Source organism: Nocardioides sp., from assembly GCF_041913365.1.
Classification (GTDB): Bacteria; Actinomycetota; Actinomycetes; order Propionibacteriales; family Nocardioidaceae; genus Nocardioides.
This window is the reverse complement of the sequence record NZ_JAYSFM010000004.1, coordinates 104,553-159,473: the sequence shown is the minus strand read 5'-3', so window position 1 is coordinate 159,473 and position 54,921 is coordinate 104,553. Positions and strand designations below refer to the sequence as shown.

The following is a 54,921-nucleotide window of genomic DNA, read 5'->3' as shown; positions in this document are numbered from 1 at the left end:
TGGCGGCACTCACCGGCACCGTCGCCGCCTATGCCCAGACCGGCGGCATGGACCAGCTCCGCCTGGTGACCTTCGGCGTCATGTCCCTCCCGTGCTGGATCGGGCTCGTGTCACTGCTGCGCGCGAACGACGACCGGCCGGCGCACGACGAGGAGTCGGTCGAGATGCAGTGGATCACCCAGGCGACGAGCGGCGCCTTCCTCGACCTGCTGCTCGTGCTGGGCATCGCGACGACGGCGACGGCCGTGCTCGGCACCGACGCGGTGCCCACCGTGGCCTTCGTCGTCATCGCGATGGCCGACGCCGCGGCGCGCTACGCAATCCTGCAGCGCCGGGAAGGCTGATGCACAACACCCTGAAGTCGCTCCGCGAAAGTGCTGCCATGTCCCAGGCGGACTGTGCCGACGCCCTGGGAGTGAGCCGCCAGACGGTCATCTCCATCGAGAAGGGCCACTTCGACCCGCGCCTCTCGCTCGCGTTCCGCATCGCCGCCCTCTTCGAGGTCCGCGTGGACGAGGTGTTCACGCCGCGGGAGTGAGCGGTGGCACCAAACCACGTTGCACGACCTCGCGGGTGGAGGGTTGGGTGGCGACCATGAACTTCGACGGCATGTGGCTGCCCCAGGACCAGGACCCCCGGATGCAGGAGCAGCCGACGCTCGGCGAGAAAGCGTGCCTGGTGGGCTACCTCGAGCACTACCGCCAGACGCTGGCGCTGAAGTGCGACGGGCTCGACGCGCAGCAGCTGGCGACGAAGTCGGTGCCGCCGTCGAACATCTCCCTGCTCGGGCTCGTACGCCACATGGCGCGGGTCGAGCAGAGCTGGTTCCGCCGGGTGATCGAGGAGCGGATGGACATCCCGCGGCTCTTCCAGGCGGAGGGCGAGGACGCCGGCTTCGACTTCCCCGAGGTCGACGACGACCTGGTCCGCGAGTCGCACGCGCTGTGGCAGGCCGAGATCGCCTACGCCCGCGAGGTCCTCGACCGCACCGACCTCGACACGGTCGTCGACGTGCACGGCGACCCGACCGAGGTCCGCGACATCGTCGTGCACATGGTCGAGGAGTACGCCCGGCACTGCGGGCACGCCGACCTGGTCCGCGAGTGCATCGACGGTCGCACCGGCCAGTAGCCACCCGATGGGGTGGCTTCCGTAGGCTTGTCGGGTGACTGCTGCCTCCGGCTACGGCCTGCTGACCCTGCACGGCGACACCGTCCTCGACGCGTGGTTCCCCTCCCCCGTCCTCGGGACGACCGAGGGCGACCCCTCGGAGGAGCTCGCCTACCTCGACGGCGGTGAGGACGAGCTGCGCGGCGTCACCCGCGTCGTACGCCTGGTGGAGATCGACGACCTGGGCTCCGCCCCGACGAGCACCGAGGACGTCTGGCTGCGGCTCCACCTGCTCAGCCACCGCCTCGTGAAGCCCCACGGCGTCAACCTCGACGGCATCTTCGGCCTCCTCGCCAACGTGGTGTGGACCTCCGCCGGCCCGTGCGCGGTCGAGGGCTTCGAGCAGGTGCGCGCCAAGCTGCGCACCGTCGTGCCCGGTCACGTGGTTCAGGTCTTCGGGGTCGACAAGTTCCCGCGGATGACCGACTACGTCCTCCCCACCGGCGTCCGCATCGCCGACGCCGACCGGGTGCGCCTCGGCGCCCACCTGGCCGAGGGCACGACCGTCATGCACGAGGGTTTCGTGAACTTCAACGCCGGCACGCTCGGCTCCTCCATGGTCGAGGGCCGCATCTCGGCCGGCGTCGTCGTGGGCGACGGCTCCGACGTGGGCGGCGGCTCCTCGATCATGGGCACCCTCTCGGGAGGCGGCAAGGAGGTCGTCTCGGTCGGCCAGCGCTGCCTGATCGGCGCCAACGCCGGCATCGGCATCTCCCTCGGCGACGACTGCGTCGTCGAGGCCGGCTGCTACGTCACCGCGGGCACGAAGGTGACCATCAAGGACATGGACGGCAAGCCGCAAGTGGTCAAGGCGGCGACCCTGTCAGGTGCGAGCAACGTGCTGTTCCGCCGCAACTCGGTCAGCGGTGCCGTCGAGGCAGTGGCGTGGAAGGGCGACGGCATCGCCCTCAACGCCGCGCTGCACGCCAACTAGCCCGGAGCGACCCGTGCCGTCGATGCGTACGGCCGCCGTCGGCGCGGTGGTGGCCCTCGGGGCGGTGGCGGCCGCGTTCGTGCTCGTGGACCGCGGCGGCGTGCCGAGCCTGCTCGACACGAGCGGTTGCACCGCCGAGGTCGACGGCCACACCGTCGAGGTCGACCTCGAGCAGGCGGAGAACGCCGCCCTGATCACCGCCATCTCGATCGAGCGCGGGATGCCGGCGCGGGCCGCGAGCATCGCGCTCGCAACGGCGTTCCAGGAGTCGAAGCTCTACAACATCGACTACGGCGACCGCGACTCCGTCGGGCTCTTCCAGCAGCGCCCGTCGCAGGGCTGGGGCTCGGTCCAGCAGCTGATGGACCCGGTCTACGCGACCAACGCCTTCTACGACGCGCTCGCCAAGGTCGACGGCTACCGCGAGATGGAGATCACCGAGGCCGCGCAGGCGGTGCAGCGCTCGGCCTACCCGGACGCGTACGCCGACCACGAGGAGGACGGCCGCGCCCTGGCCTCGGCGCTCACCGGCAACTCGCCGCGCGCCCTGTGGTGCGACGTGCCGGGCGACGCCGAGGAGGCGACCGACGAGCTCGACGAGAGCGGGCTGGTGCCCCGTGCGACCGTCGTGCGCGAGGAGCTGCAGACGGTCTTCGGCACCCTGTCCCTGGGCGGGTTCGAGCCCGGCGGGATCTCGACGGGCCACATGGAGGGCTCCGCCCACTACGAGGGTCGCGCGATCGACGTCTTCGTCCGCCCGATCAACGCCGAGAACAAGCAGCGCGGCTGGGCGATGGCCACCTGGCTGGTGGCCAACGCCGACCGCCTCGACGTCAACACGATCATCTTCGACGACCGGATCTGGCACGCCGGCTCGCGCTCCGACGACGGGTGGACCGACTACCGCGTGCCGTCGTCCTCGCGCGGCGACCGCCGGATCCTCGAGCACCGCGACCACGTCCACGTCGACGTGATCGACTGACGGAAGATCCGTCTCGCGGGGGAGGCGGACGCCGCGCGCGGCCCGCACAATCCCAGCATGGGTCAATCCATCTTCCAGCCGGGCACCGACGTCCTCACCACCCGCGGACGTGGCAAGGTCGTCGACGTCCGCGCCACGCCCTCCGGCACGTTCGTCTTCGGCGTCGAGGACGCCGAGGGCGAGGTCAACTACTTCACCGAGAAGGCTCTCCGGCTCGCGCAGGACCAGGGCTGAGGGTCAGCAGCGACATCGCCGGCATCGGCAGGTCGTACTCGAGCACCAGGTTGCCGGACGCGTCGGCGGTGACCTCGGAGTCGGGCGCCAGCACGTCGAGGCGGTCGGCCTCGCGCAGCTGTGCCCACTGCTCGTCGGTCGGCCAGGCCTGGTCGGCCTCCCGGATCCGCCCCCAGACGGCCGCGATGTCGGAGTGCTCGTCGTCTACCCGCTCGTGCCGGAGCGTGTACGTCGTCGCCGGCGCGAGGCCGCGCACCTCGACCCGCACGTGGCGGGCCAGCCCCGGGGAGCCGGACGCCTTGGTCTGGTCGAGGGTGAGGTTCCACGTCAGGACGGTCACCTCGCCGGCCTCCCCACGAGCGGCGAGGGACTCCACCAGGGAGTCCGCGCCGTCGCCGGAGGACGAGACGGGCAGCTGCTGCTCGCCGAGCCGCTCGAGCAGGGCCAGCGCCCACCAGCGGGGCTTGCGGAGCTCGCCGACCGTGCGGAGGCCGAAGCCGCCGTGGAGCAGCTCCGGCGGACGCCCGAGCTCCTCGAAGTGGTCGGAGACGACCCAGTAGGACAGCGCCTCGATCCGGCGGTCGCGCATCGCCGAGGCCATCCCGCGGAGCAGGAAGGTGCCGGCGAAGACGGCGTCGCTGATCTCGTAGAAGTGGGTCGGGGTGACGCCCCACTCGGTCCACCAGATCGGCACGCCCTCCCGCCCGTGGCGCTCCAGCGCCGGGCGGAAGTCCAGCGGCGGCGAGCCGTAGGTGTGCGTGGTGACGAAGTCGACCGGGGCGCCGGATTCGTCGGCGTGGGTCAGCAGCTCCTCGACCCAGCCCGACGCGGCGGACGACGGCCCGCCGACCCGGAGCCGTGGGTCGACCGACTTCACGGCCGCGGCGGTGACGTCGTACAGCTTGAGGTACTCCGCCGGGGTGCCGGACCAGAAGACCTCGAGGTTCGCCTCGTTCCACACCTCGAAGGACCAGTGCTCGACGAGGTCCTCGAGGCCGTAGCGGTCGGCGAGGTGCTGGGTGAGGTCGCGGACGAGGTCGTGCCAGCGCTGCCAGTCCTTGGGCGGCGAGACGATCGCGGCGTACTCGAAGACCGTCTTCGACGGGTCGGAGGCCAGGTCGTGCGGCATGAACGACAGCTCGACGACCGGGTAGAGGTCGAGGCTGCGCAGGTGGTCGTAGACCTTGTCGACGCCGGCGAAGTCGTGCACCGGCTCGCCGTCGACCTCGCGGTAGACGGCGTTGTCGTCGTTGAGGATCGCGTGCGCCCGGACGTGGGTGACGCCGAGCTCCCGCCGCGCCGCGGACAGCGCGGAGGTGAGCTCCTCGCCGATCACGCGCCCGCCCACCGTGTCCGTGGAGAGCGCGTACGACAGGTGCTCGCTGCCGATCATCGGTCGCCACGGCCGGTGCAGCTCGCCGGTGGGCCGCGCCGCGTCGACGGAGACCACGACCGGGGTCGACGTCGACGGCAGCGACGCCGCCGACACCGGCCCGGAGAGCTCGCCCTCGACGTGGACGTCGGTGAGCGTCGCGACGCGGTACCACCGCTCGCGCTCCGGCGTGCCGGTCGTGTCGGCGTACGGCGGGTGCGGCACCGCCAGCACGTCGCGGCCGGCGTGGTCGAGCGGCTGGTAGTCCCCGTAGGGCTCGTCGGCGGCGTAGACCTGGTAGCCGACGGCGCCGGGCACCTCGTCCCACGTCAGGGTCACCTGGTGGCCGCCCGCCTCGGCCCGGATCCGGGCCGGCGGGTCGAGCCGGGGCGCGTCACCGCCGAAGGTCGGGTCGGTGCGCTGCCCGATCCGGTTCTCCCAGTCGGTGCGGGCATCGGTGGAGGAGGGGCTGGTCTGGGTCACGTCATCGTCCTTCCGAGGAGAAGACCTCTTCGTGCATGAGCGGGCGCAGCTTCGACTCCATCGCGCCGCGGCTGACGTAGTCGCGTAGGGCGTCGCGGGTCAGGGCGTTGCCGAGGGCGGCGACGACCATGCCCTGGTCGAGGGCGAGGTACTCGTGGGACACCTGCCCGCTACGGGTGCCGATGGCGTCGTAGAAGCCGCCGGGACCGTAGGCGTCGAAGTCCTCACGCAGGTTGGCCAGGTTGGCCAGCGCCTCGCGGGGTGCGTAGCGCAGGGCGAGGAAGGACGCGTGCGGCGTCACCACCCCGTCGCCGTACGTCGTCGGCGCGGGCTCGCCGGCCCGGTCGGGGCAGCCCTCGTAGGGCTGGTCCCAGTCGGTGCGCTCCTGGTCGGAGGTGTAGCCGGGACCGTCCATGCCGAGCGCGTCCACGCCGTACTCGCGGTAGCCGCCGGCCGGGTCGTTGGAGGGCGAGAAGCCCCAGTAGCCGTAGCCGGCCTCGTCCATGCCGTGCTCGATCTGGCCCTGGACGTAGAGCGGGTGGTTCACGCCCCACGAGCGGGGCCCCCAGCGCTCCTCGGGCACGAACAGCGGCACCATCAGCGCCTCGAACATGCTGCCACCCCAGGTGGGGACGACCTTGGTGCCGCGGTAGGGCAGCGTGCCCTCGAAGACGTCGACGCCCTCGTAGCGACGCCACTCGCCCGTCGGCTTCGTCTCGGTCCACGACCAGTCGCAGGTCGGCGGGAAGGTGCGCATGGTGCCGAAGTAGTGGCGCTGCGGGATCTGGCCGGCGGCGATGCCGAGGTAGGACGCCATCCGCGGCTCGGTGTTGAAGGCGCCGTAGTGGTGGCAGGTGAAGTAGACGTCCTCGTCACCGCGGTAGTTGCCGGCGACCGAGCAGCCCGGGGGCGGGTCGACCCAGAAGCCGCCGCGGATCTGGCCGCCGACCTGCGCGGTCGGGTCGGCCGGGTCCTTGCGGACCCCCTCGGCCCCGTTGTAGTAGTAGCCGAAGTCCATCTGCGCCCGGATGGCGCGTGCCTGGCGGGCGAGCTGCGGGATGGCGCGCTCGGTGACGAGAAGGCCGGTGGCCAGCCACGCGTTGTCGACGCTGGAGGCGAAGGGGTGGACCGGGTCGCCGTTCTCCGGCCAGGTCGTGAGCTTCGCGCCGGTCGCCGGGTCGTACCAGTTGTAGAACATGCCCGACGGCTCGTGCTTCTCCAGCCCGGCGACCGTGCGCAGCGTCGTACGGACGCGCTCCGTGGCCTCGCGGCGGGAGATCAGGCGGGTGTCGCGCGCGACGACGGTGCTCCAGAGGTAGGCGCCGATGTTCGTCGGGGAGGTGTACGTGCTGCGCGACGCCTCGTCGAGGCCGCCGCCGATGTTGTCGGCGGGCAGGCCCGTGGACTCGTCGGTCATCGCAGCCATGGAGTCCCAGCTGTCGGCGAGGTAGCCCTCGAGGACGGCCCGGGTGGAGCCGTTGCCTGCGGAGGGGTCGGCGGACTGGTCCGGGGTGGGGCCGCGGTCGCCGGCCGTCGCCGCAGGGGTGGACGACACGGCCAGCAGGGTGGCCGTGGCGGCGCCGACGACCGCGGCGGTCAGGGGTGAGCGGAGCTTCAGCGTTCTCATGGGGGTGGTGCCTCCAGTCCCGAGTGGGGGGCGGTGGGTTACTTGATTCCGGTCATGGCGATGCCCTGCATGATGTGGCGCTGCAGGACCAGGAAGATGGCGAGAACGGGCAGCACGACGACGACGGAGCCGGCGAGCAGGAGCCCGTACTGGGTGGCGTTCTGGCCGACGGCGTAGAGCGCGAGCGCCACGGGCAGCGTGTACTTCTCCTCCGTCTGCGCGACCACGAGCGGCCAGAGGAAGTTGTTCCACGAGGTGAGGAACGTCAGGATCCCGAGCGTCGCCAGCGCCGGCCCGCACAGCGGCAGGATCACCGAGAAGAAGATCCGCAGCTCGCCGGCGCCGTCGATGCGGGCGGCCTGGATCAGCTCGTCGGGCAGCGACTGGATGTACTGCCGCATCAGGAAGACGCCGAACGGTCCGGCGAGGAACGGCAGGATCATCCCGAGCAGGGTGTTGGACAGCCCGAGGTTCGTGGTCAGCACGAAGAGCGGCACGAACGTCACGACGCCGGGGATCATCATCGTGCCGAGCACGATCCCGAAGAGCGCTCGCTTGCCCGGGAAGTCGAGCTTGGCCAGCGCGTAGCCGAGCATCGAGCAGAACACCATGTTGCCGGCCGTCACGGCCAGCGCGACGATCGCCGAGTTCATGAAGTACGTCGGGAAGTCGAGCTTGGTGAAGAGGGTGTCGTAGTTCTCGAGGGTCATCGTCTCCGGCCACCATGTCGGCGGCACGGCGCGTGCCTCGGCCTCGGGCTTGATGCTCGAGAGGACCATCCAGAGGAACGGCAGCACGACCAACACCAGTCCTCCGCCGAGGACGGCGTACAGCCACCTCGGCGTACGACGCCAGGCCCCGCCCTCGCGGGACGCGGGCGGCTGCGTGGTGTTTCCCACGCGCTCGTCGACGACGGTCATCGCTTGGCCTCCCTCTCGCCGAGCCAGCGGAACTGCGCCCAGGTGAGCAGCACGACCGCGAGGAACAGCAGGTAGCTGGCCGCGGCGGCGTAGCCGTAGTTGCCGAAGCCGAACTGGTCGTAGGTGAAGTAGGTGATCGAGCGGGTCGAGTCGAGCGGGCCGCCCTTGGTCATCACGAAGGCCTCCTCGAAGAACTGGAGGTAGCCCAGGCCGGTGATCACCGCGCCGAAGAGCAGGGTGGGCCGGAGCATCGGGAGCGTCACGTGGCGGAAGCGGGACCAGCCGCTGGCGCCGTCGACCTCCGCCGCCTCGTTGACCTCGGCCGGGATCGTCTGCAGGCCGGCCAGGAAGATCACCATCAGGGTGCCGAAGTTGCGCCAGACGGCCATCAGGACCAGCGAGGGCAGCGACAACGTCGTGCTGTCCAGCCAGCCGGGGCCGTCGATCCCGACCCAGCCGAGGACGGTGTTGAACAGCCCGCCGTTGTCCCGGTAGAGGTACTTCCAGACCACCGACACGGCGACGATGCTGGTGACGACGGGCAGGTAGTAGCCCACGCGGAAGAAGCCGCGGAACCGCTCGATGCGGTTGATGCCGACCGCGACGGCCAGCGCCACCGCCATCGTCAGCGGGACCCCGAGCAGCAGGTAGAGCAGCGTGTTCAGGGTGACCTTGCGGAACAGCGGGTCCTGCACGAGGTTCGCGTAGTTCTCCAGGCCGACGGGCTCCACCGCGAACGGGTCGCGGATGTCGGTGCGCCGCATGTCGGTGAAGCTCATCCCCAGGCTGGCGAGCACGGGGCCGAGGCTGAACACCACGAACAGCAGGACGAACGGCAGGGCGAGCACCCACGCGGCGACCGCCTGCTGCTGCCGCGTCGGGTCGACGTGGCGAGAGGGCGTGCCCCGCTCCGGCGCCCGGGTCTTCCCGGACGCCGGAGGGGCGCTGGTGGAGGCGCTCATGTCACAGACCGGTGCCGATCTGGGCGGCCTGGCGCTGCATCTCGGCCACCGCGTCCTCGACGGACGTGTCGCCCTTGGTCGCCTTCTCGACCTCGCCGTCGATCACCGTGGCGACCTCCTCCCACGTCGGCACCGCCGGCGGGGCGAGGGCGTGGTCGAGCTGGTCGCCGAAGACGCTCAGCTGCGGGTCCTCGGCGAGCTCGCCGGAGTCCCAGGCGGCGGAGACGGCCGGCAGGTCGCCCATCTCCTCGTAGAAGTCCTGCTGGGTGCCGGGGTCGGCGAGCCACTGCACGAGCTTCCAGGCGCTCTCCTTGTTGTCGGAGTCGGCGAAGACCGCGAGGTCACCCCCACCGACGAACGACGTGCCCGGGCCGCTGTCCTTGCCGGGCAGCGGCGCGACGGCGTACTGGTCCTCGGTCACGCCCTGGTCCTCGACCAGGCCGGTGTGCCACGGGCCGGAGATGAACGAGCCGTAGGTGCCGTCGGCGAAGCCGCTCTCGAGCTCACCGGCGTCGAGCAGGCGGGTCGGGGAGATGCCCTCGTCGAAGTAGCCCTTGTAGTACTCCAGCGCCTCGGTCATCTCGGCGCTGTCGAGGGTGTACTCGGTGCCGTCCTCGTTGGTGACACCGGCGCCGTTGGACCAGGCGAAGGGCAGCATCGTCTGCCACGAGCCGGTGCCGCCGGCCGGGAGCTGGATGCCGTACTCGGCGCTGCCCTTGTCCTGCAGGTCGGTGGTGAACTGCTTGAGCTCCTCCCACGTGGCCGGCGGCTTGTCCCAGCCGGCCTTCTGGGCGAGGTCCTTGCGGTAGTAGAGGACGCGCGTCTCGACGTACCAGGGGACGCCGTACGACGTGCCGCCCACCTCGGTGCTGCCCCACGCTCCCTCGAAGAAGTCGGAGGACGAGACCAGGTCCTCGGGGAGCGGGTCGAGGCCGCCGGCCTCCGCGAACTCGCCCATCCACGTCGTGCCGACCAGCGTCACGTCGGGCGTCTCGCCCGCGGCGATGGCGTTGGCGATCTTCTCGTGGGCGCTCTCCCACGGGACCGCGGTCACCTCGACCTTCGCGTCGGGGTTGTCCTCGGTGAAGGCCTTGGCGAAGTCGCCGAGGACCTCGCCCTCGGTGCCCATCGCCCACACCTCGATGGTGCCGGTGGCCTTGCCCTCGTCGATGGCCTCGCCCTGCTCGGCGGGGCCGTCGCTGCCGGAGTCGCGGCCGCAGGCCACGAGCGCCAGCGAGGCGAGCCCGAGGACGGCGCCCGCGCGTGCGGTGCGTCGGATGGTGGTGGCGGTCATGTTCTTACCTTTCGCGGGGGGAACTGCTGGATCGAACGATGAGCTCGGTGGGGAGCACCTGGTGGCGCGGCTCGGCCCGGCGACCCTCGATGAGGTCGTCGAGGAAGCGCGCCGCCGTGGCGCCCAGGTCGTGGAGGGGCTGCCGGACGGTGGTCAGCTCGGCGTAGCGGGCGGCCATGATGTCGTCCCAGCCGGTGACGAGGACGTCGCGCGGGGCGACGACGCCGCGGGTCCGCAGCGTGGTCATCAGCCCGAGGGCGAGCTCGTCGTTGGCGCACGCGATCGCGTCGGGGAGGTCGCCGGGCTGCTGGCAGAGGTCCTCCCCCGCTCGCGCGCCGCCCTGCTCGTCCATGTTCGCGACCGGGAGCACCCGGACCTCGACGCCCGCCGCGTCGGCGCCGGCGCTGATCCCGGCGAGGCGCTCGGCGACGTCGGGCGCGCCCTCGGGGTCACCGAGGAAGGTGATCGACCGGGCACCCGACTCGACGAGGTGGGTGGCGAGGGCCTCGGCGGTGGACCGGTTCTCGGCCCGGACGGAGTCGACGCCCGGGAGCGCGGGACGGGCCGCGGTCACCAGGGGTACGCCGCGCTCCGCCAGGCCGACCAGGACCTCGTCGGAGACGGTGTGGCCGGCCAGCACCACGAGGCCGTCGCAGCGGCCGGCGAGCCGGGTGATCATCTCGGCCGCGGCCGGCCGGCCGTGCGTGGCGAGGATCAGGACCGCGCGGCCCAGTTCGGCGGCGACGTCCTCGTAGCCGAGGACGACCTCTGCGTAGTAGGGGCCGGACAGGTCGGGGAAGACGATGCCGTTGGCGGCGTGCCGGCGCTCGGCCAGCTGGCGGCCGAGGTGCGAGGGCGTGTAGTCGAGCTCGCTGGCCGCGGTCTGCACCCGGTGGAGGGTCTGCTGGCTGACGACCGAGGGATCCCGCATCGCCCGCGAGACGGTGGCGATGGAGACGCCGGCCCGCCGGGCCACGTCGCGGATCGTCGACGCCATGCCACTCCCTCTGATCGGTGAAACCGGTTACTGAAACCGGTTACACGGTGACCCTGGTCACAGGGTTCTGTCAACCCCTCCCCCGACGGAGCGGTGGCCCACCTACATTCGGGACGCTCGGAATGTGGGTCGACCACCGCCGCACGTCGTGTCCTGGACGCCACGCCCACGGGCGGTGGTCCACCTACATTCGGCCGGCCGGAAATGTGGGTGGGCCACCGCTCGTGCGACGGGCGTACGTCAGGCGGAGAGGCGGGCGACCGCGGCGTCGATGCGCTCGTCGGTGGCGGTGAAGGCGACCCGGACGTGCTCACGGCCGGCGCGGCCGTAGAACTCGCCCGGCGCGACCAGGATGCCCAGCCCGGCGAGGTCGGCCACGGTCTTCCAGCAGTCCTCGCCGCGGGTGCTCCAGAGGTAGAGCGAGGCCTCGGAGTGGTCGATGCGGAAGCCGGCCCGCTGGAGGGCCTCCTTCAGCTTCGCCCGGCGGGCGGCGTAGCGGGCGTGCTGCTCGACGGCGTGCGCGTCGTCGTCGAGGGCGGCGATCATCGCGCGCTGCTGGGGGCCGGGCATCTGGAGGCCGAGGTTCTTGCGGACGGCGAGCAGCTCGCCGACCAGGGCGGGGTCGCCGGCGACGAAGGCGCAGCGGTAGCCCGCGAGGTTGGAGCGCTTGGACAGCGAGTGGACGGCGAGGATGCCGTCGAGCGAGCCGCCGTTGACCTGCGGGTCGAGGATCGAGAGGGGCTGCTCCCCCTCCCACGCACACTCGACGTAGCACTCGTCGGAGACCAGGATCGTGCCGCGCTCGCGGCACCAGTCGACGACCTTGCGCAGGTGGTCGAGCGGCAGCACGCGTCCGCTCGGGTTGGCCGGGCTGTTGAGCCACAGCAGCCTCGGCGTGCGCGGGCCGAACGCCGTGAGCGAGTCGGTCGCCAGGCTCTCCGCGCCCGCCAGCGCGGCACCGACCTCGTACGTCGGGTAGGCCAGCGCGGGGTAGCCGATGAGGTCGCCGGCGCCGATGCCGAGGTGCACGGCCATCGAGCCGATCAGCTCCTTGGAGCCGATCACCGGGAGGACGCCGTCGAGGCCGAGCCCGGTGACGCCGTGGCGCCGGGCCAGCCAGTCGATGGCCGCCTGCCGGGTCGCCTCGAGGCCGATCGTGGTCGGGTAGCCCGGCGAGTCCGCGGCCGCCCGCAGCGCGTCCTGGACGACCGCGGGCGTCGGGTCGACGGGGGTGCCGACCGAGAGGTCACAGACCCCGTCGGCGTGGGCGCGCGCCGTCGCGGCGTACGTCGTGAGCTTGTCCCAGGGGAAGTCCGGGAGCCGGCCGGAGACCGGCAGGGACGTCACTCGTCGTGCTCCTGCGGGGGCAGCGCGGCGACGAGCTCGTGGTCCTTGTCGATGACGCCCATCTTCGCGGCGCCACCGGGCGAGCCGAGGTCGTCGAAGAAGTGGACGTTGGCGTCGTAGTAGCCCTTCCACTCCTCCGGGGTGTCGTCCTCGTAGAAGATCGCCTCGACCGGGCAGACCGGCTCGCAGGCGCCGCAGTCGACGCACTCGTCGGGGTGGATGTAGAGCATCCGCTTGCCCTCGTAGATGCAGTCGACGGGGCACTCGTCGACGCACGCGCGGTCCTTGAGGTCGACGCACGGCTGGGCGATGACGTAGGTCACCAGGTCCTCCTGAACACGGATCGGGCACGGATGGGGAACGTGTCGCTCCACTCTAGTATCCGGGAGTGCCCGATCCGTCAGAACCCCACACCGGCGAGACCGGAGTGGGCCACCACACGCTCGGCCCGCACGTCGTCGGGCAGCGGATCGTGGTGCGCCACCTGCTCCCCGACGGTCGCGCGACCGACGTCCTCGGCACCTGTACGGCCTGGGGCGCGGACACGATCACCATCGACCGCGACGGGCACGGTCCGGTCGTCGTCCGCCTCGCCGACCTGGTGACCGGCAAGCCGGTGCCGCCCCGCGCCTCCGTGCGGGCGCGGGTCTCGCCGCGCGAGGTGGAGCTGCACATCGGAGCGCTCTGGTCCTCGATCGAGACCGAGCCGCTGGGCGACTGGCTGCTGCGCGCCTCCCCTCCGCACGGGGGTCGGCTGCGCCGCCGGGGCAACTCGGCACTGGCGATGGACGAGCCCGGCATCGGCTGGGCGGACGCGGCGTTCCGCGTGCGGGAGTTCTACGCCGCGCGCGAGCAGGCGGCGTACATCCAGGTCCAGGGGGGGTCGCAGGTCGAGCAGACCCTCGCACCGCTGGGGTTCTCCTCGCTCGGCGACGGCGACGCGCACGCGCAGCTGGCGTCGGTGGCGCGCGCCCTCCGGTCCGTACGACAGGTCGCACCCGACGTGCCCGCCGAGATCGACGATTCGGCGAGCGCGGTCGTGGTGAGCCTCGACGCCGGCGCCGCCAGCGGTCGCGGTGTCCTGTCCGGCGACTGGCTGCTCGTCGAGAGCCTCCTCGTCGACCCCGGTGAGCGGCGTCGCGGGCTGGGTACGGCGCTGCTCGCGGAGGTGCTCGACTGGGGTGCCTCGCGCGGCGCGACCACGGCGATGCTGCACGTCGAGACCGTCAACGACGCAGCGATCGCGCTCTACGAGCGGCACGGCTTCGTCACCCACCACACCAACCGCTACCTCGTGGGCAGCTGACCTCGTCCGCAAATGGGTTGCCGGTCGCGCGGGGGCCGACGCACCATTCCCTCGACGACCGCGGGGCCTGACACACCCCCTGCAACCCGGCAGCGCAGCGGCGTCCGTGCGTACGACGTCACCGACGAGAGGCCGGACCATCTCCGTCCGGCGAAGGTGTGGTGGCACCGCGACCTAGCCCCCGCCCACACCTCCAGGGCCTCATCCACCTGGAGGAACACATGAGAACGCTCTGTACGTCGCTCGCCACCGCCGAGCCCGGCTCGGCCGTCACGCTCGAGGGCTGGGTGCACCGGCGCCGCGAGCTCGCCCGCGTCACCTTCGTCGTGCTGCGCGACCGCAGCGGCCTGGCCCAGGTCGTGCTGCCAGCCGGGACCGAGGTGCCACCCGAGGAGACCGTCGTCCGGGTCACCGGGACCGCCACGGCCAACGCCCAGGCGCCGGGCGGCGTCGAGGTCACCGAGGCGGCGGTCGAGCCCCTCACCGAGCCTGCCGCGACGCCGCCGGTCGAGCTGTGGCGGCCGACCCTGGACGCGTCGCTGCCGACGCTGCTCGACCACGCGCCGGTGCTGTGGCGGCACCCGGCGCAGCGGGCACTGTGGGAGCTGGCGGCAGCCTCCCTGAAGGGCTTCCGGACCACGCTCGACGGGCTCGGCTTCACGGAGGTCGCGACGCCGAAGCTCGTCGAGTCGGCCACCGAGTCGGGGGCGAACGTCTTCCCGGTCGACTACTTCGGGCGACCGGCGTACCTCGCCCAGAGCCCGCAGTTCTACAAGCAGCAGCTCGTCGGCGTCTTCGAGCGGGTCTACGAGGTGGGGCCGGTCTTCCGCGCCGAGCCGCACGACACGGTCCGCCACCTCGCGGAGTACCGCTCGCTCGACGTCGAGCTCGGCTTCATCCGCGACCACCGCGACGTGCTGGCCGTGCTGCGCGAGGTGCTGGCCGGCATGGTGGCCTCGGTCGCCGACTGCGAGGAGGCCGTCGCACGCACCGGGGCCCGGCTGCCGGTCGTGCCCGCGGAGATCCCGGTGATCCACTTCGCCGACGCCCTCGCCCTGGTCGGCGCCCCCGCCGACGAGCCCGACCTCGCCCCCGAGCACGAGCGCGCGCTCGGCGCCTGGGCGCTGGCCGAGCACGGCAGCGACTTCCTCGCCGTCGAGGGCTACCCGATGGCCAAGCGACCGTTCTACACGCACCCACAGCCGGAGGACCCCGTCCACTCGCGGTCGTTCGACCTGCTGTTCCGGGGGCTGGAGCTGGTCACCGGTGGGCAGCGCCTGCACGTCGCGTCGACGTACGAGGAGGCGCTCCGCGCGCGGGGCGAGGACCCGGCGGACTACCTGGCGTACCTCCAGGCCTTCCGACACGGGATGCCGCCGCACGGCGGGTTCGCGATCGGGCTCGAGCGGTGGGTCGGCCGGCTGGTCGAGGCGGCCAACGTCCGCGAGGTCACGCTCTTCCCGCGCGACCTGCACCGCCTCTCGCCGTGATCATTCATCCACGGCGTCGGGGTTGGTGCAGATGACCGTGTCGCTCGGCGTGTACGTCGTGTGGAAGACCTCGTCGTCGCGGGTCTCGGTGTTGCCGTTGACCGGCTCGAAGTAGCGCGTGACGTCGATGTCGAAGCCGCCGAAGCCCTCGTTGGGGTGGCAGGTCAGCGAGTCGATCCGGCGGGTCTTGTGCTTGGTCAGGTTGTAGCGCTCACCGGTGGTCGTGGTGATGTCCCAGTACTTCGTGGAGTACATCGATGCGGTCACCACGCCCGACGACGTCGGCGTCGACGGGGTCACGCTGGTCTGGATGAGGACGCCGTAGGGGGTGTCGTTGGTGAAGCGGAGGTCGACGGCACCCCAGGCGACCGTCGCCTCGCGGCCGATCGGGTAGCGGTCGATGTAGAAGGAGTGCGGCTTGTGCTCGACGTCCTCGAGACCGGCGAAGAACATCGCGTTGAAGAGCGTCGTCGCCATCTGCGAGACGCCGCCGCCGAGGTCCTGGATGAGGATGCCGTCGCTGATGACGTAGCCCTTGGTGAAGCCGTTCGCCACGGTCCGCTCCCCCACCGTGTCGTTGAGGGAGAACGTCTCGCCGGGCTTGAGCAGCGTGCCGTCGATGATCTCGGCGGCGCGGCCGATGTTGACGTTGCGGTACTCCGCGTAGGGGAAGTACGTCGTGAAGGTGGAGACCCGCTCGGTGACCTTCAGTGCCCGGGCGTCCTTGGTGGTGAAGTCGGGCTTGGCGACCTTGGCGTCCAGGGTGATCGTGCGCTCGCCCTGCGGCTTGGCGACGGCCTCGAGGAAGCCCGCCTCGAGCTGCTGCGGGTCGAAGGTCACGCCGGGCTTGGCCGGCACGACCTGCGGCTTGCCGCCGACGAGCGTGACGGTGGCGTCCTGCGGCGCCCCGGCCGTCACCTTCGAGCCCACCACCTCGGTCAGCTTGCCGGGGTCGAGGGTCGGCACCAGCTCACCGTCGGTCGGCACCAGGCTGAGGGCGGCCGTGTAGTCGGCCGGGAAGACCTTGACCGACGACCCCTCGAAGTTCAGCGTCACCGGGGCCGCGACGGCCGGCGAGGCGAAGCCGTCGAGCGCCTCCTCGACGTCGGAGCCGTCGATGTCGGGCTGCACCGTGGCCATCTCGAGGGCCACCTCGTCGGGCGTCTCGGCGAGGAACGCCGACTCCAGCGCGGCCAGGGTGTCGGCCGGGTCGAGGGCGGCGCCGGTCCGGGCGTCGGTGGTCACGATGCGCTCGCCCTCGAAGGCGATCGCGCCGTCCCGCGCGGCGGCGCCGTGCTGCTCGTCGAGCTGGGCGAGGTAGGCGTTGTAGGTCGCGTCGTCGACGGTCACCTCGGCCTCGGTGTCGTCACCGCCGGTGAAGTAGTTCCAGAGGCGGACCGGGTCCCAGCTCTCCGCGCCGCCGGCCTCGGCCACCGAGGCGTCGTAGTCGACGCCGAGCCCGGCCTCGGCGGGGTCGATCGCCACCGCCTGGCCCTCGACGGTCGTCGCGATGTCGCGTGCGACCTTGTCAGCCAGCCCGGCGCGCAGCACCTCGGCCGCCTTGCCCTGGGAGTGGCCACCGATGCGGACGCCGGAGACGGTCGTGCCGCGCGGGACCTTGTCGCCGGCGACGTAGTGCGCGGCGACGTACGCCCCGCCGAAGAGCACCACGAGGCCGAGCAGCAGCCACACGACGACCCTGGCTCCGGCCTTCTCGCGGGGCTGCCCGTCACTGCGCTGGTTCTTCGGCACGCCGCGAGTTTAGGTGGGCGACCCTCGTTCTCCCGGATCCCCGCCGCTCCCCGGGACAGGCCGTCGACCCGAGGCGACCGTCGCCAGGGCGGCCACCAGCAGCACCAGCGACCCGGCCACGAACGACCACCCCATCGCGTCCGCGCCCACCAGGAAGCCGCCGGCCGGCTTGGCCAGCGCGCCCCGCAGCACCGGCACGCACCACCCGATCGCGAAGGCGAGGCGTACGCCGCCCGGGGGCAGCCAGGCCAGCACCACCAGGCCCGTGGCCAGGGCGAGGGCCAGCCCCCACCACGTCTGGTGGAGCACGGTGCCGGCCGCCCCGGACAGCACCCCGACGACGACGGCCGCGAGCACCCTCACAGACCGGCGAAGAGGTCCGGCTCGAAGCCCTCGGCGTCCTTCGGGCCCTCGGTGCCCTTGACCAGGCGGTAGAACTCCTCCGACCACCACGAGTGTCCGCTCTCAGCGCCGGCGAAGAAGTGGCCGTCCTGCTCGACCTGCGTCGCGTGCTTGGCGAGCGCGTCCATCTTGCGCTGCACGGTGGCCGCGCCGTCGACACGCGCGCTGATCAGCTCGTCGGGGGTCACGAAGGGCGGCAGCTTGCCGTCGGGCTCCATGCCCTTGAAGGTCTCGGTGTCGCCGGACTCGCGCAGCTGGCGCAGGCTCTCGCGCATCCGCGACTCGCTCATCGCGGTCCAGTAGATCTTCGCGACGTCGTGTGGGACCCCGAGCTCACGCTTGTATGACGGCGCGGCGGCGAGCTGGGCGCCGTACATCGCGACGCGGTGGGCCTGGATGTGGTCGGGGTGGCCGTAGCCGCCGAACTGGTCGTAGGTGACGAGCACCTGCGGCCGGACCTCGCGGATCACCTTCACCAGCTCGTCGGCGGCCTCGTTGAGGTCGGCGTTCCAGAAGGCGTTGTCGGGGATCGTCTCGGCCGGGATGGCGTGGCCCTCCTCGTGCCAGGCCATGCCTGAGTCGTGGAAGCGCCCGAAGCCGCCGAGGAAGCGGTGGTCGGTGACACCGAGGACCTTCATCGCCTCGACGAGCTCCTCGCGGCGGTGCTCCCCCAGCCCGCCCTTCTCCTCGTAGGCGAGGTGGGCGAGGTCGGGCACGAGCACCTCCCCCATCTCGCCGGCCGTGCAGGTCACGAGGGTGACTCCCACGCCCTCGTCGACGTAGCGCGCCATGGTGGCGCCGTTGTTGATCGACTCGTCGTCGGGGTGGGCGTGCACGAGCAGCATGCGGCGGTCGGGGGTCATGACTCTCAATCCAGGTCGGGGCGCTTGATCCGCTTGGGCGCCGTCGGTAGGTGCAACGGCTCGGACGGGCCGCTCTGTTCCTCAGCCGCGTCGTCCTCGGCGTCCAGCCAGCCGTCGTGGGTGTCGACGAGGACCTCGAGCATGAAGGCGGGGGCGTCGCTCACGACCGCCCACGGGTGGTCCTCGTCGTCGTCCTCACCGGCCAGCCGCTCGCGCTCGACGCGGGCCTCGAAGCCGTCGGCACGCAGCCGGGCCACGACCGCCCGCGCGTCGTCCTCGTCGAAGAAGATCGCCCTCACACGCGCAGTGTGGCAGCCCGACTGCCCGGAAGGGCGATCACGAGCTGGACAGCGCCTTCCTGACCCGGTGGCGCAGGTAGACCCGAGGCACGGCGAACGCGGCCCGGATGATCCGGAGCCTGGCGTTCTCCTTGCGCCTGGCCAGCCACGTCGCCTTCGTCGATTCCGGTCGCTCACGGCCGACGGCTGCGAGGACCATGACCGCCACGTCCGGCGGGAGGTTCTGGCTCGGGAGTCTCTCGAGCTTGGCGAAGATCGCCTGGCGCGTGGGGGACCCGAGCTCCGTGACGAACTCCTTCCACAGGCTCGCCGCGGTGGCGTTGCGGACCGAGCTCGCCGAGGCCTGGACCGCAGTGAGTGTCGTCTTCTCCTCGTCGAGGATCGCAGCACCCATCCTCTGCAGGAGGTCCTCGCGCTCGTCCCCCGGATCGACCAGCAGCTCAATGAGCTGACGGGCCCCGTCGAGCCTCCCCCACAACCAGTCGCTCGCCCGCCAGTCGTCAGCCCCGAATGCTCCGAAGTGACCCCAGCGAGAGCCGTACAGGTGGGCGCGCTCCCAGTAGGGCGACTCGCCGTCGCCTTCCAGGTTCACCAGAGGTGACACGCCCGGCGTGATCTGCCGGTACGAGAACCGCGGCACGTTGCTGGAGTCCAGGTGGCCCCACGCGAAGGACATGGTGAGCACCTCGACGCAGAGCGACGACGTCATGACCTCCTCACCCGACACTGAGCGGCCGGTGCCCGAGATCCACGTCGCCATGGCGTCGGCAGCGGTCCACATGAGCTCGGCCAGCGTGGCGATCGTGGTGTCAGCGGGCCAGCTCTCGTCGTCGGACTCGTAGAGGACCGTGGTCAGTCGCTGGCCGGCGGACACCGTGGCGAATGCGGCGTCGCAGGTCGGCCCCTGCGCCTCGGTCGAGCCGTTGAGGATGCGGCCCCACCACCGAAGGATCCGGTCTGCCGCGGATAGGCCCCATGTCCAGGAGCCGCGCGCCAAGTCGAGCATCATGGCTCCGAAGAGGTCGCCCTCCTCGGGAAGTGGCGTGATGTCCGGGACGTCGAACCGGACCGTGGGCTCGAGATCGGCCTGCACCTCGAAGGCCTGCCGTCGGCCCCGTCGGTAGTGGGCGAGCAACGGTGTCGCCGCGGCCGTCAACGCATCGCCCGACATGGACGAGCCCGGCTCGAAGCTCCTCGACAGGAGGAGGTGAGGCATCGTGCCGGTGTAGAGCATCTCGTCGCGGAGACCGACGAGGTCCTCGACGTCCTGACGGTCGTCGGGCTCGCGGGAAGCGGTGAAGACGCGGCCAAGCACGGTGAGCGGGGACGGGTTGTTCGTCAGTGGGGTGGGCGTCCCGTCACCACCCGCTGATGGCTTGATGTAGAGCAGGATGCGGTCGAAGGGCGCATCGATGGGCCTCTTGCGCAACTCGTCGAGCAACGGGCCGAAGGGCGCGTTGTCCAGGACGCCTCCGTCCACCAGGTAGGACGCGTCGTCGTCGATCCGCTCGTGTCGTCGCGACACCAGGTCGGGAGACTCGAAGACGGGGTTGAAGGCCGCCGGGAACGACGCCGACGCACGCGCAGCTCGCGCCAGCGCCGCCGCGTGGGTCGCGAAGTCGCTCTGCGCCCACCCCGGTGTCGCCGCGACGCCCTCCGGGTCGACGCGGTGCGTGAACCGGTAGACCCGGCGGCTGTCCGGCCCGATGTCATCCGCTCCCGGGGTCCGCAACGCGGTCGCCGTGGTGAGCAAGGTGCAGTTCTGCTGCCCGACGGCCTTCCCTGCCATCGTGAACGCTCCGAATGCGTCCTTGACTAGGCCCAGTGCCGTGGCGATCTGCTGCTCGAAATAGGCTCCACCGAGGAGGGAGTTCTCCTCGGAGTCCTTGCGCTGGATGAGCTTGCCGACCATGAGGCTCCCCGCCTCGACCCAGAGGTCGCGCAGCTCGGAGTCGAGGCGCTCGCCACGGGCGATGGCGGATGCCAGGAGTGCGCCATTGAGCCCGCCGGCGCTGGTTCCCGCAACGAGGTCCACCCTCACCCGCGAGCGCCTGGCGGCACTCAGCACGTCCTGCCAGACGGTTAGGTAGGTCTCCTGCGCGGATGTCGCCTCGGCCGGAACAGCCTCGTGGGCATGTTGCAGTGCGTCGATCTCGCGGGTCACCCCGCTCATCCACACGGCGAGGCTCACGCCGCCGTTCATCACCAGCGCCAGACGCACCTCGCGTCGCGATGCCGTCTCCGGTTGCCCGTTCACGATGCCCCCACCGCGGTGGCGGCACGGCGCACGTCCCCACCTGAGATCGCAGCAGCAACCTCAGCATCAGGATCCTTGAGCGCCGCTTGGGACCCGACGAACCGGAACAGCTTGGTCTGGTAGCTCTGGGCGAGCCACTTCGAGCCCGCCAGGCCGACACCCACTGCGGCGACGACGTCACCCAGGGTCGGCACGTGCGCGTCAGCCAGCGCCGACGTGACGGCGAGGGACTCCTGTGGCCCTTGGACCACCCATGCGAGAACGCCGGCGAGCGCCCCCAAGAACGTCGTTCCCACAAATCCGGTCTCAGACGGTCCCTCCTCCAGCTTGAGCTTCTTCCGGAGGCCCCCGGACGCGAGGTAGGCCGCCAACCCGCCCACACCGCCAGCCGCCCCCACGATCGACACTGCCTCGATTGCGTTCATGCGCCGTCACCTTCTCCTCGCGTGTCCCGTCCGCTCCCCCAGTGAGATGGCTACCCCCCATCACACCGCCGCGCAGGCACCGATCAGCTCCCACGGCGGGAACGTCCCTCGTACAGGGGACGGACCACGGCGATCCGCGCTCGCGTGGCCGTTCGGAGGCGCGCATAGGGTGGGCGGATGCGCCCATCCGGCGGACCCGAGCCCACGCCCCAGCCCCCCGCCGAGACGGCGGCCGACGAGATGCGGCCGACCGCCTCGGAGTCGCCGTACGTCCAGGGGGTGCACCTGCAGCGCACGGACGAGAACGTGCGCGAGATCGCGGCGCTCGCCGCGGTGCTCGGTGAGCCGACCGGGCTCGACGGCCTGCTCGCCGACCTGAAGTACGCCGTGCGTCCCGCCCGGGTCGTGCCCCGGGTCCTCGGCCGCGCGGTCCGCGAGGCGTACCGCTGGGACTTCTACGACGAGCGCGACGAGCTCTGGTACCCCCAGGGCATCTCGACCAGCGCGGACTCCTCCGACACCGAAGACATCGGAGGCCGCAAGGTCGTGGTGACGACGTGGTACTCGACCGGCAAGGACGGCATCAAGCGCGGCTCGCGGGTGACCTTCGTCGACCTCGACTCGGGGAGGTACCGCCACGTCCTCCTCGTCGTGCCGGTCTTCGACGAAGCCGGCACCCTCGTGCTCAAGCCGATGAACATCCACGCCGGCGGCATCGTGTGGGCCGGGCCCTACCTCCACATCGCGGCCACCAACCGCGGCTTCGTCACCGCCCGCGTCGACGACATCATGCGGGTCACGGGCGACGACGACCACCCGGAGAAGTTCGGCCTCGAGGGGACCCGGTTCCACTCCTTCGGCCACCGCTACGTGCTGCCGGTCCGCTTCACCTACCAGGCCTTCACCGACGAGGGCCACGAGAAGCTGCGCTACTCGTTCCTGTCCCTGGACCGCCGCTCCGACCCGCCCGCGATCGTCGCGGGTGAGTACGCCGCCGTCCCGGACGCGACGACCCGCCTCGCCCGCTACCCGCTCGACCCCGCGACCTGGCAGCTCGCGGTCGGCGACGACGGCTTCTCCCGGCCGCTGGCCATCGACGAGGGCGGGGTGCGGCAGATGCAGGGCGCGGTCATCGCCGGCGGCCGCTACCACGTGACGGTCTCGCACGGCCCGTGGATGCCGGGCACGGTGTGCGCCGGTCAACCCGGCTCGATGAGCGTACGACGGTGGGCCCTGCCGATGGGCCCCGAGGACCTCAGCTACTGGCCCTCGACCGACCGGATCTGGTCGCTCACCGAGCACCCCCGCCGCCGCTGGATCGTGGCCATGGACCGGAAGTGGTTCGACTGACGAAGCCCCGACACGCCCGGGACTGGCCGTTGAGTCTGTGGGCGACTCAAGGCCCAGCGGAGCCCCGACACGCCCGGGATGCACGTTGAGTCTCTGAGCGACTCAAGGGCCAGGGGCGGCGAATCAGGCGCGGGGCTGCAGGGCGAGCTGGCGGCTCTGGGCGACCAGACGGCCGGCCGAGTCCCAGACCTCGCAGTCCTCCTCGAACATGCCGCCGGCGACGTTGCGGGTCCGGTGGGAGACCTTGAGCCAGCCGGGCGCGGGGACGGCGCGGACGTGGACGGTGAGCTCGAGGGTCGGCGCCCAACCGGGGCGGCCGAGGTCGAACGTGACCGGCGGCAGCGCGTCGCACACCATCAGCAGGCCGACCGGGTCGACGTCGTGGCCGTCGACCATTCGGAACCACGCCTGGATGTGCCCGCGCCCGCTCGGAGCGCCCATCGCCCAGCCCACGCACGCCGGGTCGAAGCGCATGTCGAAGCGGTCCATGATCGGTGCGATCCGTCGCGTCTCCTCCGGTGCGAGCGAGCCGGGGACGCACTCCTCGAGGGGCGGGAGCTCCGGCTCGACGGCCGTGGTCGCGACGTCGGACGGCATCGCGCGCAGGTCGCCGTACGTCGCGAGCGCGGTGATGCGCGTCGTGCCCTCCTGGCCGAGGTCGGCCGCCACCGTCGCAACGCTCCCGCCCTCGCGCAGCACCCGGGTCGAGACGTGGGCCGGGCCGGGGCGCGAGGCGGAGAGGTAGTAGGCGCTGACCGACAGCGGATGGGGCTTGGCCGGCACGGTCGAGGCGATCGCCTTGCCCATGATGCCGAGCAGGTAGCCGCCGTTGACGCCCCCGCCGACGACCCATCCCGGGTCGAGCTCGGCGTCGAAGGCGCCCTCACGGGATGCGGTCAGCGTGGTGTGCGTGTCCCACTCGGAAGCCATGCGCCGAGCCTAGGCGCGCGACGCGTCAGCGCGGCCCGAGCCAGCCGGTGACCTCGGGCACACCACCCGGCCAGTGGAGCGTGGCGGCGTACATCGACCGGATCCCGCGCTGGCGCGGCTTGTGGTCCCACTTGCCCCGGCCCTCGCAGGGCAGCAGCGTGCCCCGGCACGTCCAGCCGTGGAGGAACAGGCGCGTCGCGCCACCGTCGACCAGGTCCGCGCCGCCGGGGCCGCAGAGGCCGGTCAGGGCGGTGTCGAGGAGCATGCCGGTCGCGGCAGCCGTCCAGTCGACGAGGGAGGCCGAGCGCAGCCATCGGGTGCGGTAGCCGCAGCGGGTCCAGTCGCCCTCGGACAGCAGCAGGACGTAGCCGCCCTCGCGCCACACCATCGACGGGTTCTCGATCACCCCGGCCGACCTGACCAGCTCCACGCTGGTGGCTCCCTCGGCGACGGCCTGGCCGTCGTCGGTCAGCTGGACGAGCCGGATCGTGGAGGGCGTGCGGTCGGTCTTGTAGACGAGGTACGACGTCCCGTCGTGGTCGCGGAAGTAGGACGGGTCGATCACCCCGGCACGCGGCAGTGTCGGGTCGCGCGGCAGCAGCGGGTCCTGGGCGAGGGGCGTGCCGGCGTACGACGGGCACACCAGCGGCCGGCTGCCCACGGGGCGGAACGGGCCGCGGGCCGACGCCGACCGGGCCACGCCGATGCACCGGCCGTGCTCCCCCATCCCCTGCACCGGGGTGGCGTAGTAGAGCAGCCACTGGTTGCGCACCCGCACCACGTCGACGGCCCAGACGCCGCCCTCCCGCGACCAGGAGGGCCGGTGGGTGAGCACGCCGCGACCCCGCTGCCAGCTGCCGTCCGCGCGGCGCGCCCAGGCGTGCGGGACGCGGTCACCGGTCGAGTACGCCACCAGGCCGCCGGGCGCCGCGACGACGGCCGGGTCGGGGAAGTCGACGTTGAGCACCGGCCGCGGCACGTCGTCGGCCGCCGTCGCGGGGCCGGCGAGGGCCAGCAGGACGGTCGCGAGCAGCAGCACGAGCAGGCGCGCTGCTCCCCGGTTCGGCACCGGGGGAACCTACCCGAGAAAGTCCCGCTCAGGGGCGCAACGTGGCGGGGAGCGTCTCGAACCCACGCAGGATGCGGGTCTCGCGCCGACGGGCACCGGGCTCGAGGCGCAGCCCGGGGAAACGCTCCCAGACCGCCCGCAGCCCGACGTCCCCCTCCATCCGGGCCAGCTGGGCGCCGAGGCAGTGGTGCCGTCCGGACGAGAAGGCGATGTGGTCGCGCGCGTTGGGCCGCCCGACGTCGAAGCGCAGCGGGTCGGCGAAGACCTCGGGGTCGCGGTTGGCACCGCCGAGGATCGCCGTGACCATCGACCCGGCCCGCACGGGCTGGCCCACCAGCTCGGTGTCGCGGGCGGCCATCCGCCCGGTGAGCAGCACCGGCGGGTCGAGCCGGAGCACCTCCTCGACGACGTTGGGCCACAGCGACGGGTCGGCCTCGACGCGGGCGCGCTCGTCGGGGTGGTCGTGGAGCAGCGCGATGCCGTTGCCGAGCAGGTTCACCGTGGTCTCGAAGCCGGCGGCGAGCACGAGTCCGGCGGTCGCCTTCAGCTCCGACTCGTCGAGGCCCTCGCCCCCGTCGCGCACGGCGACCAGCTCGCTGAGCAGGTTGTCGCCGGGCTCACGGCGGAGGTTGTCGAGGTGCCGGCTGAGCCAGGAGTCGAACTGCTCGAGCGCCCTGGAGACGGACCGGTAGCGGCGATAGCCCAGGCCGAGGTCGAGGCTCGGTGCAGCGGCGGAGCCGAAGTCCAGCACCCGCGCCCGCTCGTCCTCGGGGACGCCGAGGATCTCCGCGATGACGGTCACCGGGAGCAGCGCGCAGTAGGACTCGACGAGGTCGACCGGACCCGAGGACCGCGGCTCGAGGGCGTCGAGCAGCTCCGCGGCGATCTCCTCGGTCCGCGCGCGCAGCTTCTCCACCGCGCGCATGGTGAACACCCGCGTCACGAGCTTGCGGTAGCGCGTGTGGTCGGGCGGCTCGGTGACCAGCAGCGACGGCGGCTCCACCGGGTGGAGCGTCCGCGGCGCCGCCCACCGGGCGACCTTGCCGAGCGGTCCCTCGTTGGTCGGGAAGCCGGAGCGGAAGTCGTCGCTGGTCAGCAGCTGGCGTACGGCGGCGTGGCTGGTGGCGACGTAGCCGATGCGCGAGCGGTAGAGCGGGCCGCGCGAGCGGATCTCCTCGATCAGGTCGAAGACGTCGTCGGTGCCGCGGGCGCCGACCTGGATCAGCCGGGCCTGCAGGTCGCCGCGCTCGGCGGCCCGCCGGAGCAGCAGCGTGGGCAGCCCGTGGGCCACGCCCCAGTGCACGCTCGACCGGACGGACGGTGGCACCGAGGGCATGACGACGGTGGTCATGGAGCCGAGAGTAGTCCGCCTAGGCTCGGGCGCATGTGGCTCGCGGTCGACCTCCTGCTCGTCGGACTCTTCGCGGTGATCGGGCGCTTCAGCCATTACGGCACGTTGACCGTCGGCGGCTGGTGGACCACGGCCTGGCCCTTCCTGACCGGCGCCCTGCTCGCCTGGGCGGCGCTCGCGGTGACCCGCCGGCCACCCGCAGCGATCGGCTCGGGCGTCGTGGTCTGGCTCGGCGCGCTCGTCGGCGGCATGGTGCTGCGCCAGGCCAGCGGCCAGGGCACCGCCACCGCGTTCGTCGTCGTCGCCACCCTCGTGCTCGGGCTGCTGCTCCTGCTGCCTAGAGTCGTTGCACGTGTCCGACGCTGATGCCCGCCCCCGCACTCATTTCGGCACCCTGTCGTTCGGCATCCTGCTCGCCGCCGTCGTCCTCGTCTCGGTCAACCTGCGCCCCGGTGCGTCCTCGCCCGGCCCGGTCCTGGAGGAGGTACGCCACGGGCTCGGCATGAGCGCCGGGGTCGCCGGCGCGATGACCGGGCTGCCGGGCCTCTGCTTCGGTCTCGTCGGTGCGCTCGCGGTCGGGTTCGCACGGAAGGTCGGCATGACGACCGGCATCGCGCTGGGCCTGCTCGCCGCCGCGACCGGGCTGCTGCTCCGCGTGACCACCGAGAGCGTGCCGCTGTTCCTGGTCCTCTCCGTCCTCGCCCTGGCTGGCATGGCCGTGGGCAACGTGCTGGTCCCGGCGTGGATCAAGGCCCACGGGCACGCCGTCGTGCTGATGACGGTCTACGGCACCGGCCTGGTGGTCGGCGGCACCATCGGCGCGCTCGCGACCGCCCCGGTGACCGAGTCGACCGACTCGTGGCGGAGCGGCCTCGGCATGTGGGGTGTGCTCCTCCTCGTCGCCCTCCCGCTGTGGGCCTGGCTGGCGCTGCACGAGCGGCGCTCGCCCGCCGAGCACACGGTCGCCGGCGACGCGCCGCCCAGCGGGCGCATCGCGCACTCGCCGACCGCGGTCGCGCTGACGGTCCTGTTCGGCATCCAGTCGATGCACGCCTACGTGCAGTTCGGCTGGGTGCCGCAGATCTACCGCGACGCCGGCCTGTCCGCCTCCTCGGCGGGCGCCCTGCAGGCGCTGCTCTCCGGAGTCGGCATCCTCGGTGCGCTGGCCATGCCGACCGTCATCGCGCGGAGCCAGGGGCTGCACGTCTGGATGGTGTCGTTCGGGGTGTCGCTCGCCCTCGGCTACCTCGGCCTGCTGGTCGCGCCGGCCACCGTGCCGTGGCTGTGGGCCTTGCTGCTCGGCCTGTCCGGCCTCGCCTTCCCCACCGCGATCGCGCTGATCACCGCGCGCACCCGCCACCCGTCCGTGACGGCCCAGCTCTCCGGCTTCGTGCAGCCGATCGGCTACGCGCTCGCCGCGATCGGGCCCTTCGTCGTGGGCCTCATCCACGACGCCACCGGCGGTTGGTCGCTGGTCATCGTGCTGCTCGCCCTCACGTCGGTGCCGCTGACCCTGGCGGGGCTGCGCGTCGCGCGACCGTCGTACGTCGACGACGAGATCTGAGCGTCTGTCAGGATCTGCGCGTGAACCAGTGGGTGGTCGTCGTCGGCGGCACGAACATGGACGTCGTCGCGCGCACGGCCGCGCCGCTCGTGCCCGCGACCAGCAACCCTGGCCGCACCCGCATCTCGCCCGGTGGCGTCGGCCGCAACATCGCCGCCTGCCTCGGCCTTTTCGGTGCCCCGGTCCGGCTCGTCTCGGCGGTCGGTGACGACGCCTTCGGCGACGAGGTGCTGCGGGTGACCGCCGCGTGCGGCGCCGACGTCGGTGCCGTACGCCGCGTGCCGGGCGCCACCGGCACCTACACCGCCGTCCTCGACGACCGCGGCGAGCTGGTGGCCGCCGTGTCCGACATGGCCACCGTCGACGCGCTGGAGCTCGACACCCTGCACCTCGACGACGCCGCGCTCGTGGTCGTCGACGGCAACCTCGCGGCCGCCCAGGTGGCACGGGCGTTCGCCGCCGCGACCGCGGCCGGCGTGCCCGTCGCCTTCGAGCCGGTCTCCGTCGCCAAGGCGGCGCGCTCGGCCGAGCTGGTGCACGACCTGTTCCTGGTGACCCCCAACGCGGACGAGCTCGCCGCCCTCACCGGGCGCCCGACCTCGGAGTGGCGGGAGTCCGTCGCGGACCTCCACGGCCGGGGCGTCGAGCACGTCTGGCTGCGCTGTGGAGCCGACGGGTCCTGGGTCTGCTCCCGCGAGCAGGACCCGGTGCACCTGCCTGCTGTCCCGGCCACCGTCGTCGACGTCACGGGCGCCGGCGACGCGATGCTGGCCGCCTGGGTCGCCGCGTGGCTGCGCGGCGCCGACCCGGTCGAGGCCGCTCGCGAGGGCCACCGCGCGGCCGCCGTCACGATCGCGAGCAGCCACACCGTCCGACCAGATCTCGCCGACGCCCTGAGGGAGTACCACTGATGCTGACCGTCACCGACGAGGTCCGCGACGCACTGTCGTCCGGGCAGCCGGTCGTGGCGCTGGAGAGCACGATCATCAGCCACGGCATGCCCTACCCGCAGAACGTCGAGATGGCCCGCACGGTCGAGGACATCGTCCGCGAGGGCGGCGCCGTCCCGGCCACGATCGCGGTGCTGCATGGTCGGCCGACGATCGGCCTGTCCGCCGACGACCTCGAGCTGCTCGCCTCCGACGAGTCGGTCATCAAGGTCTCCATCCGCGACCTGCCGTACGTCGTCTCGCGTGGGCTGCACGGCGCGACCACCGTCGCCTCGACGATGCGGCTCGCGGCCCTCGCCGGGATCCGCGTGTTCGTCACGGGTGGACTGGGCGGCGTGCACCGCGGGGCGGAGACGTCGTACGACGTCTCGGCCGACCTCACGGAGCTCTCGACCACGTCCGTGGCCGTGGTCTGCGCGGGCGTGAAGAGCATCCTCGACATCGGTCTGACCCTGGAGAAGCTCGAGACGCTCGGCGTGCCTGTGCTCGGCTACGGCACCGACGAGTTCCCGTCGTTCTTCTCCCGCTCGTCGGGGTTCGCCGCCCCGATGCGCCTCGACAACCCCGCCGAGGTCGCGTCGTTGATGCGGGCGAAGTGGGACCTCGGCCTCGACGGCGGCGTCGTCGTGGCCAACCCGATCCCCGCGGACGCGGAGATCCCCGCCGACGAGATCGGCGCGATCATCGACCGGGCGCTCGCCGACATGGACCGGCTCGGGATCAGCGGCAAGGACGCGACGCCGTACCTCCTGGGGCGGATCGTGGAGATCACCGACGGCGAGTCGCTGAAGGCCAACATCGCCCTGGTGGAGCACAACGCGCGGCTCGGCGCGGCGATCGCGCGGGAGCACGCCGCGGGTCAGGCGTAGCGGTCGAACTCGCCCCTCTGCGTGGGCACGATGTCCTTGCCGAGCGGGGCGAGGGAGATCGGGATCAGCTTGAGGTCGGCGAGGGCCAGGGGGATGCCGATGATGGTGATGGCCAGGGCCACGGCCGAGACGATGTGCGCGATGGCGAGCCACCACCCGGCGAGCACGAACCAGATGACGTTGCCGAGGAACGAGCCGACGCCCGCCGACGGCTTCGCGACGATCGTGCGGCCGAAGGGCCACAGCGCGAAGGACGCGATCCGGAACGACGCGATGGCCCACGGGATGGTGATGATCGGGATGCACAGCAGGACGCCGGCGAGCAGGTAGGCGAGGAACAGCCAGAAACCGCCGAACACCAGCCAGATGACGTTGAGGAGCAGGCGCACGAGGAAATCGTGCCAGAACGGCCCGCGGCGACGTGCTTGGATCGCTGGCATGGCCTCACGCATGACCGAGATCTCCGTCGACTGCCACGACGCCGACCGGCTCGCCGCCTTCTGGTGCGCCGTCCTCGGCTGGGTCGTCGTCCACCACGAGCCCGGCCTCGTCGAGATCGCGTCGGCACCGCCGGACGACGCCGCGCTGCTCGAGGCGGTCCGGTCGGGTCCCGTCGTGCCCACGATGTTCTTCGCGCAGGTCCCCGAGGACAAGGTCGCGAAGAACCGCATCCACTTCGACGTCTCCCCCGTCGACGTGTCGCAGGAGGACGAGGTCGAGCGGATCCTGGCCCTCGGCGCGACCCGCGCCGACATCGGCCAGACGGGCGAGGAGTCCTGGACGGTGCTCGCCGACCCCGAGGGCAACGAGTTCTGCGTGCTGCGCAGCCTCGCGCCCGGGCACTTCTCGCTGTGACCGGCCTGGCGCTCGACCTCCCGCTCGAGACCGAGCGGCTCGTCCTCCGGCCGCACCGGATGGACGACCTCGACGACCTCGCGCGCTTCCACGGCGACCCCGACGTGGTGCGCTACGTCCCGTGGCCCGTCCGCGACCGCGCCGCCACCGAGGAGACGCTGCGGGTCAAGCTCACCCAGACCGAGCTCGTCGCGCACGGCCAGTGGCTGGTGCTCGCCGTCGAGGTGAAGGCGACCGGCCGGGTCATCGGCGAGGTCCTGCTCAAGTGGGCCTCCGACGAGCAGGGCGAGGTCGGCTTCGCCTTCGCGCGTGATGCCCAAGGACAGGGGTACGCCGCCGAGGCCGCCACCGCGATGCTCCGCCTCGCCTTCGACGACCTCGGGTTCCGCCGGGTCACGGCGGTCGTCGTCGAGGGCAACGACCCCTCCGCCCGCCTGCTCGGCCGCCTCGGCTTCCGCCGGGAGGCGCGCTTCGTGGACGGCGTCTTCTTCAAGGGCGCATGGGTGACCCAGCTCGTCTTCGCCCTCCTGGCCGACGAGTGGCGGGCATCCGTCCCACAGCCCGCGACCTAGGGAGCCGTCGCCGGGCCCGCGCCGTTGCGGAGGGTGCTGCCGCGGCCGGTCGGCCAGGGCAGGCAGCCGGTGCCCGAGCCGGGCACCGTGTAGACGTCGATCCCGTGGTCGAACGTCGTGAGCACGATCTCCAAGGTGCCGTCGCCGGTGAGGTCCGCGATCGACGGCGCAGCGGGTACGCCGATGCCGTTGCCGTCGCGACCCTGGCGCTTCAGCCGGGTGACCGACAGCTCCTTGCCCTGGGCCGACAGGACGACCAGGCGGCCGGCGTCGCGGCGCAGGGAGTAGGTACCGAACACCAGCTCGGGGGTGCCGTCCCTGTTGAGGTCGGCGGCGACGACCTCGGAGGCGAACGTCTTCGCCCGCCTCGGGGCGTACGCGCGGGTCCAGAGCCGCCGGCCGTCGGGGCCGACGGCGTACACCCGGCCACCGGGGAGCGCGGCGACGATCTCCGGGCGCCCGTCGCCGGTCAGGTCGACGACGGTCGGGGCGGGGATGCCGCTGGGCGGGTACCAGTCGCCGTCGGGACGGTGGACCGGGCGGTTGGAGACGATCAGCTTCTCGAAGCCCGGGTGCCGCATCGCCGAGCGGCTGCCGTCGCCGTGGGCGCCGTCGAGCACCAGGAACGCGTAGCCCTGGGTGCGGTAGGGGATGTGCTTCTCGACGTTCGGGAGGCCGATGACCTCGTTGCGGCCGTCGCCGTCGAGGTCGGCCACCGACGGCGGCGAGGCGGTCCACTGGAGCCAGGGCTGGCGCGCCGGGCTCGGCCACGCACCCCGGTGCAGGTGGTAGTGCCGACGCTCGACCTTCGGGCTGGCCCACCGGATGAAGTCACCCCACGCCATCCGCTCCCCCTCGGAGCCGGACTCGCGGCTGGTGAACCAGGGTGAGGCGAGCACCGACGTGCCGTCGAGGTTGAACGCGTGGATCTGGTGGTTGTCGAAGGTGGTGATGATCTCCAGCTCGGGGTCGTCGTCGATGTTGCCGATGCCGACGTTCTCGCCGTACGCCCCGTAGCCGCGGTTGCGGGGCCAGGCGCGGGTGTTGCCGCCCGGCTGGAACAGGCGTCCGTCCGCCCCGAGGACGAAGACCTGCGCGCCCCTGGACGAGGTGTTGGTCGTGGTCGCGACGACCTCGACCCGGCCGTCGCCGTCGAGGTCCGCGGCAGCGAGCCCGCGGACCTCGGGTGACTGCCCGCCGCTGTTCGTCGACGCCGGCCACCCCTGCTTGCGGCGCAGCTTGCCGCTTGCGAACTCGTACGCCGCCACGGTGCCCTCGTTGCCGCCGACCACGATGTCGGTGACGCCGTCGCCCTCGAGGTCGGTCACGACGCCCGGCGCGTAGACCCGCCCCTTGCTCGACCGCCCCTTGCCCAGGAGTCGTCCCTGCGCGTCGAAGACGAACGTCGAGTAGAACGGCGCGACGATCTCCAGCTGCCCGTCGCCGTCGAGGTCGACCAGGCTCGGGGAGGAGAACCAGCCGGTCTCCCCCGTCGGGATGTTCCGGACCCGCCTCGGCTTCGCCACCGCGCCACCGCCGCCCTGGGCGGTGCAGGTGACGGCCGCGAGCCGCGACGTCGCGGGCGCGAGGGCGGGGCTCGGGACAGCGGTCTGCAGCAGACCGCTCACGAGGAGCACCCCGGACATCCGGGCGACACGGCAAGGGACGTGCACAGCCGGGAGCCTACCCACCGAATCCTGTCGAACGGCTCGCATGCTGTCCGACCTTGTCGAGGGGCATCCGCACGAGCCAGGGCCCGGCCGCGCTCCCCGACCACGCACAGGAAGCCTGCCCTGTCTGGACGTGGCCGGGGGTCCAGGCGCATGGTCGAAGCATGACCACCATGAACCTGCCCGTCATCAGCTCGTGCAGCGTCGACGGCTGCTCCTACAACCACGACCACGACTGCCACGCCGGGGCGATCACGGTCACCGGCTCGGGCGACGCCGCGTGCGGCACGTTCGTGCACACCGACGACAAGGGCGGCATCGACGCCAGCGGCCACGTGGGTGCGTGCCACCGTTCGGACTGCACCCACAACGACCACCTCGAGTGCACCGCCCCCGGTGTCGAGGTCGGGGCCGGCGCCGACCCCGCCGACTGCCTCACCTACGCCCCCGCGTAGGCGCGGTGACCGGGACGGCCATGAACTCCCGGAGCACCCGGGCGAAGCGGTCGGGGTCGTCGAGGTGCGGGAAGTGGCCGGCGCCCTCGAAGAGCTCAACTCGGCAATCAGGCACCGCGCGCTGGGCGCTGAGCGCGTGCCAGGCGGGGATCATCCGGTCGCGGGACCCCCACACGATGAGGGTCGGCGGGGGCACCAGGGCCTCCAGGTGGTCGTGCGCGCTGATGCTCTGGCCCCCGATGTCGATGACCGCCCGCGTGGTGGCGAGGAACGCCCGGCGGCTGTCGCGGTCGCCCAACGAGGTGAAGCCACGCCAGATCGCTCCGATGTCGGCACCCGGCTTCCAGCCCACCTTCCGCGCGCCGCGTCCCAAGGCCTCCACCCGCTGCAGCACGGGGGCGGACGCGACCACGCCGAGCACCTGCTCCGCCCCGGGCAGCGTCGCCGACCGCAGCACCAGGTTGACCTCACGACCGAGACCGCCGCTCGCCACCAGGACCAGCCTGTCCACCCGGTCGGGGAAGAGGTAGTAGAACTGCATCGCGATCCCCCCGCCGAGCGAGTGCCCGACGAGGGTGACCCGCTCGACGCCGAGGTGGTCGAGCAGGTCGCGCAGCGTGGCGGCGTGCGAGCTGAGCGAGTAGTCACCCGTCGGCTTCGCGGAGTCCCTGTGCCCGAAGAGGTCGGGGACCACCACGCGGTGGTCGTCGTCGATCAGGTCGACGAGGTGCCGCCACTGTCCCCTGGAACCGAGGATCCCGTGGATGAAGAGCACGACCGGGCCCGAGCCGCTGTCGACGTACGTCAGCTCGTGTCCGTGCAGCACCACGCGGTGCGGAGCCAGCTGGGACATGTCGTCATCCTTGCGACGGGGTGATCCGGTTACCCCACGGTAACCCGGCTCGGCGCGCACCGAGAAGGCCGTTCGACCCTGGTCGGGCGGGACCGCCGCAGCCCCGCCCGCGGGCCGCGAGCCCCTGCGGAATATGACCCCAACTGACTACTCCGAAGTCCTCCGGCCAGCTCGCGTGCGAGTGAGAATCAGCCATGGTCGCCGACGACTGCCCACTCCTGCAGGAGGTCAAGCACCTCGTTCAGCGCGCCCAGGTGGGGCATGCGTCCGAGGTCTTGGGCACTGCGGAGACGCGGTTGAGAGAGCTCGGTGACGGGACGGTCGAGGGCGGCCCCCCGGCGATGCACTTCCCGCGCGTGGTGGCACTGATCGACGACGACGCTGCCGCGGGACTGGACGCGACCGAGGACATGCTGGCCGCGGCGGAGCGGGACGACGAGCAGGGGTGGCGTGCGTGCGCCCTGGCGCTCCGGGCCGAGGCCAAGCTCCTGCTGGGTGACGTGGACCCCGCCCGGTACGACGCTGATGCCGTGCTCGTCGACCTGGCGGCAGCAGAGGCCGCCCTCGAGCTCAGCGGGGCCGTCGGCTACGTCGCCAGCACCGCCCACGTGGCGATCGCCAACAGCTACGTGCCCCTGCGGCTCTACGAGCTCGCGTTGCCGCACCAGGAGGCGGCGTACGAGATCAGCCTGGCGCACTCGAGCTCGACGGACGCTGCTCCGAGCATGTGGTTGATCAACCTGGCCAACCTCCACCTGCGGTGGTGTCTCGAGCTCTACCGCGTCGGTCTCGGATCAGAGGCGGAGGAGCACAGCGCGCGCGCTCACGCACATGCCGCTGCCGCCGCGGAGAGGCTCGCCGGGGCGGCCCTGTCCCCGGAGGTCACGCCCTGGAGGGAGCCCTGCCTGCTGATCGAAGCCGTGGCGCGCTCCGACGGTCCGGATCCCAGCGGCGCGGTCGACGACATCCAGCGGCTGCTCCCGGCGGTGCGCGAGCTCGGCAACGCGCACGACCACGTGCTGGCCGTCCCGTTCCTGGCAGTTGCGCTGATGCGTGAGGGGAGGCACAAGGAGTCCCTCAGCGTCATCGAGCAGGCGCTGGCCCTGGCCCCCACCGCGGAGCGCGCGTCACCGACCTACCTCTCGCTCGCACACACCTACAGCATGCTCCTCGCGCGCCGGTCGAAGTCAGCGGAGGCGGCACTGGAGTACGGCAACACGCTGGCCGCCGACTCGTGGCGCCAGCGTCAGCGCACCCTGGCCGCGGCACAGACGATGCGCGCCTTCGCGCAGCTGCAAGCCGAGCACGACCAGGTGACCCGCGACGCGGACACCGATTCCCTCACCGGGGTCGCCAACCGTCGTGCCTTCGACCGGCGCCTCCACGCCCTCGCGCACACCGAGGAGGAGCGGCCGGTCGGCGTGCTCTTCATCGACCTCGACGAGTTCAAGGGTGTCAACGACACCCAGGGACACGCCGTGGGAGACGCCATGTTGCAGGGTGTGGCTCAGGCGATCGACGCGAACTCGCGCGAGCACGACCTCGTCGCCCGCATCGGCGGTGACGAGTTCGCGGTGCTGCTGCCCGGCGCAGGGACCGAGGACACCGACCTGGCCGCGGGGCGGATCCTCGCTGCGGTGCGCGACGCCCCGCAACAGCTTCCGACCGTCAGCATCGGCGGAGCGGCCGGCCCCGCACGCAACATCCACGCGGTCGTCGTCTGCGCGGACGAGGCGATGTACGTCGCCAAGCGCGGTGGGCGCAACCAGCACCACGTCGGCAGCATGAGCTCCTGAGCCGCGAAGACGTCGGGCGTCAGACGTTGAAGCGGAACTCCACCACGTCGCCGTCGGCCATCACGTAGTCCTTGCCCTCCATGCGGACCTTGCCGACCTCGCGCGCCTTGAGCATCGAGCCGGCGGCGAGGAGGTCGTCGAAGGAGACGATCTCGGCCTTGATGAAGCCCTTCTGGAAGTCGGTGTGGATGACACCGGCGGCCTCGGGGGCGGTGGCGCCCTTGCGGATCGTCCAGGCCCGGGTCTCCTTGGGGCCGGCGGTCAGGTAGGTCTGGAGGCCGAGGGTGTCGAAGCCGACGCGGGCGAGCTGGTCGAGGCCGGACTCGGTGATGCCCATCTCGGCGAGCATCTCGTGGGCCATCTCGTCGTCGTCCATCTCGGCCAGCTCGGCCTCGAACTTGGCGTCGAGGAAGATCGCCTCGGCGGGCGCGACGATCTCGCGCATCTTGGCCTTGAGCGACTCGTCTGCGAGCTCGTCGGCGTCGCAGTTGAAGACGAAGATGAAGGGCTTGGCGGTCAGCAGCGACAACTCACGCAGGAGTTCGACGTCGACCTTGGCGTCGATGACCCGGGTGCCGGACTCGAGGACCGACAGGGCCTCCTTGGCGGCGTCGACGGTGGCGGCCAGCGACTTGTTGCCGCGCGCCTCCTTCTCCAGCCGGGGGATCGCCTTCTCGACGGTCTGGATGTCGGCGAGGATCAGCTCGGTCGAGATCGTGGAGATGTCGGAGGCCGGGTCGACCTTGCCGTCGACGTGGGTGACGTCCTCGTCGCGGAAGACGCGGGTCACCTGGCAGATCGCGGCGGACTCGCGGATGTGGGAGAGGAACTTGTTGCCCAGGCCCTCACCCTGCGAGGCGCCGGCGACGATGCCGGCGATGTCGACGAACTCGACCGTGGCGGGCAGCACCTTGGCCGAGCCGAAGAGCTCCGCGAGCTGCGGCAGCCGCTCGTCGGGGACACCCACGACGCCCACGTTGGGCTCGATCGTCGCGAACGGATAGTTCGCCGCGAGCACGTCGTTCTTGGTCAGGGCGTTGAAGAGCGTGGACTTGCCCGCGTTGGGGAGTCCGACGATGCCGATGGTGAGAGCCACGGGCGGGGAGTCTACGGCGGGCCTCGACCGCCGGACGAAACGCGACAGGGCCCGGCCCAGATGGGCCGGGCCCTCCCCCCGATGGAGGCCCCTACGTCACGAGCCGTAGACGGAGGCCACGCCCTGGCGGTCGGTGCTGGTCATCGACAGGTCGCTCGACGAGCCGTTGCACTGCGGGTAGTGCATGATCGACGCCGAGTCGTACGGCGTCAGCGGACGCCAGTTGTTGTCCTCGAAGCACGTGCCGGACTCGGGCCGCGTGTGCTCGTGGCGGAAGCCGAGGACGTGGCCCAGCTCGTGGGCCAGGATGTTCGACGGCGTCCAGGAGCCGGAGGTCCAGATCGAGTCGTCCACCAGCACGTTCTGCTGCGATGCCGGGCTGCTCGGGAAGAACGCACGCGCGATGTACTGCGACGTCTCGATCGGCTCGACCGAGAAGAGCACGGCGCTGTTGGACACGGTGCAGCTGGCGTCCGCGGACGGGACGTAGGTGAAGTTCACCCCGCTCGACGCGGCCTCCCACTGACCGGCGCCGGACTGCATCGCCGACACCATGGCCGACTTGTCGGCCCCGAAGTCGTCGCTCACGCAGTAGGTGAGGTTCGCCGCCTGGCTCGCGGACCACACGTCGTCGGCCCCGCCGACGGTGTTGACCACGAGCGACTGCGAGTCGGTGTCACGCGAGTTGACCATCTGCTCGTAGTAGTCACGCAGCTCGTGGGAGGTGGCGATGGTCTCGTCGCCGTTCACGACGTACTGACCCCCGACGTCCTGGAACGTCGCCGCCTTGAACTCCTGGAAGGTCGGCACGTCCTCCTGCGCGCGGGCGGCGTTGGCGCCCGGCGCCACCGAGAACGCCAGGGCGGTGGCCCCGAGCGTGGCGGTCGCGATCCGACTGATTGAGCTCTTCGACATTGCTTCACTTCTTCCGGTTGGATTCGGTTGGCCCTTCCAACAAACCCGGTCTAGACCACGATCGGAAGGTGAACGTCCGGTCAGGAATGTGCATTGCACGAAGTTGCAGAACGTCGGCGTCACTCGGCCGTGGGGACTCAACTGCATATTTCTGCCTGAGGAGGCGTCACCCGGAGCACTGGCCCCACCTGCAAGACTCGCCCCATGAGTGACAGCGGGGGTACGCCGGTGCTGCGCGCGCCGAGCCACCAGGTCTCGCCGCGGGCGATCCCGTACTGGACGGTCTCGGCCCTCGTCGGCGACGCGCTGCTCGTGATCGCCGCGACCGTCGCCTACGTGCTCGTCCCCGACGTCCCGGGCTGGGTCGGGCTGCTCGTGCTGCTGCTCGCCCTGCTCGCGGTCGCGCACGTGCTGGTGATGCCTCGCATCCGCTTCCAGGTGCACCGCTGGGAGGTCTCCGACACCGCCGTCCACACCCGCGCCGGCTGGATCGGACGACAGAGCCGGATCGCGCCGATCAGCCGCGTGCAGACCGTCGACTCGCGCCAGGGAGCCCTGATGCGGGTGTTCGGCCTGGCCTCGATCACCGTCACCACCGCCTCGGCCGCCGGCCCGATCACCATCGACTGCCTCGACGACCACGTCGCCAAGGAGGTCGTCGCCCGGCTGACCGCGATCACCGCCGCCGCCGAGGGCGACGCGACGTGATCCCCTCCCCCGGCGACGGCTGGGTCCGGCTCAGCCCCCGCAAGCTCCTGCTCGACCCGGTCAAGGCAGTGGGCCAGGCCATCGTGCCGGTCGTGGTCGCCCTCGTCGGCGTGAGCCAGAGCGACATGCGCTGGTGGCCGATCTTCCTGCCGCTCGCGATCCTCGCGCCGCTCGCCCTCGGCGCGATCCCGTGGCTGACCACCCACTACCGGCTCACCGAGGCGCAGATCCAGGTCCGCAGCGGGCTGCTCAACAAGAAGACGTCCACCGCGCCGCTCGAGCGGGTGCGGAGCGTGGACCTCGAGGCCTCGCTGCTCCACCGGGTCCTCGGGCTCCAGAAGGTCCAGGTCGGCACGGGTGTCGACGACGACCGGATCACCCTCGACGCGTTGGCGGCCGCCGACGCCGCCGCACTGCGTACGACACTCCTGCGCCGCCGCGCGGTCCAGCCGGCCGGCGACCCCGGGCTCGAGGCGGACCGCGCCGAGGCAGGCCCCGACCTCCCGCCGGTCCACCAGCCGGCGCCCACCCTGCTCGCCCGGATCGACTGGTCGTGGCTGCGCTTCGCGCCGTTCAGCCTGAGCCGGCTGGTGATCCTCGCCGGCGCGCTCGGCGTCTTCTCCCAGTTCGCCGACGAGCTCCCCATCTGGAACGAGGAGACCGCGACGTCGGTGTGGCACTGGATCACCCAGTTCGCGATCGTCGCCGTAGTCCTCGTGCTGGTCCTCGGCAGCCTGGCGGGGTGGGTCCTCGTGGCGGTCGGCGGCTACGTCGTGCAGTGGTGGAGCTTCCTGCTGGTGCGCGAGCACGGCTCCCTGCACCTGACGCACGGGCTGTTCACGACCCGCTCGATCACGGTCGAGGAGGCCAAGGTCCGCGGCGTCGAGCTCACCGAGCCCGCCTTGCTGCGCCTCGTGGGCGGCGCCGAGCTGGCCACGCTCGCCACCGGCGTCGAGGACGGCGTCACGCAGGTCCTTCCTCCGTGCCCGCGCGACGTCGCTGTCGGCGTGGGCGGGGCCGTGCTCGAGAGTGCCGGGCCCCTCACGGGTCCCCTCGTCGCGCACGGCGCGACGGCGCGTCGCCGCGCGTGGTTCCGCCAGCTGCGCGCGGCCCTCGTCGTGGTCGTCCTCGCCGCGGGGGCCGCCTGGTGGCTCGACGTGTCGTGGGCGTGGGTCGCCGCCTTCGCGGTCGCGGCGCTGGTGGGCGCCGTCCTCGTGGGCGAGGCGGCGTACCGCCATCTCGGGCACGCGCTCACCGGCCGGCACCTGGTCGCCGGCAGCGGTGACCTGGCGCGGATCCGCACCGTGCTCGAGACCGACGGCATCATCGGCTGGGTCTTCGCCCAGTCGTGGTGGCAGCGGCGGATCGGCCTGGCCGACCTGACCGCCACGACGGCGGCCGGCCACGAGCGGGTGCTCGTCAAGGACGTACGCCTCGACGTCGCCGTGGCGCTCGCCGACCAGGCGACGCCGGGGCTGCTGACGCCGTTCGTCGAGGTGCCCGCCTAGAACCAGCTCGCGTGCATGTCCAGCGTCGTGGTGTCACCGGAGGCGAGCAGGTCGAGCATCGGCCCCACCTTGGGCAGCTCCCAGCGGAAGAAGTAGCGGGCGGCGGCGCGCTTGCCGTCGTAGAAGTCGCCCTCCTGCTCCCCCACCGCGACGAGCTGCTCGAGCCACATCCAGGCGACGACGACGTGCCCGGCGGCCTCGAGGTAGACGGTCGCGTTGGCCATCGTGCGCTCGGGGTCGCCGAGCCCGGCCAGCGCCATCGTGACCTCGCCCAGCCGGTCGACCATCGCCTTCAGGGCGGCAGCGTGCGCGGCGGGCTCCCCGCCGAGGGCGGTCGCCTGCGCCACGGTCTGCTCGATCCGCGCCGCGAGCGCGAGCAGCGAGGCGCCGCCGCTGCCGAGCACCTTGCGACCGAGCAGGTCGAGCGCCTGGATGCCGTGGGTGCCCTCGTGGATCGGGTTGAGCCGCTGGTCGCGCCAGTGCGCCTCGACGTCGTAGTCACGGGTGTAGCCGGACCCGCCGAGCACCTGGATGGCCAGGCTGTTGCTCTCCTGGCCCCACTGGGACGGCCAGGACTTGGCGATAGGCGTGAGGAGGTCGAGGAGCCGGCCGGTCTCGGTGCGCTCGTCGTCGTCCTGCGCGCTGGCCTGCAGGTCGAGCAGGCGCGAGCAGTAGAGGTTCAGCGCCAGCGCCCCCTCCACGTAGGACTTCTGCGCCAGCAGCATCCGCCGGACGTCGGCGTGCTCGATGATCGGCACCTGCGGCGCGGTGGGGTCGGCGGCGGTGAGCCGGCGGCCCTGCGGACGCTCCTTGGCGTACGCCAGCGACTTGAGGTACGCCGTGTAGGCCGTGGTGGTGGCGGACATGCCGACCCCGAGCCGGGCGGCGTTCATCATGTGGAACATGTAGGTCAGGCCGCGGTGCGGCTCCCCCACCAGGTAGCCGACCGCGCCCGGGGCACCGCCCGGGGTGAACGCGCCGCCGCCGAAGACCGGGGCCGTGTTGACGGTGCCGCGGCTGCCGAGCTTGTGGTTGATGCCGGCCAGCGCCACGTCGTTGCGCTCGCCGATCGAGCCGTCCTCGGCGACGAGGTGCTTGGGCACGATGAAGAGCGAGATGCCGCGCGACCCGGGCGGCGCGTCGGGCAGCTTGGCGAGCACCAGGTGGACGATGTTGTCGCCCATCTCGTGGTCGCCGCCGGAGATCCACATCTTGCTGCCGAAGATCCGGTAGGTGCCGTCGTCGGCCGGCACCGCGCGGGTCGTCACGTCGCCGAGGCTGGAGCCGGCGTGCGGCTCGGAGAGCGTCATCGTGCCGAAGAAGCGACCCTCCAGCATCGGTCGCGCATAGCGGTCGACCTGGTCGGGCGTGCCGTGCTCGAGCAGCAGCGCGGCGTTGGCCATGGTGAGGAACGAGTACGCCGCGGTGCCGATGTTGGCCGCGGTGAACCACGCCATGCAGGCCGCGGCGACGACGTGCGGGACCTGGTGGCCGCCCATGTCCTCGTCGAGGGTCAGCGTGAGGAGGTCGGCCTTCGCGAACGCCTCGAGCGCAGCGGCGATCTCCGGGATGAGGTGCACCTTCTCCCCGTCGAAGGCCGGCTCCTCGGTGTCGCTGCGCCGGTAGTGCGGCGCGAACCGGTCCGTGGCGAGCTGCTCACACAGCGCGAGGAGCGCTTCGTACGAGCCGCGGTCGTGGTCGGCGAAGCGGGGCCGGTCGCTGAGCCGCTCCACGTCCAGCCACTCGAAGAGCAGGAACTCCAGGTCGCGCGGGGAGAGGATCGTGGAGGGCTGGGCGGGGGTGGGCACGGGCCGACGCTACCGGGCGCCACCGACCGGGCACCGGGCCGGACATGACGATCGCCCCCTCCGCTCGGGACGGAAGGGGCGACCGCCACCTGGGGCCGACTCTACGGGCCGGACCCGAGGACCCGGTGGATCAGGAGCCGTACAGGGCTCGCGCCCCGGCGCGGTCCGTGTCGGTCATCGACAGGTCGGCGGACGAGCCGTTGCACTGCGGGTAGTGCATGATCGACGCCTTGTCGTACGCCGTCAGCGGACGCCAGTTGTTGTCCTCGAAGCAGGTGCCGGCCTCGGGACGGGTGTGCTCGTGCCGGAAGCCCAGCGTGTGGCCGAGCTCGTGGCCCATGATGTTGCCGGGCGTCCAGGACCCCGAGCTCATCAGCGAGGTCGCGTTGACCAGCACGTTGCGGCTGCGCTTGGCGGTGCTGGGGAAGAACGCCCGGGCGATGTACTGCGTGGTGTTGGTCGGCTCCACGGAGAACAGGACCGCGTTGTTGCGGGTCGTGCAGCTGGCGTCCTGCGCGGGCACGTAGGTGAAGTTCACCTTCGACGTGGCGCCCTCCCAGAGCGCGACGCCCTGGCTCATCGCGTTGACCACGTTGGTCTTGGCGGTGCCGAACTTGTTGCTGACGCAGTAGGTCAGGTTCAGCGCCTGGGTGGCGGACCACTTGTCGTCGGCGCCACCGACCGTGTTCACGATGAGCCCGTTGGTCGGGGTGTCGCTGCCGACCATCCGGTCGTAGAACTCGCGCAGGTCGGCGTTGGTGCCGGCCGGCTCGTCACCGTTGACGATGTACTGCTTGTCGGTGTCCAGCAGGGTCGATGCCTTGAACTCCTGGTAGGTCGGCACGGTGGTGCCGGCCTCCGGAGCAGCGATCGAGGGTGCGGCGAGGCCGAGGCCGAGGGCGGCGACGGACCCGAGTGCGATCGCCCCGAGGCGAGTGCGCTTCATGTGATGGAACCTCCGAGATGTGTAGTGGGGGCACACCTGTCCCGGGGTCCTGCGGGTCACGCAGTCCTGCCCGAGTCGGTGCGTGCTGCGTACCTTCTCCCGGCCCGGACCGTCTGGCAAGGGTCCTTTCGGGGGTGGACGTGCGGGCTCCTAGGGTGGGCGGGTGCGCATCGCGACCTGGAACGTCAACTCCCTCCGCTCCCGCATCGACCGCGTCGAGGCCTTCGTGCAGCGCCACGACATCGACGTCCTGGCCCTCCAGGAGACCAAGGCGCGCGAGGACCAGCTGCCCCTGATGGGGCTGCAGGCGCTCGGCTACGACATCGCCGTCGCCGGCCTCAACCAGTGGAACGGCGTCGCCCTGCTGTCGCGGGTCGGGCTGGAGGACGTCGAGGTCGGGTTCGCCGACATGCCGCACTTCGGCGATCCGGCCTCGGCGGAGTCGCGTGCGATCGGCGCCACCTGCGGCGGCGTCCGGATCTGGTCGCTCTACGTCCCCAACGGACGCAAGCCCGACGACCCGCACTACGTCTACAAGCTCGACTGGCTGGCCCGGCTGCGCGCCACCGCCGGCGGCTGGCTCGAGGGCCAGACCGCCCTCGTCGGCGACTGGAACATCTGCCCGACCGACGACGACGTCTTCGACCCGGCGCAGTTCACCAAGTCCACCCACGTCACCCCGCCCGAGCGCGCGGCGTTCCAGGCCTTCCTCGACGACGGCTACGCCGAGGTCACCCGCGCGCACGCCCCGGGCTACACCTACTGGGACTACTACCGCCAGCGCTTCGAGCGCGACCGCGGCCTCAAGATCGACTTCGTGCTCGCCTCGCCGACGCTGGCCTCCCGCGTCACCGGTGCGTTCATCGACCGCGACGAGCGCGACCCGGCGCAGGGCACCGGCTCGCCGTCCGACCACGCACCGGTGGTCGTCGACCTCAGCTGACCAGGACCGGCTGCCGCGTGCTGCGGATGGCGTACGACATCAGGGCGGCGACCGCACAGAGGCCGGCCGCGGCGTAGAAGGCGGGGTCGTAGCCGCCCGTCACGTCGCGCACGACGCCCGCGCCCGTCGCGGCGAGCGCGGCGCCGACCTGGTGGCTGGCGAACACCCAGCCGAAGACGATCGGGCCGGTGGCCGCGCCGAAGCGGTCGCGGCACAAGGCGACCGTCGGCGGCACGGTCGCCACCCAGTCCAGGCCGTAGACGATGATGAAGACCCACATGCTCGGCGCGACGTGGGGCGACAGCAGGGCGGGGAGGGTCATCAGGCCGACGCCGCGGAGCGCGTAGTAGCCGACCAGGAGGTAGCGCGGGTCCCAGCGATCGGTGAGCCAGCCAGAGGCGATGGTGCCCACGACGTCGAAGATGCCGACGACCGCGAGGAGCGAGGCGGCGGTGGTCGCGGGCATGCCGTGGTCGTGGGCGGCGGGCACGAAGTGGGTGGCGATCAGCCCGTTGGTGGTCATGCCGCAGATCGCGAAGCCGCCGGCGAGCAGCCAGAACGTCCGGCTGCGCGCCGCGTCGACCAGCACCGAGATCGCCCGGCCGGCGCTCGACCCGACGTGCTGGTGCGGCGGCAGGCCGGGGTCGGCGTCGGTGGCGCCGAAGGCCCGCAGCCCGAGGTCGGCCGGGTGGTTGCGGAGGAAGAGGAGCACGGGCGGCACGACGGCGAGCGCGGCCACCGACGCGAGCACGGCCGCCGTACGCCACCCATGGTTCGTGGCGAACCACGCGACGACGGGGAGGAAGACCAGCTGGCCGGTCGCGTTGCCGGCGGTGAGGATGCCGCTGACCAGCCCGCGGCGGGCGACGAACCAGCGGCTGGTGATGGTGGCGACGAAGGCCATCGACATCGAGCCGGTGCCGATGCCGACCAGCAGGCCCCAGCAGAGGACGAGCTGCCACGCCTCGGTCATGAAGACGGTGAGCCCGCTGCCGACGGAGACCATGACGAGCGCGAAGGTCACCACCGGCCGCACGCCGAAGCGGTCCATCAGCGCCGCCGCGAACGGCGAGATCAGGCCGAAGAGCATCAGGTTGAGCGACACGGCCGAGCCGATCAGCCCGTGGGACCAGCCGAACTCGTCGTGCAGCGGCTCGATCAGAACGCCCGGCACCGACCGGAAGGCCGCCGCACCGACCAGCGTCACGAAGGTGACCGCCGCGACCACCCACGCCCAGTGCAGGCGGGTCCCGGGCTCGGTCGGGGGCGCTGAGGCAGGCGTCGTGGTCGTCACCGGCCCAGCATCCCCGAGGCCGGCGCCGGACGAGAAGTGGCAGGAATGCCAACATGTGGAAGAATCCGGCCATGACGTCACCGCACCGCGTCGTGGTCCTCGCCATCCCGCCCGTCATCGGCTACGACCTGACCATCCCGCCCCAGGTCCTCGGGGAGGCGGTCGACCACGACAGGCAGCCGCTCTACGACGTCCAGGTGGTGTCGGTCGACGACCGGCCCGTCGCGGCCAGCAAGGGCTACGCGATCGCCCCCTCGGCCCCAGTGACCGCCCTGGCGACAGCCCAGACCGTGATCGTCCCCGGCACCCAGATCGCCGGCCCGCGGCGCGAGGGCACGCTGCCCGACGACCTGCGCGCCGCCCTCGCCACCGTGCCGCCCGATGCCCGCTGGGTGTCGATCTGCACCGGCGCCTTCGTGCTCGCCGCGGCCGGCATCCTCGACGGCCACCGCGCCACCACGCACTGGAAATACGCCGACGACCTCCGTCGCCTCCACCCCTCCGTCGCGCTCGACGAGGACGTGCTGTTCACCGACGACGGGCGGGTGCTCACCTCCGCCGGGCTCAGCGCCGGCATCGACCTCTGCCTCCACCTCGTCCGCTCCGACCACGGCACCGCGGTCGCCAACGCAGTGGCCCGCCACATGGTGGTGCCGCCGTGGCGCGACGGCGGGCAGGCGCAGTTCATCGAGCGCCACGTCCCACGCAGCGGCGACGAGACGACGAGTGACGTACGCGCGTGGGCGCAGGCGCACCTGCACCACCCGCTCGACGTGGCGACCCTGGCCCGGCAGGCCTCGATGAGCGTGCGGACCTTCACCCGGCGCTTCCGCGAGGAGACGGGCCAGTCCCCCGGCGCCTGGGTCACCCAGCAGCGGATCCGGCACGCCCAGCACCTCCTCGAGGCCACCGACCTGCCGGTCGACCAGGTCGCCACCCGCGCCGGGATGGGCACGGCCGCGTCGCTGCGCCAGCACCTTCGGGCCAGCGTCGGCGTCTCGCCCTCGGCGTACCGGCGTACGTTCCGCGGCGCCTGACCGGCTGCCCGGGGCGCCTCGCCGGCCGTCCGCCCGCCCTCGCCCCGCGCGGTAGTCCAGTGGCAGATGGCTGTCGTCCCGGGGTAGTCCAGTGGCAGATGGCTGCGATCCGCGGCCCGGCACGACCATCTGCCACTGGACTACCCCGGCGGGCGGTCGGGGGTCGCCTCCCACGGACTGTCGGTGGTCGGCCCCATGCTGGGCTCATGGACACCTTCCCCCTCCTGCTGACCCTGGCGCTGGTCCTCGCCGTCGGACTCGCGCTGGGCGCCGTCATCGGTGTGCTGTGGTCGCGCAGCCGGCCGGCCGACGACGCCGCCGTGGCCGCGCTCGAGCAGCGCGTGGCCGACCACGCCGTGGTGCAGGACGGCCTCGACCGCCTCCAGGACCAGCTGAGCGACCTGGCCCACGACCGGGTGGCGTGGCAGGCCCAGCTCAACCAGCAGGTCGCGGAGATGCGCCACTCGACCGACACCCTGCGCCGGGAGACCACGACCCTCGCCTCCGCGCTGCGCAAGCCGCAGGTGCGCGGGCAGTGGGGCGAGCTGCACCTGCGGCGCACCGTCGAGCTCGCCGGGCTCGTCGACCACTGTGATTTCGCGGAGCAGGTGACCTACGACGACGGGCGGCTGCGGCCCGACCTGGTCGTCTCGCTGGCCGGCGGTCGCACGATCGCCGTCGATGCGAAGGCGCCGCTCGCGGCGTTCCTCGACCTCACGGGCAGCGACGACCCCGCGGAGCACGACCGGGCGCTCTCCCGGCTGGGCGAGCACGTCCGCAAGCACGTCGGCGACCTCGGCTCCCGCCGCTACTGGGAGGCGCAGGCCCGCACGCCCGAGTTCGTCGTGCTGTTCCTGCCCGGCGAGGCGATCCTGCAGGCCGCACTCCAGGCGGCGCCTGACCTGGTCGAGCAGGCAGCGGCGAAGAACGTCGTGGTGGCCACGCCGTCCACGCTGATCGCCCTGCTCCGCACGGTCGCGCAGGGCTGGCAGCACGAGGTGCTCAACGAGCAGGCCGAGCAGGTGCAGCGGCTCGGCCAGGAGCTGCACGCGCGCCTCGGCTCGATGGCCGGCCACCTCGACCGCGTCGGCCGCTCGCTCAACGCCAGCGTGGTGGCGTACAACCAGGCGATGGGCTCGCTCGAGGGGCGCGTCCTGGTCTCCGCGCGGCGCTTCGTCGACCTCGGGGTCACCTCCGACGTGCTCGAGGAGCCGCGCCAGGTGGAGTCGCGGCCGCGCACGCTCGCGGCGCCCGAGCTGGCCGCCCTCGAGGGCCTGGGCAGCGCCTCCGACGAGCCCACGCTCGACGACCTGCTCGACCACACCCCGACGGCTCCTCCGGCGCGTCGCGCCGAGGGCGCCTGACCACGGTCCTAGGTTGTGGCCGTGAACCAGGCCGACGTGTTCTGGGAGGTCGGGCGTGAGCCGGGCCGCCAGGTGGTGGCGCTCGGTGTCGCCGTCACGCTCACCGCGGTCAGCATCGACGTGCTCCTCGTCGGGCGCCTGACGTTCTTCTTCGACCTGTGCTTCATGGTGCTCTGCCTCGGCCTCGCCGCGCTGGTGCGGCGCCGGGACTTCTTCCTCGTCGCCCTCCTGCCGCCGGTCCTGATGCCCGTGGTCTTCGGGTTCGTGGCGCTGGTGGCCCGCGACGCGATCGCCGACGAGCGCGACAGCGTCCTCCAGGCGATCGTCTCCGGGGTCGCCACCCACGGCGTCGCGCTGGGCGTCGGCTACGCCCTCTGCCTCGGCTGGCTCGCCTGGCGGCTCCACCGCGAGAGCGACGGCCACATCGCCGACGAGCTCAGTCGCGAGCTGGGCCAGCGCGCCGGCTGACCGGGCAGTTCCTCCCCGTCCGGCTCACCCACCGGGCAGTTCCTCCCCGTCCGGCTCACCCACCGGGCAGTTCCTCCCCGTCAGGGAGGAATGAAGTGCCCGGTCACCCGTCGGGACGGGGACGAAGTGCCCGGTCAGGCCTCGAAGCGCGACACGTCGCCCGCCCCGTGGCGTACGACGACGGGCTCGGCGTCCGACCAGTCGATCACCGAGGTGGGCTCGGCGGTGACCTCGCCGGACTCGATCACGATGTCGACGACGTGGTCGAGGTCCTCCTTGATCTCCCAGCCCATCGTGCGGGCCTCGGTCTCGCCGGGGAGGATCAGGGTGCTGGTGAGGATCGGCTCGCCGAGCTCCTCGAGCAGGGCGCAGACGAGCCGGTGGTCGGGGATCCGGACCCCGACCGTGCGCTTCTTGGGGTGCATCAGCCGCTTCGGCACCTCACCTGTCGCGGGCAGGATGAACGTGTAGGGACCCGGGGTCGCCGCCTTGATCGCCCGGAACGCGTGGTTGTCCACGTGCACGAACTGCCCGAGCTGGGAAAAGTCCTTGCACATCAGCGTGAAGTGGTGGCGGTCGTCGAGCTCGCGGATCCTCAGGATCCGGTCGCGGCCCTCCCGGTTGCCGAGCTGCGCGCCGAGGGCGTAGCCCGAGTCGGTCGGGTAGGCGATCAGCTGGTCGTCGCGCAGCGCCTCGACGACCTGGGTGACCAACCGCGGCTGGGGGTTGTCCGGGTGGATGTCGAGGAAGCGGGCCACGTCTCAGGCCTTCTGCGCGGCGCGCAGGTCGCGGCGCAGCTCCGGCGGCAGCGCGAAGATCAGCGACTCCTCGGCCGAGTGGACCGCGCGGGCATCGGGGTAGCCCCGCTCGGAGAGGAACGCCAGCACGCCCTCGACCAGGTCCTCCGGCACCGACGCGCCCGAGGTGACCGAGACGGTCTCGACGCCGTCGAGCCAGGCCTCGTCGATCTCGGTGTGGTCGTCGACGAGGTACGACGCCCTGGCGCCGGCCTCGAGGGCCACCTCGACGAGGCGGACGGAGTTCGACGAGTTGCGCGAGCCCACCACGATGACCAGGTCGGCCTCGGCGGAGATCTCCTTGATCGCGAGCTGGCGGTTCTGGGTGGCGTAGCAGATGTCGTCGCTCGGCGGGTCGAGCAGCAGCGGGAACTTCTCGCGGATCGCGGCCACCGTCTCGAGCGTCTCGTCGACGCTGAGGGTGGTCTGGGAGAGCCAGGCGACCTTCGCCGGGTCGCGCACCTCGATGTGGGCCACGTCCTCGGGGCTCTGCACGAGCTGGATGTGGTCGGGCGCCTCACCGGCGGTGCCCTCGACCTCCTCGTGCCCCTCGTGGCCGATCAGGAGGATGTCGTAGTCGTCGCCCGCGAAGCGCTTCGCCTCGTGGTGGACCTTGGTCACCAGCGGGCAGGTCGCGTCGATGGTCTTCAGGCCGCGGTCGGCCGCCTGGGCGTGCACGGCCGGGGACACGCCGTGCGCGGAGAACACCACGGTCTGGCCCTCGGGCACCTCGTCGAGCTCCTCGACGAAGATCGCGCCGCGCGACTCGAGGTTGGCCACGACGTGCTTGTTGTGCACGATCTGCTTGCGGACGTAGACCGGCGAGCCGTAGAGGTCCAGCGCCTTCTCGACGGTGATCACGGCCCGGTCCACGCCCGCGCAGTAGCCGCGCGGGGCCGCCAGCAGGACGTTCTTGGCGGTCTCGGGGTCCAGGACCGGGGGCAGGCCGAGGTCGGTCGTCATACGGCTCAGTCTACGGACCGCACCCGGTGGCGCCCCATCGTGAGGGCCACCCCGCGACCGCTCGTACGCCCCGTCGTGCGCGGCCACCACCAGCGCGCGTCTCCGAGGGCGGCCACGAGCGCCACGACGGCCACGCCGCCGAGCGCCACCCACCCGGCCAGGCTGGCGCCCCAGTCGCCGAAGTCGCCGCTGCCGTCGGCGTAGGGGAAGACCGGGAGCTGCTCGGAGAAGGGACGGACCAGAGCCCACGCCGTCACCAGCGGGACGACGACGAGCCCCAGCCGGACGCCCGGGTCGGGGTCGCCGCCCGAGCGACGCCACGCCGCCCATGCGGCACCTGCGAGGCACGCCGCGACCCCCTGCCACGCGACGTGCCACGGGTGGGCGAACAGGTCGTCCCAGGACCTCAGCACGGCCACGGACCAGGCGCCCAGCAGGAGCAGCACGCCAGCGGCGCGGGCCGTCGTACGCCACCAGAGCGGGCGCGGGAGCGCGTCGACGAGGACCGCGGCCGGCTCGTCGAAGCAGGACGCAGCGCCCGCGGCGAGCAGCGCGACCGCGCAGCCCTGCAGCGGCCAGGTCTGCCACGGCCACCGCTGGACGACCTCCATCGACGCCACCACGAGCACCCCGTGGGCCGCGATCCGCAGCCACGGGACGGCTCGGGCCGCGTACGGCATCACGGTGTCGCGCCGCTCGAGGGGAGCGGGTTGACCAGCGTCGTGTCGGGGCCGACCAGCATCGCGGTGAGGCACAGCGCGGCGGCGACCAGGGCAACCACGGCGATGCGGGTGCGCAGGGCGGCCCGGTCGGCCTCGGGGTCGCGGTAGAGGGCGACCAGCACGCCGAGGACGCAGAGGGTCGCGAGGTAGCCGATGTAGGCGTAGGGCGAGCCGGAGTAGCGCAGCGCGGCGTCGGGGTCGCTCTCGGTGCCACCGGCGCCGTAGAAGTGGATCCAGACCCAGACGTGCCGCCACGAGGCGGCCCAGTCGAAGAGCGGCTGCATCACCATCGTGGTCAGGACGACGACCACGCTCAGGACGGGGGCCACCCAGCGGCGCGGCCACCACCGGCCGATGACCAGGCCGAGCACGGGTCCTCCGGCCGCGGCGGGAACGCCCTCCGCGAACATGCTGGCCAGCACGAAGGTGTCCGACATCGTGCCGAAGGGCACCGTCTGCGGCTCCGGCGGGTGGAGCTGGTAGGCGACCACGGCCAGGACGTACCAGACCAGTGCGGTGGCGAGCGGGACGACCACCGCGCAGGCGAGCGCCAGCGTGCGGGTGCCCTGGTCGACGCTCACCGCGCCGGCAGCCTCGGCCGCGCGGTCGGAGTTGCGCACCAGCCCGGCCATCACGCTGATGCCGAGGACGCCGAGCAGGGCCGCGGGGGCGATGCCGTCCCCCGTCACCGACCAGGAGGCGTCGGGTGACAGGAGCCCGATCACGGTGACGGCGAGGAGGAGCCCGGCGCCCACCCAGTAGAGCTTGTGGTGCAGGTAGGCCGAGACCTCCTGCCGGGCGAGGCTGGTGAGGGTGGCGTCGCGGAACGTCAGCGAGCTGGTCATGACACGACTCCTTGGGTGGTCGGCTCCCCGCGCAGGAGGAGGTAGGCGTCCTCGACGGACGGTTCGACGGGGGTGGCGTCGGCGCCCGGGCGGCCGCCGACGGAGCGGATCGACCCGGTGCCGGTACGCCACGAGGTGAGCGCACCGGGCAGCGCTGCGGGCGCGACGTGCACCCGGCCGACGGCGGTCTCGACGAGCTCGACGACGGTCCCGTCGAAGCGCAGCACGCCCGCGTCGATGACCAGGACCCGGTCGCAGAGCGCCGAGACGTCCTCGGTCTGGTGCGTGGCGAGCAGGACGGTGCCCAGCAGGCCCGACAGGATGCCGCGCAGCGAGGCCCGCTGCTCGGGGTCGAGGCCCGTGGTCGGCTCGTCGAGGATGACCAGCCGGGGGTCGCCCATCAAGGCCTGCGCCACCGCGAGGCGGCGGCGCTGGCCGCCGGACAGCCGGGCGACCTTGGTCGTGGCCCGCTCCGCGAGGTGCACGAGCCCGAGGACGCGCTGCACCTCCCGGTGCCGGGTGTCGGTGGCGTTCCACTCCTTGAGGACCGCGACGTAGTCGAGGAACCCGAAGGCGGTCATCCCGCGCGGGAAGGTGACCTCCTGCGGCAGGTATCCGATGGCACGCCGGGCAGCGGTGCGCTCGGCGTGGGTGCCGGTCACCTCGTGGCCAGCGACCGTGATCCGGCCCGTCGTCGGCGGCAGCGTGCTGGCGAGCAACCGCAGCATCGTGGTCTTGCCGGCGCCGTTGGGCCCCAGGAGCCCGACGATGCCCGGCCGGAGCACGAGGTCGGTCACCCCCAGCGCGCTGCGGTGGCCGTAGTCCTTCGACACGCCCTCGAATCGGGCGGTGACGTGGTCGTTGATCGTCATGAGCGGGCTCCTGTGGCCGTGAGCGTGGTGGACCGGACGACGAGCAGCACCGCCATGGCGACGGCGAGGGCGAGGCACGCAAGCTGTGCGGCGGGTGCGACGAGGGCGTCGGCAGCGTGCTGCCTGCCGACCAGCGCCATGAGGGTCGCCCACCCCACGGCGACCCCCGTGGCGGCGGACCAGGCGTCGAGCCAGGTCAACAGGGCCAGCGTGGCGCTGGTCAGCCCCAGGCCCGGCAGCAGCCACGCGAAGGCCAGCGGCTGCAGTCCGGGGACGAGGGTCCCGACGGCCGTGGTGAGCGGCAGCGCGACGACCAGCGCGGCGGTGGCCCGGAGGAGGGCAAGTCGGAGCCTGCTGTACGGAGTGCCCGCCTGGACCTCGCGCAGGGGGTCGGTGGCGTCGTACGCCGCGACTACCGCGAGCACCGGCACCAGCGGAGCGAGGAGCAGGAACGCGAGGTCCCGGTAGCCGGTGAGCATGCCGGAGACGAAGGCGCACACCAAGGCACCAGCGACGGCGACGGTCCATGGCAGGTAGAGCCCGTCCGAGGCCGAGAGCAGCACGGCGTCGCGCTCCCCCAAGCCCGCCCGGCGCATCCAGCGCAGCGGTGCCGACGGGACCGGTAGGGCGACCTCGCGCGCGATGCCGGCCCACACCTTCGCGAGGGCGTCGGCCGGCACGGCCGCCGCCGCCGTCTCCTGGCACCGCTCGCAACGCATCACGTGCGCCTCGACGGAGTCCGCGAGGTCGACCGCGAGACGACCGGCTTCGTACGCCTCCCACAGCGGTTCGTCCACGTGCCACTCGGAACGCTCGGACATGCCGCTCACCACCCCTCCCTCACCACGAGCTGCTCGCGCAGCTGACGCCTCGCGGCGCGCAGCCGCGTCTTGACCGTTCCTTGCGGGAGCCCCAGCAGCCGGGCGGCCTCCCGGGTGCTGAGGCCGTCGAGCGCAGTCGCTCGCAGCACGTCGCGCAGCTCGGGCGACAGCCTGCCGAGCGCGCTGCCGAGGTCGCCGTGCTCGGCGGCCAGGAGCAGCTCGTCCTCGGCGCTGCGCACCGTCGGCGAGAGCGCGGACAGGAGCTGCTCGGCGACGGGCAGGGGCGCCGCGCGCTTGCGCAGCCGGGTCACCAGCTGCCGGATCGCGATCCCCCACAGCCACGCGCCGACCTCGCCGTCGCCGCGGAATCCGCCCGGGTGCCGCCACACCGCCAGGAACGTGTCCTGCAACGCCTCGGCAGCCAGGTCGGGGTCCGACGAGCGGCGCCGCAGGCGGGCCAGCAGCCACGGGGAGTGCCGGTCGAACAGTGCCCGCAGCGCCGCCTCGTCCCCTTCGGAGACGGCCGCGAGCAGCTCTGCGTCGCTGCGCTCGTGCCCGTCCATGCCCACCCTGTCGTCGTGGGGTGCCGGATCGGATTTCCTCCGTCGGGTCCCGGCCGGATCGTGGGGGCGTACGCCGGCATCTCCCGGTCGCGCCCGTGTGCTGTCGTGCCTCTCCCCTAGAGTCGCGCACGTGCCCTCCCTCCGCGACGCCACGGCCGAGTCCCCGGCCCCCGTGCGGGCCGTGGCCAACGCCGTCGCGCAGTGGATCGACAAGCTCGGCGGGGTGTGGGTCGAGGGCCAGATCGCCCAGGTCAACCGGCGCCCCGGCGTCAACACGGTCTTCATGACGTTGCGCGACACCGTCGCCGACATCTCCGTCACGCTGACCTGCGCGCGCTCGCTCTTCGACTCGATGAACCCGCCCCTCGTCGAGGGTGCCAGCGTCGTCGTGCACGCCCGGCCCAGCTTCTACGCCAACCGCGGCTCCTTCTCGCTGGCGGCGCGCGAGATCCGGATGGTCGGCCTCGGCGAGCTGCTCGCCCGCCTCGAGCGCCGCCGCCAGCTGCTCGCCGCCGAGGGACTGTTCGCACCGGAGCTCAAGCGCGACCTGCCCTTCCTGCCCGGTCGCGTCGGGCTGGTGACCGCACCCAACAGCGCGGCCGAGCGCGACGTCCTGGAGAACGCGCGCCGGCGGTGGCCGGCCGTGCAGTTCGAGGTGGCCTACGCCGCGATGCAGGGCACGCGCTCCGCGGCCGAGGTGATGGAGGCGCTCGACAGGCTCGAGCGCAACGCGGAGGTCGACGTCATCGTCGTCGCCCGCGGCGGCGGCTCGATCGAGGACCTGCTCCCCTTCTCCGACGAGGCGCTGGTCCGGGCCGTCCACGGCATGCGCACCCCGGTGGTCTCGGCGATCGGCCACGAGCCCGACCAGCCGCTGCTCGACCTCGTCGCCGACGTACGCGCCTCGACGCCCACCGACGCGGCCAAGCTGGTCGTCCCAGACATGGCCGAGGAGGCCAACGGCGTGACGTGGGCGCGCGACCGGCTGCGGCAGGTGATCACCCAGCGGATCGCGCGCGAGCAGGAGTGGCTGGCACAGGTGCGGTCACGGCCCGCGATGGCCGACCCGCGCAACCTGCTCTCCGCCCGCTCCGACGAGCTCGACGACCTCCTGGCGCGCGCCCGGCGTACTCTCTCGCACCGCCTCGACCGCGCCGCCGACGACATCGGCCACCAGCGCGCGCGGGCGCAGGCGCTCTCGCCGCTCGCCACCCTCCAGCGCGGCTACGCCGTGCTCCAGGACGCCGACGGCCACGTGATCACCTCCGTCTGCCAAGCCACCGCCGGCGCCGCCGTCTCGGTGCGCGTGGCCGACGGCCGGGTCCACGCCACCACCGACCGCATCGAAGAAGCCAGCCTTGTGGAGGATCCCGATGACTGAAGCCACCCCTCAGCAGCCCAGCTACGAAGAGGCGCGCGAGGAGCTCATCGAAGTGGTCCGCACCCTCGAGGCGGGCGGCACCACCCTCGAGGAGTCGCTCGCGCTCTGGGAACGCGGCGAGGCGCTCGCCAAGGTCTGCCAGGACTGGCTCGACGGCGCCCGCAAGCGCCTCGACGAGGCGATGGGCACCGAGTCCGCCGACTGAGCCCGGCCGGGCGGTGGTCCACCGACATTTCCCGCCGGCGGAATGTAGGTGGACCACCGCTCGGCCCGCGCCAGCGGTGGTCGAGGAGGATTCGGCGCACCCGCAATCCCCCTCCGCCACCGCTGGTGGCACGACACGCCCGTACGCCCCCGACGAGCGGTGGTCGAGGAGGATTCGGCGCACCCGCAATCCCCCTCCGCCACCGCTGGCGGCACGACACGCCCGTACGCCCCCGACGAGCGGTGGTCGAGGAGGATTCGGCGCA

Annotated in this window: 57 protein-coding genes (1 of these 57 cut by a window edge); 25 read left to right on the top strand and 32 right to left on the bottom strand. The window is 72.3% G+C overall.

Features of this window, described 5'->3' with window-relative positions; genetic code table 11:
* The 6 genes in view from ACE3QY_RS11570 to ACE3QY_RS11545 are tightly spaced (at most 57 nt apart) and all read left to right on the top strand, a layout consistent with a single transcriptional unit that may run on beyond the window.
* Positions 1–344, top strand: partial view of a hypothetical protein gene (locus ACE3QY_RS11570; protein ID WP_374456176.1) — the 3' portion only. It extends 52 nt beyond the left edge of the window; 344 of the gene's 396 nt are visible here — the last part of the coding sequence; its start codon lies beyond the left edge, outside the window; its stop codon occupies positions 342–344.
* Positions 344–538: a helix-turn-helix transcriptional regulator gene (locus tag ACE3QY_RS11565; protein ID WP_374456175.1), complete on the top strand. Its 195-nt coding sequence runs from the start codon at positions 344–346 to the stop codon at positions 536–538. Before ACE3QY_RS11570 ends, ACE3QY_RS11565 begins: the two co-directional genes overlap by 1 nt.
* A gap of 56 nt (positions 539–594) precedes the next feature.
* Complete coding sequence (locus ACE3QY_RS11560) at positions 595–1,131, top strand: DinB family protein (RefSeq protein ID WP_374456417.1); 537 nt, start codon at positions 595–597, stop codon at positions 1,129–1,131.
* Positions 1,132–1,165: 34 nt separating this feature from the next.
* The gene (dapD, locus tag ACE3QY_RS11555; protein ID WP_374456174.1) at positions 1,166–2,104 is read left to right on the top strand and encodes a 2,3,4,5-tetrahydropyridine-2,6-dicarboxylate N-succinyltransferase; all 939 of its coding nucleotides are present in this window, start codon (positions 1,166–1,168) and stop codon (positions 2,102–2,104) included.
* 22 nt (positions 2,105–2,126) lie between these two features.
* Positions 2,127–3,086, top strand: a complete 960-nt coding sequence (locus ACE3QY_RS11550; protein ID WP_374456416.1) for a hypothetical protein — start codon at positions 2,127–2,129, stop codon at positions 3,084–3,086.
* 57 nt (positions 3,087–3,143) lie between these two features.
* Entirely contained in the window at positions 3,144–3,320 is a 177-nt protein-coding gene (locus tag ACE3QY_RS11545) for a hypothetical protein (protein ID WP_374456173.1), read from the top strand.
* Here ACE3QY_RS11545 and ACE3QY_RS11540 read toward each other — a convergent pair.
* From ACE3QY_RS11540 to fdxA, 8 genes are all read right to left on the bottom strand, one after another.
* Positions 3,280–5,175, bottom strand: a complete 1,896-nt coding sequence (locus tag ACE3QY_RS11540; protein WP_374456172.1) for a glycosyl hydrolase — start codon at positions 5,173–5,175, stop codon at positions 3,280–3,282. The genes ACE3QY_RS11545 and ACE3QY_RS11540 overlap by 41 nt on opposite strands.
* A gap of 1 nt (position 5,176) precedes the next feature.
* Positions 5,177–6,802, bottom strand: coding sequence for a glucoamylase family protein (locus tag ACE3QY_RS11535; RefSeq protein ID WP_374456171.1), 1,626 nt, complete (start codon positions 6,800–6,802; stop codon positions 5,177–5,179).
* 38 nt (positions 6,803–6,840) lie between these two features.
* Positions 6,841–7,722, bottom strand: a complete 882-nt coding sequence (locus tag ACE3QY_RS11530) for a carbohydrate ABC transporter permease (protein ID WP_374456170.1) — start codon at positions 7,720–7,722, stop codon at positions 6,841–6,843.
* Entirely contained in the window at positions 7,719–8,684 is a 966-nt protein-coding gene (locus ACE3QY_RS11525) for a carbohydrate ABC transporter permease (protein ID WP_374456169.1), read from the bottom strand. The genes ACE3QY_RS11530 and ACE3QY_RS11525 overlap by 4 nt, the downstream gene beginning before the upstream one ends.
* 1 nt (position 8,685) lies before the next feature.
* Positions 8,686–9,978: a sugar ABC transporter substrate-binding protein gene (locus ACE3QY_RS11520; RefSeq protein ID WP_374456168.1), complete on the bottom strand. Its 1,293-nt coding sequence runs from the start codon at positions 9,976–9,978 to the stop codon at positions 8,686–8,688.
* 4 nt (positions 9,979–9,982) lie between these two features.
* Positions 9,983–10,975 (bottom strand): LacI family DNA-binding transcriptional regulator, encoded by a 993-nt coding sequence (locus tag ACE3QY_RS11515; RefSeq protein ID WP_374456167.1) that lies wholly within the window; start codon positions 10,973–10,975, stop codon positions 9,983–9,985.
* A gap of 240 nt (positions 10,976–11,215) precedes the next feature.
* Positions 11,216–12,322 carry a succinyldiaminopimelate transaminase gene (gene dapC, locus ACE3QY_RS11510; RefSeq protein ID WP_374456166.1) on the bottom strand — a complete coding sequence of 369 codons (1,107 nt, stop codon included), beginning with the start codon at positions 12,320–12,322 and terminating at the stop codon, positions 11,216–11,218.
* Complete coding sequence (gene fdxA / locus ACE3QY_RS11505) at positions 12,319–12,645, bottom strand: ferredoxin (protein ID WP_056604759.1); 327 nt, start codon at positions 12,643–12,645, stop codon at positions 12,319–12,321. The genes dapC and fdxA overlap by 4 nt, the downstream gene beginning before the upstream one ends.
* 65 nt (positions 12,646–12,710) lie before the next feature.
* Here fdxA and ACE3QY_RS11500 point away from each other — a divergent pair, with 65 nt between their 5' ends.
* The gene (locus tag ACE3QY_RS11500) at positions 12,711–13,628 is read left to right on the top strand and encodes a GNAT family N-acetyltransferase (protein ID WP_374456165.1); all 918 of its coding nucleotides are present in this window, start codon (positions 12,711–12,713) and stop codon (positions 13,626–13,628) included.
* Positions 13,629–13,849: 221 nt separating this feature from the next.
* Positions 13,850–15,118, top strand: a complete 1,269-nt coding sequence (aspS, locus tag ACE3QY_RS11495) for an aspartate--tRNA(Asn) ligase (RefSeq protein ID WP_374456164.1) — start codon at positions 13,850–13,852, stop codon at positions 15,116–15,118.
* On the opposite strand, the gene ACE3QY_RS11490 is transcribed toward aspS, so the two are convergent.
* Genes ACE3QY_RS11490 through ACE3QY_RS11465 form a run of 6 tightly spaced genes read right to left on the bottom strand, consistent with a single transcriptional unit; the run spans position 15,119 to position 21,116 of the window.
* Positions 15,119–16,870 carry a VanW family protein gene (locus tag ACE3QY_RS11490; protein WP_374456163.1) on the bottom strand — a complete coding sequence of 584 codons (1,752 nt, stop codon included), beginning with the start codon at positions 16,868–16,870 and terminating at the stop codon, positions 15,119–15,121. It lies immediately after the preceding gene.
* 9 nt (positions 16,871–16,879) lie between these two features.
* Complete coding sequence (locus tag ACE3QY_RS11485) at positions 16,880–17,233, bottom strand: hypothetical protein (RefSeq protein WP_374456162.1); 354 nt, start codon at positions 17,231–17,233, stop codon at positions 16,880–16,882.
* A complete protein-coding gene (gene mshB, locus ACE3QY_RS11480; protein ID WP_374456161.1) occupies positions 17,230–18,135 on the bottom strand; it encodes an N-acetyl-1-D-myo-inositol-2-amino-2-deoxy-alpha-D-glucopyranoside deacetylase in 906 nt (301 codons plus the stop codon). The genes ACE3QY_RS11485 and mshB overlap by 4 nt, the downstream gene beginning before the upstream one ends.
* Before the next feature lie 5 nt (positions 18,136–18,140).
* Positions 18,141–18,434, bottom strand: a complete 294-nt coding sequence (locus ACE3QY_RS11475; RefSeq protein WP_374456160.1) for a hypothetical protein — start codon at positions 18,432–18,434, stop codon at positions 18,141–18,143.
* Between the two features lie 37 nt (positions 18,435–18,471).
* A complete protein-coding gene (locus ACE3QY_RS11470) occupies positions 18,472–20,637 on the bottom strand; it encodes a DUF3376 domain-containing protein (RefSeq protein ID WP_374456415.1) in 2,166 nt (721 codons plus the stop codon).
* A 50-nt stretch (positions 20,638–20,687) separates the two neighbouring features.
* Positions 20,688–21,116 (bottom strand): hypothetical protein, encoded by a 429-nt coding sequence (locus tag ACE3QY_RS11465; protein ID WP_374456159.1) that lies wholly within the window; start codon positions 21,114–21,116, stop codon positions 20,688–20,690.
* Between the two features lie 177 nt (positions 21,117–21,293).
* Between ACE3QY_RS11465 and ACE3QY_RS11460 the strand changes: the two genes are divergently transcribed.
* A complete protein-coding gene (locus ACE3QY_RS11460) occupies positions 21,294–22,466 on the top strand; it encodes a hypothetical protein (protein ID WP_374456158.1) in 1,173 nt (390 codons plus the stop codon).
* A 123-nt stretch (positions 22,467–22,589) separates the two neighbouring features.
* Here the strand turns inward: ACE3QY_RS11460 and ACE3QY_RS11455 are convergent, their stop codons facing one another.
* From ACE3QY_RS11455 to ACE3QY_RS11445, 3 genes are read right to left on the bottom strand one after another with little or no spacing between them, the layout of a single operon-like run.
* Entirely contained in the window at positions 22,590–23,396 is an 807-nt protein-coding gene (locus tag ACE3QY_RS11455; RefSeq protein ID WP_374456157.1) for an acyl-CoA thioesterase, read from the bottom strand.
* A gap of 25 nt (positions 23,397–23,421) precedes the next feature.
* Positions 23,422–24,465, bottom strand: coding sequence for a glycoside hydrolase family 43 protein (locus ACE3QY_RS11450; RefSeq protein ID WP_374456156.1), 1,044 nt, complete (start codon positions 24,463–24,465; stop codon positions 23,422–23,424).
* A gap of 28 nt (positions 24,466–24,493) precedes the next feature.
* A complete protein-coding gene (locus ACE3QY_RS11445) occupies positions 24,494–25,816 on the bottom strand; it encodes a cytochrome P450 (protein WP_374456155.1) in 1,323 nt (440 codons plus the stop codon).
* Positions 25,817–25,849: 33 nt separating this feature from the next.
* Here ACE3QY_RS11445 and ACE3QY_RS11440 point away from each other — a divergent pair, with 33 nt between their 5' ends.
* From ACE3QY_RS11440 to ACE3QY_RS11425, 4 genes are read left to right on the top strand one after another with little or no spacing between them, the layout of a single operon-like run.
* Complete coding sequence (locus ACE3QY_RS11440; RefSeq protein WP_374456154.1) at positions 25,850–26,182, top strand: DUF3054 domain-containing protein; 333 nt, start codon at positions 25,850–25,852, stop codon at positions 26,180–26,182.
* Entirely contained in the window at positions 26,169–27,380 is a 1,212-nt protein-coding gene (locus tag ACE3QY_RS11435; protein WP_374456153.1) for an MFS transporter, read from the top strand. Before ACE3QY_RS11440 ends, ACE3QY_RS11435 begins: the two co-directional genes overlap by 14 nt.
* Positions 27,381–27,400: 20 nt before the next feature.
* Complete coding sequence (locus ACE3QY_RS11430; RefSeq protein WP_374456152.1) at positions 27,401–28,291, top strand: carbohydrate kinase family protein; 891 nt, start codon at positions 27,401–27,403, stop codon at positions 28,289–28,291.
* Positions 28,291–29,199: a pseudouridine-5'-phosphate glycosidase gene (locus ACE3QY_RS11425; protein ID WP_374456151.1), complete on the top strand. Its 909-nt coding sequence runs from the start codon at positions 28,291–28,293 to the stop codon at positions 29,197–29,199. The genes ACE3QY_RS11430 and ACE3QY_RS11425 overlap by 1 nt, the downstream gene beginning before the upstream one ends.
* Here ACE3QY_RS11425 and ACE3QY_RS11420 read toward each other — a convergent pair.
* Complete coding sequence (locus ACE3QY_RS11420; RefSeq protein WP_374456150.1) at positions 29,190–29,588, bottom strand: YccF domain-containing protein; 399 nt, start codon at positions 29,586–29,588, stop codon at positions 29,190–29,192. The two genes, ACE3QY_RS11425 and ACE3QY_RS11420, sit on opposite strands and share 10 nt — an antisense overlap.
* A 49-nt stretch (positions 29,589–29,637) precedes the next feature.
* On the opposite strand from ACE3QY_RS11420, the gene ACE3QY_RS11415 reads away from it, so the two are divergent.
* Both ACE3QY_RS11415 and ACE3QY_RS11410 read left to right on the top strand, forming a co-directional pair.
* Positions 29,638–30,054, top strand: coding sequence for a VOC family protein (locus ACE3QY_RS11415; RefSeq protein WP_374456149.1), 417 nt, complete (start codon positions 29,638–29,640; stop codon positions 30,052–30,054).
* On the top strand, positions 30,051–30,626 hold the full coding sequence (locus ACE3QY_RS11410) for a GNAT family N-acetyltransferase (RefSeq protein WP_374456148.1): 576 nt from the start codon (positions 30,051–30,053) through the stop codon (positions 30,624–30,626). The genes ACE3QY_RS11415 and ACE3QY_RS11410 overlap by 4 nt, the downstream gene beginning before the upstream one ends.
* On the opposite strand, the gene ACE3QY_RS11405 is transcribed toward ACE3QY_RS11410, so the two are convergent.
* Positions 30,623–32,254, bottom strand: a complete 1,632-nt coding sequence (locus ACE3QY_RS11405; protein WP_374456147.1) for an FG-GAP repeat domain-containing protein — start codon at positions 32,252–32,254, stop codon at positions 30,623–30,625. The genes ACE3QY_RS11410 and ACE3QY_RS11405 overlap by 4 nt on opposite strands.
* Positions 32,255–32,460: 206 nt before the next feature.
* On the opposite strand from ACE3QY_RS11405, the gene ACE3QY_RS11400 reads away from it, so the two are divergent.
* Positions 32,461–32,751, top strand: a complete 291-nt coding sequence (locus tag ACE3QY_RS11400; protein WP_374456146.1) for a DUF1540 domain-containing protein — start codon at positions 32,461–32,463, stop codon at positions 32,749–32,751.
* Here ACE3QY_RS11400 and ACE3QY_RS11395 read toward each other — a convergent pair.
* Positions 32,732–33,604 carry an alpha/beta fold hydrolase gene (locus ACE3QY_RS11395; protein WP_374456145.1) on the bottom strand — a complete coding sequence of 291 codons (873 nt, stop codon included), beginning with the start codon at positions 33,602–33,604 and terminating at the stop codon, positions 32,732–32,734. The genes ACE3QY_RS11400 and ACE3QY_RS11395 overlap by 20 nt on opposite strands.
* A gap of 194 nt (positions 33,605–33,798) precedes the next feature.
* Between ACE3QY_RS11395 and ACE3QY_RS11390 the strand changes: the two genes are divergently transcribed.
* A complete protein-coding gene (locus ACE3QY_RS11390; RefSeq protein ID WP_374456144.1) occupies positions 33,799–35,400 on the top strand; it encodes a diguanylate cyclase domain-containing protein in 1,602 nt (533 codons plus the stop codon).
* 19 nt (positions 35,401–35,419) lie between these two features.
* On the opposite strand, the gene ychF is transcribed toward ACE3QY_RS11390, so the two are convergent.
* Both ychF and ACE3QY_RS11380 read right to left on the bottom strand, forming a co-directional pair.
* A complete protein-coding gene (gene ychF, locus ACE3QY_RS11385; protein WP_374456143.1) occupies positions 35,420–36,496 on the bottom strand; it encodes a redox-regulated ATPase YchF in 1,077 nt (358 codons plus the stop codon).
* A 96-nt stretch (positions 36,497–36,592) separates the two neighbouring features.
* Positions 36,593–37,411 (bottom strand): M57 family metalloprotease, encoded by an 819-nt coding sequence (locus tag ACE3QY_RS11380; RefSeq protein WP_374456142.1) that lies wholly within the window; start codon positions 37,409–37,411, stop codon positions 36,593–36,595.
* 204 nt (positions 37,412–37,615) lie between these two features.
* On the opposite strand from ACE3QY_RS11380, the gene ACE3QY_RS11375 reads away from it, so the two are divergent.
* Positions 37,616–38,119, top strand: coding sequence for a PH domain-containing protein (locus ACE3QY_RS11375; protein ID WP_374456141.1), 504 nt, complete (start codon positions 37,616–37,618; stop codon positions 38,117–38,119).
* On the top strand, positions 38,116–39,627 hold the full coding sequence (locus ACE3QY_RS11370) for a PH domain-containing protein (RefSeq protein WP_374456140.1): 1,512 nt from the start codon (positions 38,116–38,118) through the stop codon (positions 39,625–39,627). The genes ACE3QY_RS11375 and ACE3QY_RS11370 overlap by 4 nt, the downstream gene beginning before the upstream one ends.
* Here ACE3QY_RS11370 and ACE3QY_RS11365 read toward each other — a convergent pair.
* Positions 39,624–41,435, bottom strand: coding sequence for an acyl-CoA dehydrogenase (locus ACE3QY_RS11365; protein WP_374456139.1), 1,812 nt, complete (start codon positions 41,433–41,435; stop codon positions 39,624–39,626). The genes ACE3QY_RS11370 and ACE3QY_RS11365 overlap by 4 nt on opposite strands.
* A 130-nt stretch (positions 41,436–41,565) precedes the next feature.
* On the bottom strand, positions 41,566–42,381 hold the full coding sequence (locus ACE3QY_RS11360; protein WP_374456138.1) for a M57 family metalloprotease: 816 nt from the start codon (positions 42,379–42,381) through the stop codon (positions 41,566–41,568).
* Positions 42,382–42,544: 163 nt separating this feature from the next.
* Between ACE3QY_RS11360 and ACE3QY_RS11355 the strand changes: the two genes are divergently transcribed.
* Positions 42,545–43,324, top strand: coding sequence for an exodeoxyribonuclease III (locus ACE3QY_RS11355; protein ID WP_374456137.1), 780 nt, complete (start codon positions 42,545–42,547; stop codon positions 43,322–43,324).
* Here the strand turns inward: ACE3QY_RS11355 and ACE3QY_RS11350 are convergent.
* On the bottom strand, positions 43,317–44,618 hold the full coding sequence (locus ACE3QY_RS11350) for an MFS transporter (protein WP_374456136.1): 1,302 nt from the start codon (positions 44,616–44,618) through the stop codon (positions 43,317–43,319). The genes ACE3QY_RS11355 and ACE3QY_RS11350 overlap by 8 nt on opposite strands.
* A 71-nt stretch (positions 44,619–44,689) precedes the next feature.
* Here ACE3QY_RS11350 and ACE3QY_RS11345 point away from each other — a divergent pair, with 71 nt between their 5' ends.
* The 3 genes from ACE3QY_RS11345 to ACE3QY_RS11335 all read left to right on the top strand — a co-directional run bounded on the left by ACE3QY_RS11345 (position 44,690) and on the right by ACE3QY_RS11335 (position 47,487).
* Positions 44,690–45,655: a GlxA family transcriptional regulator gene (locus ACE3QY_RS11345; protein ID WP_374456135.1), complete on the top strand. Its 966-nt coding sequence runs from the start codon at positions 44,690–44,692 to the stop codon at positions 45,653–45,655.
* Positions 45,656–45,861: 206 nt separating this feature from the next.
* Positions 45,862–47,019, top strand: coding sequence for a DNA recombination protein RmuC (locus ACE3QY_RS11340; protein WP_374456134.1), 1,158 nt, complete (start codon positions 45,862–45,864; stop codon positions 47,017–47,019).
* Between the two features lie 21 nt (positions 47,020–47,040).
* Positions 47,041–47,487: a DUF6542 domain-containing protein gene (locus ACE3QY_RS11335; protein WP_374456133.1), complete on the top strand. Its 447-nt coding sequence runs from the start codon at positions 47,041–47,043 to the stop codon at positions 47,485–47,487.
* 134 nt (positions 47,488–47,621) lie between these two features.
* Here the strand turns inward: ACE3QY_RS11335 and ACE3QY_RS11330 are convergent, their stop codons facing one another.
* The 7 genes from ACE3QY_RS11330 to ACE3QY_RS11300 are packed head-to-tail and all read right to left on the bottom strand — an operon-like array spanning position 47,622 to position 53,070.
* On the bottom strand, positions 47,622–48,245 hold the full coding sequence (locus tag ACE3QY_RS11330) for an L-threonylcarbamoyladenylate synthase (protein ID WP_374456132.1): 624 nt from the start codon (positions 48,243–48,245) through the stop codon (positions 47,622–47,624).
* Between the two features lie 3 nt (positions 48,246–48,248).
* Positions 48,249–49,247 (bottom strand): 4-hydroxy-3-methylbut-2-enyl diphosphate reductase, encoded by a 999-nt coding sequence (locus ACE3QY_RS11325; protein WP_374456131.1) that lies wholly within the window; start codon positions 49,245–49,247, stop codon positions 48,249–48,251.
* A gap of 5 nt (positions 49,248–49,252) precedes the next feature.
* On the bottom strand, positions 49,253–49,930 hold the full coding sequence (locus tag ACE3QY_RS11320) for a hypothetical protein (RefSeq protein ID WP_374456130.1): 678 nt from the start codon (positions 49,928–49,930) through the stop codon (positions 49,253–49,255).
* Positions 49,927–50,814 (bottom strand): hypothetical protein, encoded by an 888-nt coding sequence (locus tag ACE3QY_RS11315; RefSeq protein ID WP_374456129.1) that lies wholly within the window; start codon positions 50,812–50,814, stop codon positions 49,927–49,929. Before ACE3QY_RS11315 ends, ACE3QY_RS11320 begins: the two co-directional genes overlap by 4 nt.
* Complete coding sequence (locus ACE3QY_RS11310) at positions 50,811–51,686, bottom strand: ATP-binding cassette domain-containing protein (protein ID WP_374456128.1); 876 nt, start codon at positions 51,684–51,686, stop codon at positions 50,811–50,813. The genes ACE3QY_RS11315 and ACE3QY_RS11310 overlap by 4 nt, the downstream gene beginning before the upstream one ends.
* Positions 51,683–52,507 (bottom strand): hypothetical protein, encoded by an 825-nt coding sequence (locus ACE3QY_RS11305; protein ID WP_374456127.1) that lies wholly within the window; start codon positions 52,505–52,507, stop codon positions 51,683–51,685. Before ACE3QY_RS11305 ends, ACE3QY_RS11310 begins: the two co-directional genes overlap by 4 nt.
* Positions 52,508–52,512: 5 nt before the next feature.
* Positions 52,513–53,070 carry an RNA polymerase sigma factor gene (locus tag ACE3QY_RS11300; protein ID WP_374456126.1) on the bottom strand — a complete coding sequence of 186 codons (558 nt, stop codon included), beginning with the start codon at positions 53,068–53,070 and terminating at the stop codon, positions 52,513–52,515.
* A 130-nt stretch (positions 53,071–53,200) separates the two neighbouring features.
* Here ACE3QY_RS11300 and xseA point away from each other — a divergent pair, with 130 nt between their 5' ends.
* Positions 53,201–54,451, top strand: coding sequence for an exodeoxyribonuclease VII large subunit (gene xseA / locus ACE3QY_RS11295; protein WP_374456125.1), 1,251 nt, complete (start codon positions 53,201–53,203; stop codon positions 54,449–54,451).
* Positions 54,444–54,656, top strand: a complete 213-nt coding sequence (locus ACE3QY_RS11290) for an exodeoxyribonuclease VII small subunit (protein ID WP_374456124.1) — start codon at positions 54,444–54,446, stop codon at positions 54,654–54,656. Before xseA ends, ACE3QY_RS11290 begins: the two co-directional genes overlap by 8 nt.
* Positions 54,657–54,921: the final 265 nt, after the last annotated feature.

What these genes read in the sequence shown, in the direction of transcription:
- ACE3QY_RS11545 (WP_374456173.1), top strand. Translation starts at nt 3,144, where the DNA reads ATGGGTCAATCCATCTTCCAGCCGGGCACCGACGTCCTCACCACCCGC.
- ACE3QY_RS11310 (WP_374456128.1), bottom strand. Translation starts at nt 51,686, where the DNA reads ATGACGATCAACGACCACGTCACCGCCCGATTCGAGGGCGTGTCGAAG.
- ACE3QY_RS11560 (WP_374456417.1), top strand. Translation starts at nt 595, where the DNA reads ATGAACTTCGACGGCATGTGGCTGCCCCAGGACCAGGACCCCCGGATG.
- ACE3QY_RS11455 (WP_374456157.1), bottom strand. Translation starts at nt 23,396, where the DNA reads ATGGCTTCCGAGTGGGACACGCACACCACGCTGACCGCATCCCGTGAG.
- ACE3QY_RS11525 (WP_374456169.1), bottom strand. Translation starts at nt 8,684, where the DNA reads ATGAGCGCCTCCACCAGCGCCCCTCCGGCGTCCGGGAAGACCCGGGCG.
- ACE3QY_RS11305 (WP_374456127.1), bottom strand. Translation starts at nt 52,507, where the DNA reads ATGTCCGAGCGTTCCGAGTGGCACGTGGACGAACCGCTGTGGGAGGCG.
- ACE3QY_RS11390 (WP_374456144.1), top strand. Translation starts at nt 33,799, where the DNA reads ATGGTCGCCGACGACTGCCCACTCCTGCAGGAGGTCAAGCACCTCGTT.
- aspS (WP_374456164.1), top strand. Translation starts at nt 13,850, where the DNA reads ATGAGAACGCTCTGTACGTCGCTCGCCACCGCCGAGCCCGGCTCGGCC.
- ACE3QY_RS11360 (WP_374456138.1), bottom strand. Translation starts at nt 42,381, where the DNA reads ATGAAGCGCACTCGCCTCGGGGCGATCGCACTCGGGTCCGTCGCCGCC.
- ACE3QY_RS11520 (WP_374456168.1), bottom strand. Translation starts at nt 9,978, where the DNA reads ATGACCGCCACCACCATCCGACGCACCGCACGCGCGGGCGCCGTCCTC.
- ACE3QY_RS11440 (WP_374456154.1), top strand. Translation starts at nt 25,850, where the DNA reads ATGTGGCTCGCGGTCGACCTCCTGCTCGTCGGACTCTTCGCGGTGATC.
- ACE3QY_RS11300 (WP_374456126.1), bottom strand. Translation starts at nt 53,070, where the DNA reads ATGGACGGGCACGAGCGCAGCGACGCAGAGCTGCTCGCGGCCGTCTCC.
- ACE3QY_RS11535 (WP_374456171.1), bottom strand. Translation starts at nt 6,802, where the DNA reads ATGAGAACGCTGAAGCTCCGCTCACCCCTGACCGCCGCGGTCGTCGGC.
- ACE3QY_RS11400 (WP_374456146.1), top strand. Translation starts at nt 32,461, where the DNA reads ATGACCACCATGAACCTGCCCGTCATCAGCTCGTGCAGCGTCGACGGC.
- ACE3QY_RS11515 (WP_374456167.1), bottom strand. Translation starts at nt 10,975, where the DNA reads ATGGCGTCGACGATCCGCGACGTGGCCCGGCGGGCCGGCGTCTCCATC.
- ACE3QY_RS11340 (WP_374456134.1), top strand. Translation starts at nt 45,862, where the DNA reads ATGGACACCTTCCCCCTCCTGCTGACCCTGGCGCTGGTCCTCGCCGTC.
- ACE3QY_RS11470 (WP_374456415.1), bottom strand. Translation starts at nt 20,637, where the DNA reads ATGAACGGCGGCGTGAGCCTCGCCGTGTGGATGAGCGGGGTGACCCGC.
- ACE3QY_RS11530 (WP_374456170.1), bottom strand. Translation starts at nt 7,722, where the DNA reads ATGACCGTCGTCGACGAGCGCGTGGGAAACACCACGCAGCCGCCCGCG.
- ACE3QY_RS11460 (WP_374456158.1), top strand. Translation starts at nt 21,294, where the DNA reads ATGCGCCCATCCGGCGGACCCGAGCCCACGCCCCAGCCCCCCGCCGAG.
- ACE3QY_RS11550 (WP_374456416.1), top strand. Translation starts at nt 2,127, where the DNA reads ATGCGTACGGCCGCCGTCGGCGCGGTGGTGGCCCTCGGGGCGGTGGCG.
- mshB (WP_374456161.1), bottom strand. Translation starts at nt 18,135, where the DNA reads ATGACCCCCGACCGCCGCATGCTGCTCGTGCACGCCCACCCCGACGAC.
- ACE3QY_RS11445 (WP_374456155.1), bottom strand. Translation starts at nt 25,816, where the DNA reads ATGACCACCGTCGTCATGCCCTCGGTGCCACCGTCCGTCCGGTCGAGC.
- ACE3QY_RS11415 (WP_374456149.1), top strand. Translation starts at nt 29,638, where the DNA reads ATGGCCTCACGCATGACCGAGATCTCCGTCGACTGCCACGACGCCGAC.
- ACE3QY_RS11375 (WP_374456141.1), top strand. Translation starts at nt 37,616, where the DNA reads ATGAGTGACAGCGGGGGTACGCCGGTGCTGCGCGCGCCGAGCCACCAG.
- ACE3QY_RS11565 (WP_374456175.1), top strand. Translation starts at nt 344, where the DNA reads ATGCACAACACCCTGAAGTCGCTCCGCGAAAGTGCTGCCATGTCCCAG.
- ACE3QY_RS11325 (WP_374456131.1), bottom strand. Translation starts at nt 49,247, where the DNA reads ATGACGACCGACCTCGGCCTGCCCCCGGTCCTGGACCCCGAGACCGCC.
- ACE3QY_RS11395 (WP_374456145.1), bottom strand. Translation starts at nt 33,604, where the DNA reads ATGTCCCAGCTGGCTCCGCACCGCGTGGTGCTGCACGGACACGAGCTG.
- ACE3QY_RS11345 (WP_374456135.1), top strand. Translation starts at nt 44,690, where the DNA reads ATGACGTCACCGCACCGCGTCGTGGTCCTCGCCATCCCGCCCGTCATC.
- ACE3QY_RS11465 (WP_374456159.1), bottom strand. Translation starts at nt 21,116, where the DNA reads ATGAACGCAATCGAGGCAGTGTCGATCGTGGGGGCGGCTGGCGGTGTG.
- ACE3QY_RS11315 (WP_374456129.1), bottom strand. Translation starts at nt 50,814, where the DNA reads ATGACCAGCTCGCTGACGTTCCGCGACGCCACCCTCACCAGCCTCGCC.
- ACE3QY_RS11380 (WP_374456142.1), bottom strand. Translation starts at nt 37,411, where the DNA reads ATGTCGAAGAGCTCAATCAGTCGGATCGCGACCGCCACGCTCGGGGCC.
- ACE3QY_RS11290 (WP_374456124.1), top strand. Translation starts at nt 54,444, where the DNA reads ATGACTGAAGCCACCCCTCAGCAGCCCAGCTACGAAGAGGCGCGCGAG.
- ACE3QY_RS11425 (WP_374456151.1), top strand. Translation starts at nt 28,291, where the DNA reads ATGCTGACCGTCACCGACGAGGTCCGCGACGCACTGTCGTCCGGGCAG.